At 62.5% G+C, this 57,021-nt stretch carries 53 protein-coding genes, 1 tRNA gene and 1 pseudogene (1 of these 55 only partly in view); 36 read left to right on the top strand and 19 right to left on the bottom strand.

Annotation, left to right across the window (positions count from 1 at the left end; all coding sequences use genetic code 11):
- The 6 genes from NKI88_RS12320 to NKI88_RS12295 all read left to right on the top strand — a co-directional run.
- On the top strand, positions 1–1,156 hold the 3' portion of the coding sequence (locus NKI88_RS12320; protein ID WP_352655343.1) for an adenylate/guanylate cyclase domain-containing protein. 185 nt of this gene lie to the left of the window's left edge; the window shows 1,156 of its 1,341 coding nt (coding positions 186–1,341); the start codon falls outside the window, past its left edge; its stop codon occupies positions 1,154–1,156.
- 152 nt (positions 1,157–1,308) lie between these two features.
- Entirely contained in the window at positions 1,309–3,204 is a 1,896-nt protein-coding gene (locus tag NKI88_RS12315) for an ABC transporter ATP-binding protein (RefSeq protein ID WP_023672138.1), read from the top strand.
- Positions 3,201–5,099, top strand: a complete 1,899-nt coding sequence (locus tag NKI88_RS12310; RefSeq protein ID WP_023692891.1) for an ABC transporter substrate-binding protein — start codon at positions 3,201–3,203, stop codon at positions 5,097–5,099. The genes NKI88_RS12315 and NKI88_RS12310 overlap by 4 nt, the downstream gene beginning before the upstream one ends.
- A gap of 2 nt (positions 5,100–5,101) precedes the next feature.
- Positions 5,102–6,100, top strand: a complete 999-nt coding sequence (locus NKI88_RS12305; protein ID WP_023672136.1) for an ABC transporter permease — start codon at positions 5,102–5,104, stop codon at positions 6,098–6,100.
- Positions 6,097–7,278: an ABC transporter permease gene (locus tag NKI88_RS12300; protein ID WP_031198424.1), complete on the top strand. Its 1,182-nt coding sequence runs from the start codon at positions 6,097–6,099 to the stop codon at positions 7,276–7,278. Before NKI88_RS12305 ends, NKI88_RS12300 begins: the two co-directional genes overlap by 4 nt.
- 210 nt (positions 7,279–7,488) lie before the next feature.
- On the top strand, positions 7,489–7,968 hold the full coding sequence (locus NKI88_RS12295; RefSeq protein ID WP_023740136.1) for a class I SAM-dependent methyltransferase: 480 nt from the start codon (positions 7,489–7,491) through the stop codon (positions 7,966–7,968).
- Positions 7,969–7,983: 15 nt separating this feature from the next.
- Here the strand turns inward: NKI88_RS12295 and NKI88_RS12290 are convergent, their stop codons facing one another.
- The gene (locus NKI88_RS12290) at positions 7,984–9,399 is read right to left on the bottom strand and encodes an adenylate/guanylate cyclase domain-containing protein (protein WP_023715729.1); all 1,416 of its coding nucleotides are present in this window, start codon (positions 9,397–9,399) and stop codon (positions 7,984–7,986) included.
- Positions 9,400–9,700: 301 nt separating this feature from the next.
- Here NKI88_RS12290 and NKI88_RS12285 point away from each other — a divergent pair, with 301 nt between their 5' ends.
- The 3 genes from NKI88_RS12285 to NKI88_RS12275 all read left to right on the top strand — a co-directional run bounded on the left by NKI88_RS12285 (position 9,701) and on the right by NKI88_RS12275 (position 12,550).
- Positions 9,701–10,522: a hypothetical protein gene (locus NKI88_RS12285; protein WP_352655340.1), complete on the top strand. Its 822-nt coding sequence runs from the start codon at positions 9,701–9,703 to the stop codon at positions 10,520–10,522.
- A gap of 136 nt (positions 10,523–10,658) precedes the next feature.
- The gene (locus NKI88_RS12280; RefSeq protein ID WP_023698122.1) at positions 10,659–11,177 is read left to right on the top strand and encodes a GNAT family N-acetyltransferase; all 519 of its coding nucleotides are present in this window, start codon (positions 10,659–10,661) and stop codon (positions 11,175–11,177) included.
- Positions 11,177–12,550 carry a hypothetical protein gene (locus tag NKI88_RS12275; protein WP_352520732.1) on the top strand — a complete coding sequence of 458 codons (1,374 nt, stop codon included), beginning with the start codon at positions 11,177–11,179 and terminating at the stop codon, positions 12,548–12,550. The genes NKI88_RS12280 and NKI88_RS12275 overlap by 1 nt, the downstream gene beginning before the upstream one ends.
- Before the next feature lie 20 nt (positions 12,551–12,570).
- Here the strand turns inward: NKI88_RS12275 and NKI88_RS12270 are convergent, their stop codons facing one another.
- Complete coding sequence (locus NKI88_RS12270) at positions 12,571–14,334, bottom strand: adenylate/guanylate cyclase domain-containing protein (RefSeq protein ID WP_352655338.1); 1,764 nt, start codon at positions 14,332–14,334, stop codon at positions 12,571–12,573.
- Between the two features lie 290 nt (positions 14,335–14,624).
- On the opposite strand from NKI88_RS12270, the gene NKI88_RS12265 reads away from it, so the two are divergent.
- Positions 14,625–17,909, top strand: coding sequence for an adenylate/guanylate cyclase domain-containing protein (locus NKI88_RS12265; protein WP_352655336.1), 3,285 nt, complete (start codon positions 14,625–14,627; stop codon positions 17,907–17,909).
- A 19-nt stretch (positions 17,910–17,928) separates the two neighbouring features.
- The gene (locus tag NKI88_RS12260; protein ID WP_023672127.1) at positions 17,929–18,609 is read left to right on the top strand and encodes a redoxin domain-containing protein; all 681 of its coding nucleotides are present in this window, start codon (positions 17,929–17,931) and stop codon (positions 18,607–18,609) included.
- Between the two features lie 20 nt (positions 18,610–18,629).
- Here the strand turns inward: NKI88_RS12260 and NKI88_RS12255 are convergent, their stop codons facing one another.
- Positions 18,630–20,852, bottom strand: coding sequence for an SAM-dependent methyltransferase (locus NKI88_RS12255; RefSeq protein ID WP_352655334.1), 2,223 nt, complete (start codon positions 20,850–20,852; stop codon positions 18,630–18,632).
- A 259-nt stretch (positions 20,853–21,111) separates the two neighbouring features.
- Here NKI88_RS12255 and NKI88_RS12250 point away from each other — a divergent pair, with 259 nt between their 5' ends.
- Positions 21,112–21,438 (top strand): hypothetical protein, encoded by a 327-nt coding sequence (locus NKI88_RS12250; RefSeq protein WP_352655332.1) that lies wholly within the window; start codon positions 21,112–21,114, stop codon positions 21,436–21,438.
- A gap of 3 nt (positions 21,439–21,441) precedes the next feature.
- Here NKI88_RS12250 and NKI88_RS12245 read toward each other — a convergent pair whose 3' ends face one another.
- Together NKI88_RS12245 and NKI88_RS12240 are read right to left on the bottom strand one after the other, a co-directional pair.
- Positions 21,442–21,786: a hypothetical protein gene (locus NKI88_RS12245; protein WP_352447272.1), complete on the bottom strand. Its 345-nt coding sequence runs from the start codon at positions 21,784–21,786 to the stop codon at positions 21,442–21,444.
- 95 nt (positions 21,787–21,881) lie between these two features.
- A complete protein-coding gene (locus NKI88_RS12240; RefSeq protein ID WP_352655330.1) occupies positions 21,882–22,334 on the bottom strand; it encodes a hypothetical protein in 453 nt (150 codons plus the stop codon).
- On the opposite strand from NKI88_RS12240, the gene NKI88_RS12235 reads away from it, so the two are divergent.
- The 8 genes from NKI88_RS12235 to NKI88_RS12200 all read left to right on the top strand — a co-directional run bounded on the left by NKI88_RS12235 (position 22,324) and on the right by NKI88_RS12200 (position 28,338).
- On the top strand, positions 22,324–22,560 hold the full coding sequence (locus NKI88_RS12235) for a hypothetical protein (protein ID WP_352655328.1): 237 nt from the start codon (positions 22,324–22,326) through the stop codon (positions 22,558–22,560). The two genes, NKI88_RS12240 and NKI88_RS12235, sit on opposite strands and share 11 nt — an antisense overlap.
- Before the next feature lie 423 nt (positions 22,561–22,983).
- Positions 22,984–23,526: a hypothetical protein gene (locus NKI88_RS12230; protein WP_352655326.1), complete on the top strand. Its 543-nt coding sequence runs from the start codon at positions 22,984–22,986 to the stop codon at positions 23,524–23,526.
- A gap of 173 nt (positions 23,527–23,699) precedes the next feature.
- Positions 23,700–23,990, top strand: coding sequence for a hypothetical protein (locus tag NKI88_RS12225; protein ID WP_352655324.1), 291 nt, complete (start codon positions 23,700–23,702; stop codon positions 23,988–23,990).
- A 9-nt stretch (positions 23,991–23,999) separates the two neighbouring features.
- Positions 24,000–25,799 carry a hypothetical protein gene (locus tag NKI88_RS12220; RefSeq protein ID WP_352655322.1) on the top strand — a complete coding sequence of 600 codons (1,800 nt, stop codon included), beginning with the start codon at positions 24,000–24,002 and terminating at the stop codon, positions 25,797–25,799.
- A gap of 437 nt (positions 25,800–26,236) precedes the next feature.
- Positions 26,237–27,334 carry a collagen-like domain-containing protein gene (locus NKI88_RS12215; RefSeq protein WP_352655320.1) on the top strand — a complete coding sequence of 366 codons (1,098 nt, stop codon included), beginning with the start codon at positions 26,237–26,239 and terminating at the stop codon, positions 27,332–27,334.
- The gene (locus tag NKI88_RS12210; RefSeq protein WP_352655318.1) at positions 27,310–27,900 is read left to right on the top strand and encodes a hypothetical protein; all 591 of its coding nucleotides are present in this window, start codon (positions 27,310–27,312) and stop codon (positions 27,898–27,900) included. Before NKI88_RS12215 ends, NKI88_RS12210 begins: the two co-directional genes overlap by 25 nt.
- A complete protein-coding gene (locus tag NKI88_RS12205) occupies positions 27,897–28,115 on the top strand; it encodes a hypothetical protein (protein WP_352655316.1) in 219 nt (72 codons plus the stop codon). Before NKI88_RS12210 ends, NKI88_RS12205 begins: the two co-directional genes overlap by 4 nt.
- Positions 28,116–28,128: 13 nt before the next feature.
- Positions 28,129–28,338: a hypothetical protein gene (locus tag NKI88_RS12200; RefSeq protein ID WP_023745929.1), complete on the top strand. Its 210-nt coding sequence runs from the start codon at positions 28,129–28,131 to the stop codon at positions 28,336–28,338.
- On the opposite strand, the gene NKI88_RS12195 is transcribed toward NKI88_RS12200, so the two are convergent.
- Together NKI88_RS12195 and NKI88_RS12190 are read right to left on the bottom strand one after the other, a co-directional pair.
- A complete protein-coding gene (locus NKI88_RS12195; RefSeq protein WP_352655314.1) occupies positions 28,331–29,455 on the bottom strand; it encodes an acyltransferase family protein in 1,125 nt (374 codons plus the stop codon). The two genes, NKI88_RS12200 and NKI88_RS12195, sit on opposite strands and share 8 nt — an antisense overlap.
- Before the next feature lie 264 nt (positions 29,456–29,719).
- Positions 29,720–30,049 (bottom strand): hypothetical protein, encoded by a 330-nt coding sequence (locus NKI88_RS12190; RefSeq protein ID WP_352655312.1) that lies wholly within the window; start codon positions 30,047–30,049, stop codon positions 29,720–29,722.
- A gap of 127 nt (positions 30,050–30,176) precedes the next feature.
- On the opposite strand from NKI88_RS12190, the gene NKI88_RS12185 reads away from it, so the two are divergent.
- Both NKI88_RS12185 and NKI88_RS12180 read left to right on the top strand, forming a co-directional pair.
- A complete protein-coding gene (locus NKI88_RS12185) occupies positions 30,177–30,563 on the top strand; it encodes a Stf0 family sulfotransferase (protein ID WP_352655310.1) in 387 nt (128 codons plus the stop codon).
- Entirely contained in the window at positions 30,506–30,925 is a 420-nt protein-coding gene (locus tag NKI88_RS12180) for a Stf0 family sulfotransferase (RefSeq protein ID WP_352655393.1), read from the top strand. Before NKI88_RS12185 ends, NKI88_RS12180 begins: the two co-directional genes overlap by 58 nt.
- A gap of 625 nt (positions 30,926–31,550) precedes the next feature.
- Here the strand turns inward: NKI88_RS12180 and NKI88_RS12175 are convergent.
- Both NKI88_RS12175 and NKI88_RS12170 read right to left on the bottom strand, forming a co-directional pair.
- Positions 31,551–31,700 (bottom strand): hypothetical protein, encoded by a 150-nt coding sequence (locus tag NKI88_RS12175; protein WP_352655308.1) that lies wholly within the window; start codon positions 31,698–31,700, stop codon positions 31,551–31,553.
- A 1,067-nt stretch (positions 31,701–32,767) separates the two neighbouring features.
- Positions 32,768–32,842: transfer RNA gene (locus NKI88_RS12170), tRNA-Gly, on the bottom strand.
- Between the two features lie 216 nt (positions 32,843–33,058).
- Between NKI88_RS12170 and NKI88_RS12165 the strand changes: the two genes are divergently transcribed.
- From NKI88_RS12165 to NKI88_RS12150, 4 genes are all read left to right on the top strand, one after another.
- A complete protein-coding gene (locus NKI88_RS12165; RefSeq protein WP_023672125.1) occupies positions 33,059–33,556 on the top strand; it encodes a prolyl-tRNA synthetase associated domain-containing protein in 498 nt (165 codons plus the stop codon).
- 80 nt (positions 33,557–33,636) lie between these two features.
- On the top strand, positions 33,637–34,644 hold the full coding sequence (gene trxA, locus NKI88_RS12160) for a thioredoxin (protein ID WP_023736734.1): 1,008 nt from the start codon (positions 33,637–33,639) through the stop codon (positions 34,642–34,644).
- A gap of 111 nt (positions 34,645–34,755) precedes the next feature.
- Positions 34,756–35,427, top strand: coding sequence for an LON peptidase substrate-binding domain-containing protein (locus tag NKI88_RS12155; RefSeq protein WP_023685086.1), 672 nt, complete (start codon positions 34,756–34,758; stop codon positions 35,425–35,427).
- A 30-nt stretch (positions 35,428–35,457) separates the two neighbouring features.
- A complete protein-coding gene (locus tag NKI88_RS12150) occupies positions 35,458–35,700 on the top strand; it encodes a Trm112 family protein (protein WP_023687636.1) in 243 nt (80 codons plus the stop codon).
- A 121-nt stretch (positions 35,701–35,821) separates the two neighbouring features.
- On the opposite strand, the gene NKI88_RS12145 is transcribed toward NKI88_RS12150, so the two are convergent.
- From NKI88_RS12145 to NKI88_RS12135, 3 genes are read right to left on the bottom strand one after another with little or no spacing between them, the layout of a single operon-like run.
- A complete protein-coding gene (locus NKI88_RS12145; protein WP_023740132.1) occupies positions 35,822–39,094 on the bottom strand; it encodes an error-prone DNA polymerase in 3,273 nt (1,090 codons plus the stop codon).
- A complete protein-coding gene (locus NKI88_RS12140; protein WP_352655306.1) occupies positions 39,091–40,569 on the bottom strand; it encodes a DUF6504 family protein in 1,479 nt (492 codons plus the stop codon). Before NKI88_RS12140 ends, NKI88_RS12145 begins: the two co-directional genes overlap by 4 nt.
- Positions 40,511–41,548: an ImuA family protein gene (locus NKI88_RS12135; RefSeq protein ID WP_352655304.1), complete on the bottom strand. Its 1,038-nt coding sequence runs from the start codon at positions 41,546–41,548 to the stop codon at positions 40,511–40,513. Before NKI88_RS12135 ends, NKI88_RS12140 begins: the two co-directional genes overlap by 59 nt.
- A 178-nt stretch (positions 41,549–41,726) precedes the next feature.
- Between NKI88_RS12135 and NKI88_RS12130 the strand changes: the two genes are divergently transcribed.
- Entirely contained in the window at positions 41,727–42,149 is a 423-nt protein-coding gene (locus tag NKI88_RS12130) for a metallopeptidase family protein (RefSeq protein WP_023699282.1), read from the top strand.
- A 275-nt stretch (positions 42,150–42,424) separates the two neighbouring features.
- Here the strand turns inward: NKI88_RS12130 and NKI88_RS12125 are convergent, their stop codons facing one another.
- Entirely contained in the window at positions 42,425–42,631 is a 207-nt protein-coding gene (locus NKI88_RS12125) for a DUF1737 domain-containing protein (protein WP_023673921.1), read from the bottom strand.
- A 39-nt stretch (positions 42,632–42,670) separates the two neighbouring features.
- A complete protein-coding gene (locus tag NKI88_RS12120) occupies positions 42,671–43,567 on the bottom strand; it encodes an HpcH/HpaI aldolase/citrate lyase family protein (RefSeq protein ID WP_352655302.1) in 897 nt (298 codons plus the stop codon).
- 590 nt (positions 43,568–44,157) lie between these two features.
- On the opposite strand from NKI88_RS12120, the gene NKI88_RS12115 reads away from it, so the two are divergent.
- The 4 genes and pseudogenes from NKI88_RS12115 (at position 44,158) to NKI88_RS12100 (ending at position 49,181) form a co-directional block, all read left to right on the top strand.
- Entirely contained in the window at positions 44,158–45,702 is a 1,545-nt protein-coding gene (locus tag NKI88_RS12115; protein WP_352655300.1) for a DUF4153 domain-containing protein, read from the top strand.
- 4 nt (positions 45,703–45,706) lie between these two features.
- Positions 45,707–46,401 (top strand): annotated as a pseudogene (locus NKI88_RS12110) (response regulator).
- Complete coding sequence (locus NKI88_RS12105; protein WP_352655298.1) at positions 46,389–47,984, top strand: sensor histidine kinase; 1,596 nt, start codon at positions 46,389–46,391, stop codon at positions 47,982–47,984. Before NKI88_RS12110 ends, NKI88_RS12105 begins: the two are co-directional and overlap by 13 nt.
- 30 nt (positions 47,985–48,014) lie before the next feature.
- Positions 48,015–49,181, top strand: coding sequence for an NAD(P)/FAD-dependent oxidoreductase (locus NKI88_RS12100; protein ID WP_352655296.1), 1,167 nt, complete (start codon positions 48,015–48,017; stop codon positions 49,179–49,181).
- A gap of 203 nt (positions 49,182–49,384) precedes the next feature.
- On the opposite strand, the gene NKI88_RS12095 is transcribed toward NKI88_RS12100, so the two are convergent.
- Together NKI88_RS12095 and NKI88_RS12090 are read right to left on the bottom strand one after the other, a co-directional pair.
- Complete coding sequence (locus NKI88_RS12095; RefSeq protein WP_352655294.1) at positions 49,385–50,116, bottom strand: DUF72 domain-containing protein; 732 nt, start codon at positions 50,114–50,116, stop codon at positions 49,385–49,387.
- Positions 50,117–50,260: 144 nt separating this feature from the next.
- Positions 50,261–50,686, bottom strand: a complete 426-nt coding sequence (locus NKI88_RS12090) for a GNAT family N-acetyltransferase (RefSeq protein ID WP_023694557.1) — start codon at positions 50,684–50,686, stop codon at positions 50,261–50,263.
- A gap of 162 nt (positions 50,687–50,848) precedes the next feature.
- Between NKI88_RS12090 and leuD the strand changes: the two genes are divergently transcribed.
- The 5 genes from leuD to leuB all read left to right on the top strand — a co-directional run bounded on the left by leuD (position 50,849) and on the right by leuB (position 54,750).
- Positions 50,849–51,454, top strand: a complete 606-nt coding sequence (gene leuD, locus NKI88_RS12085; protein ID WP_023694556.1) for a 3-isopropylmalate dehydratase small subunit — start codon at positions 50,849–50,851, stop codon at positions 51,452–51,454.
- Between the two features lie 64 nt (positions 51,455–51,518).
- On the top strand, positions 51,519–52,442 hold the full coding sequence (locus NKI88_RS12080; RefSeq protein ID WP_352655292.1) for an Ivy family c-type lysozyme inhibitor: 924 nt from the start codon (positions 51,519–51,521) through the stop codon (positions 52,440–52,442).
- 307 nt (positions 52,443–52,749) lie between these two features.
- Positions 52,750–53,133 carry a RidA family protein gene (locus NKI88_RS12075; RefSeq protein ID WP_023699291.1) on the top strand — a complete coding sequence of 128 codons (384 nt, stop codon included), beginning with the start codon at positions 52,750–52,752 and terminating at the stop codon, positions 53,131–53,133.
- A 13-nt stretch (positions 53,134–53,146) separates the two neighbouring features.
- On the top strand, positions 53,147–53,497 hold the full coding sequence (locus NKI88_RS12070; RefSeq protein ID WP_352596795.1) for a VOC family protein: 351 nt from the start codon (positions 53,147–53,149) through the stop codon (positions 53,495–53,497).
- Between the two features lie 149 nt (positions 53,498–53,646).
- Positions 53,647–54,750 (top strand): 3-isopropylmalate dehydrogenase, encoded by a 1,104-nt coding sequence (leuB, locus tag NKI88_RS12065; protein WP_023732861.1) that lies wholly within the window; start codon positions 53,647–53,649, stop codon positions 54,748–54,750.
- 8 nt (positions 54,751–54,758) lie between these two features.
- On the opposite strand, the gene NKI88_RS12060 is transcribed toward leuB, so the two are convergent.
- From NKI88_RS12060 to NKI88_RS12050, 3 genes are all read right to left on the bottom strand, one after another.
- Positions 54,759–55,136, bottom strand: coding sequence for a MarR family winged helix-turn-helix transcriptional regulator (locus NKI88_RS12060; protein ID WP_023671693.1), 378 nt, complete (start codon positions 55,134–55,136; stop codon positions 54,759–54,761).
- Between the two features lie 70 nt (positions 55,137–55,206).
- Positions 55,207–55,635 (bottom strand): SRPBCC family protein, encoded by a 429-nt coding sequence (locus tag NKI88_RS12055; protein ID WP_023826857.1) that lies wholly within the window; start codon positions 55,633–55,635, stop codon positions 55,207–55,209.
- A 191-nt stretch (positions 55,636–55,826) separates the two neighbouring features.
- Positions 55,827–56,546 (bottom strand): DUF805 domain-containing protein, encoded by a 720-nt coding sequence (locus tag NKI88_RS12050; RefSeq protein WP_352655290.1) that lies wholly within the window; start codon positions 56,544–56,546, stop codon positions 55,827–55,829.
- Positions 56,547–57,021: the final 475 nt, after the last annotated feature.

Below are 57,021 nucleotides of genomic sequence, written 5' to 3'. Positions count from 1 at the left end.
TGACGCGCTCGGTTTCACCTGGATTCGCGGCCAAGGCCTGGAAGTGGAAGGCTTCCGGAGTGAGAACGGCGTCCATTCCGACAGATTCCTGACCAGCCCATACTACCATCTGCTCAGCAACAAGCTCGACCATCTGCGGCGCCGGCTCGACCCGTCGGTGCGGTCGGAGTTTCCTGTTTTCGATGAGCTCAGGCTTATGGGCGTCACCGATTACATGGCTTTCGTCCATCCCTTCAACGGCGATACAAGTCAGGGCATGTTGGGGTCCTGGTCCACCGACAGTGCTTCAGGCTTCAGCGACAACATGATTTCGGCGCTGCTGCGGATCCAGAACCATCTCGCTATAGCAAGCAAGATGGCGGTGCTCACCAAGCTCGCCGACAACATGATGACCACGTATCTCGGCGGTGACGCCGGCAGGCGCGTGCTGGACGGCCAGATCAAGCGCGGCGAGGGCGACACAATCCGGGCCGCGCTGGTGATGGGCGATATGCGCGGCTCGACAAGGCTCGCCGAAACCTCCGGCCGCGAAGTCTATATCGATACGCTGAACCAGTTTTTCGATGCCATCGCAGCACCTTTCAATCGCAAAGGCGGGCAGATCATGAGTTTCCTGGGGGATGGATTCATTGCCGTCTACCCCTGCGAAAGGCACCGGGCGCAGTCAGAGATCGCCTGCCAGGCTGCTCTTGCGGCTGCGCACAAGGCCAGCATGCGCATGATGGAGCTCAATCTGCGCAGAAAAGAGCAAGGACTGGGCGACATAAAATTTGGTATCGGCCTGCATGTCGGCAATGTGATGTTCGGCAATGTCGGGCTTACCGACCGACTCACATTCTCCGTCTTCGGCTCGGCTGTAAACGAGGTCCAGCGTCTCCAGACCCTGACTAAGAAATATCCGCACAGCGTTCTCGCCAGCAAGGACTTCGCCGGCTATTGCGGGGCCAACAGCTGGCTGACGCTCGGCGAGGAGGAACTGGCGGGCAGCAAGCAGAAGCTGACGGTGCTTTCACCCGATCTGTCGGGTGCTCTCGCACTCGATGAAGACGCTGCGCTGCAGCCCTTTCACGATCGGATATCGGACGCCGAGCAGGTCATGCTGCTTCATCGCGATGCCGCGCGGCTGTCGGCGGGCGACCGGAGGAAGCTCCAGTAGTCACCACCATCCGATCTGGACGCCCTGGTATGCTGTCCGGCCGCCGGTCGCCGGGGAATTCGTTTCGAATCCAAGTTGCTCTGCGCTGACAATGCGCTAGTCTTGCTTTTTTGGGGCCGGTCGGGAGGCGCCAGATTGGGGCTGGTGTGGGAATGGATGCAGGCGTTGATCTGCTGCGGATCGAGGATGTTGGCATCTCTTTTGCCATTGTCGGGGGACCGTTGCATGCCGTCAGGCGGGCAAATCTTCGCGTCCTGCCCGGCAAGGTCACCGCACTTGTCGGTGAGTCCGGTTCCGGAAAATCGGTTCTCAGCCAGGCCGTGATGGGCATCTTGCCGAACACGGCCCATGTTCGCGGCCGTATCCTGTTTTCCGATCCCAAAAAGCCCGGCACGACGCAGGATATCCTGCAGATGCCGCGCGACGGACCCGAAATCCGGGCGTTGAGAGGCAGCCGCATCGGCAAGATCTTTCAGGAGCCGATGACATCGCTGTCGCCGCTGCACACGATCGGCAACCAGGTCAGCGAATCCCTGCAGATTCATACGCACATGGATCGGACGGAGCGCAAGGCACGGACCGAGGAAATGCTCGGCCTCGTCGGGTTTCCCAATCCCAAGCGCGCCTACGACATGTATCCGTTCGAACTTTCGGGAGGATTGCGGCAACGCGCCATGATCGCCATGGCGCTTATCTGCCGGCCCGCTCTGTTGATCGCCGATGAGCCGACGACGGCGTTGGACGTAACCATCCAGGCGCAAATCCTGCAATTGCTTCGTGGACTCCAGACCAAGCTCAACATGGCAATGCTGCTGATCACACACGACCTCGGCGTGGTTGCCAATGTCGCCGACGAGGTGGTGGTCATGTACCATGGCGAGATCATGGAAGCGGGCCCTGTGGAGGCAATATTCCGCCGGCCAGGCCACCCTTACCTGAAGGGCCTGATGGCAGCCGTCCCGCATTTCGACCTGAAGCCTGGCGAAAGGCTGAAGGCGCTCCGCGAGGTGCCGGTGAATGTCGGGACCCTGCTGGGCAAGCAGACGGCGCCCGAAGCGAAGGGGCCGGACGACATTCTGCTGTCGGTCAGGGATCTGAAAAAGGTCTACACCATCCGCAACTCCGGATGGTTCAGCGGGAGCCATCAGACCTCTGTTCGCGCCGTGGACGGCGTCAGCTTCGACATCAGGCGAGGTGAGTGCCTGGGCCTGGTTGGCGAAAGCGGCTGCGGCAAAACCACCGTCAGCAAGATCCTGATGCGGGCCGTCACCCCTACCGGCGGCTCCGTGATCTTCAACGGCCGCGACGGACCGATCGACGTCCTGGAAGCCGAGGGAGACGCCCTGCGCTTGCTGCGGGCGAAACTCCAGATGGTTTTCCAGGATCCGGTCTCGTCGCTTTCGCCTCGCATGACCGTGGAAAACATCTTGAGCGAGCCGCTGGAAATCCATCAACGTGGCAATGCCGCGTCCCGGCTAGCCACAGTCAAGAGCCTGATGCAGGCAATCGGGCTCGATCCGCGCTTCATCCAGCGTTATCCCCACAGCTTCTCCGGCGGGCAGCGTCAGCGTATCGGCATTGCGCGCGCCTTGGCGCTGGGGCCTGAACTGCTGATCTGCGACGAGCCGGTTTCGGCGCTCGATGTCTCCGTGCAGGCGCAGATCCTGAACCTTCTGAAGGACCTGCAGAAGGAACTGGGCCTGACCTACCTGTTCATATCCCACAATCTGGCGGTGGTGGACTACATGGCGGACCGCATCGCGGTGATGTGCGGCGGGCGTATCGTCGAGCTTGCACCGCGCGAAATTCTGCTCAGGAAACCGATCCACCCCTACACGCGCTCACTGCTCGCCGCAGTCCCCTTCCCCGATCTCGACCGGCCGATGGATTTCAAGACGCTGAAGCTCGGCGGCGCTTCCGACACCAGCGCATGGGGCCCGCAATTCCGCGACGAGGGCGAAGAGGATATGCTGTCGCCGCTCGATCTCGGCGGCGGCCATCTCGTGCTGGCCCGACGTTCGGCCGATGTCAGCGAGTTACGCCATTGATCAGCCGCCGCACTGTCCTTGGTCTCATGGCTTCGGCATTTCTGCCGGGCACGGCGCGCGCCGGCGATCTGGAGCCGGATTTTCTTCAGCCGCAGCTGAAAGCCAGGGCTCTGCCGCCACTCGCGGAGCGCCTGCCCAAAAGCCCGCGCGCGTTGAACCTCGCCGCGATGGGCCGGCAGCCCGGCCAGTATGGCGGCACGCTGCGTACGATCATCGGCAGCCAGAAAGATATCCGGATGATGACGATCTACGGGTATTCCCGGCTGGTCGGCTATGACGAAAAGCTTAACTTTCAGGCCGACATTCTCGAAAGTTTCGACGTAAAGGACGATCGCGTCTTCACGTTCAAGATTCGGGAAGGCCATAAATGGTCAGACGGCAGCCTGCTGACGCCGGAGGATTTTCGTTATTGCTGGGAAGATGTCTGGCTGAACGATGAGCTTTCGCAAGGGGGGCTCGCCCCTGCCCTGCTGGCGGACGGCAAGCCGCCACGTTTCGAGATCGTCGATCCGTTGACGGTCCGCTACAGTTGGGACGCGCCCAATCCCGACTTCCTGCCCAAGCTTGCCGCTGCTTCGCCGACACCGCTTGTTTTGCCGGCCGCCTATCTCAAGCAGTTCCACAAGAAATACCAGGATCCATTCCGGCTCGCCGGCCTGATGAAGGAGAACCGGACCGCGAAATGGACGCTCCTGCATATCCGCATGTCGCGGCAGTATCGCCCGGAGAACCCGGATCTGCCGACGCTCGACCCCTGGCAGAACCGGACCAAGCCGCCGGCCGAGCAGTTCATCTTCGAGCGCAACCCGTTCTTTCATCGAACAGACGAGAACGGCCGGCAACTGCCCTATGTCGACCGGATCATCATGAATGTCAGCTCGTCGGCGATCATCTCCGCCAAGACCGGTGCGGGCGAGAGCGACCTGCAATGCATGGGAATCGACTTCAGCGATTACTCCTTCCTGAAGGACGCGGAGAAGCGCTACCCGGTGAAGATGCATCTGTGGAAACGCACACAGGGTTCGCGGCTGGCGCTCATGCCCAATCTGAATTGTGCCGACCCGGTGTGGCGTGGCCTTTTGCGTGACGTGCGCGTGCGCCGCGCCCTTTCGCTCGCTGTGGACCGGCGCGAGATCAACATGGCCGTCTTCTACGGATTGGCGCAGGAAAGCGCCGATACGGTCTTGCCGGAGAGCCCGCTCTACCGGCCGGAATTCGCGAAAGCCTGGGTCGCCCACGATCCCGACCAGGCCAATGCACTGCTTGACGAGGTCGGGCTTCAGGCCCGTGACGATGACGGCCTGCGGCTACTTCCCGATGGACGCCCGGCGCAGATCATCGTGGAAACGGCCGGCGAAAGCACGCTGGAAACCGATGCGCTCGAACTCATCACCGATCACTGGCGCAAGATCGGCATCGCTTTGTTCATCCGGACTTCGCAGCGCGACATCTTCCGCAGCCGCGCGCTGGGCGGCCAGATCCTGATGTCGATGTCGTCGGGCATCGACAATGGCGTGCCGACCGCCGACATGAATCCATACCAGTTGGCTCCCACCATCGACGACCAGCTGCAATGGCCGCTCTGGGGCGCTTACTATCTGTCGCATGGCAAGATGGGTGAGGCGCCCGATGTTCCTGAAGTGGTCGAGTTGATGGCTTTGCTCAAGCGCTGGAACGGATCGACCCAATCCAGCGAGCGCGCCGAAATCTGGAACTCGATGCTGTCGATCTACACCGATCAGGTGTTCTCTATCGGTACGGTGAACGAAACACTTCAGCCGATTCTGGTATCCTCGCGGCTGCGCAACCTGCCTGACAAAGCACTCTACGGCTACGACCCGACCTCCTATTTCGGTGTCTACATGCCGGACACATTCTGGCTTGGAGGCTCCTGAGCGTGCTTCGATATCTTGTCTGGCGCATCGCTGTGATGGTTCCAACGCTGCTGGTCATATCGGCGCTGGTGTTCACCATCATCGAACTTCCACCGGGCGACTATTTCGACAGCTATGTCGCCGAGCTTCGGGCCCAGGGCGAAGCGGTGGATTCCGACCGCATCCAGATGATGCGCAAGGAATATGGTTTCGACCAGCCGCCGGTCATTCGCTACTTCTACTGGGTGGGCGGGATGCTGCACGGCGATTTCGGCTATTCCTTCGAATATGAGCTGCCGGTTCGCGACGTCGTCGGCGACCGAATGTGGCTGACCGTGCTGGTTTCCTTCGTCACGATCATCTTCACCTGGCTCATCGCCTTTCCGATCGGCATGTACTCCGCCACGCATCAATACAGCTGGGGCGACTACGGCCTGACTTTCTTCGGCCTTCTCGGCCTTGCCATTCCGAATTTCATGCTGGCGCTGATCCTGATGTATTTCGCCAACATCTGGTTCGGCACGTCCATCGGCCACCTCATGGACCAGCAATATCTCGGTGAGCCGATGAGCTGGGCCAAGGCGAAGTCGATCCTCGCCCATCTCTGGATCCCGGTCCTGATCATCGGCACCGGCGGCACGGCGAGCATGATCCGGCGGCTGCGCGCCAATCTGCTCGACGAACTGCACAAGCAATATGTCGTTACGGCGCGCGCCAAGGGCCTGCATCCGTTCAAGGCGCTGGTCAAATATCCGCTGCGCATGGCGCTCAATTTCTTCATTTCCGACATCGGCTCGATCCTGCCGGCCATCATCTCCGGCGCTGAGATCACGGCTATCGTTTTGTCTTTGGAAACGACCGGGCCGATGCTGATCAAGGCGCTGCAAAGCCAGGATATGTATCTGGCAGGGTCATTCCTGATGTTCCTTGCCTTCCTGACGGTTATCGGCGTGCTGATTTCCGACCTGGCGCTGGCGCTGCTTGATCCACGAATTCGTTTGCAGGGTGGCAGCACCAAATGAAGCAGGACTCGCCGCTGCCCGCTCCGGGTGCTCCACTGCAACACTACATTTCCGGCGCGCCCTTCGACCTGCAGTCGGTCGAGGCGATGACGCCGGAGCAATCGAAGGTCTTTCAGGCATCGCAGTTGCGGCTGATGTGGTGGAAATTCCGCAAACACCGGCTTGCGCTTATATCCGGCATATTCCTGGCAGTGCTGTATTCCGGGATACTGATCTGCGAGTTCCTGGCGCCCTACAATCTGCACTCGCGCAACATGGACTACATCTATGCGCCGCCGCAGCACGTGCACCTGTTCCACAATGGCGAGTTCGTCGGGCCGTTCGTCTATGGCCGCCAGATGACGCTGGATATGGACACGCTCAAGCGGAACTACATCGAGAACCACGACGATGTTCAGCGGCTCCGTTTCTTCTGCAAGGGCGACACTTATCGGTTCTGGGGCCTGATCGAAGGTGACAGGCATTTTGTCTGTCCTGCCGAAAACGGGCAGCTGTTTCTGGCCGGCACCGACAGGCTGGGGCGCGACGTGCTCTCGCGCATGATCTATGGCGCACGCATTTCACTGACTATCGGCCTCGTCGGCATCAGTTTCAGCTTCCTGCTCGGCATCGTCATCGGCGGACTGGCCGGCTATCACGGCGGTATCTTCGACCTGATCGTTCAACGAATAATCGAAGTCCTGCAATCGATTCCCAGCATTCCGCTATGGCTGGCCCTGGCGGCGATCATGCCGATAACCTGGAGTCCGATCCTGATCTATTTCGGCATCACCGTCATCCTCGGGCTGCTCGACTGGACCGGCCTGGCGCGCGCCGTGCGTTCAAAGCTTCTGGCCTTGCGCGAGGAGGATTACGTTCTGGCGGCGCAATTGATGGGCGCCGGAAGCAGCCGCATCATCAGGCGGCATCTCATTCCCGGCTTCATGTCGCATCTGATCGCGACGGCGACGCTCTCCATCCCTGGCATGATCCTGGGCGAAACGGCGCTGAGCTTCCTCGGGCTCGGCCTGAGAGCGCCGATCACCAGCTGGGGCATCCTGCTCACCGAGGCGCGCAGCGTCAGCGTGATCGCGTTCTATCCATGGCTGCTTTTGCCGATGCTGCCCGTCATCCTCGTCATCATGGCGTTCAACTTCCTCGGCGACGGCTTGCGAGACGCCGCGGACCCCTACAAGTGAGATCGCCATTCCGCCACGCATAGTGCCGCCGACGCCACCCGGAATGTCGCTTGCCGGCCTCCTGTACGGTTGTTGCACTGTTTATTGTCCGCCCCTATATGTGCCGACTCGCAATCGAGCTTAGCGCGTCAGCTTCGGGATTCACCCGTGAACAGTTCTTGTCGCGGGCGTTACCGATCTCTTGATCTGGTTCAGGACACACAATCGCATATGAGTCGCCTCGATAATTTCATCAGCAGGATGACCGCGCAGCGCGACATTCTCAATCGAATCTGCCCCGAGGTGGCTAAGATGGAGGGGCTTGTGCTTGAGCTCGGCCTCGGCAATGGCCGGACATTCCACCATCTGCGCGAGCTTCTGCCCGGGCGCCGGATCGTGGTGTTCGACCGCGAAGTTGGCGCGCACACTAGCTCAATTCCCGAAGCTGAAAACCTCGTGCTCGGCGAAATACGCGAGACGGGCCGCAAGTTCATTGGCATCGAAGCCGCCCTTGTTCATGCCGACATTGGCACCGGCTATGACCATCGCGATGCAGTGACCGCTACCTGGCTTCCCGATCTGATTGCGAGCCTGCTTCGCGTCGGCGGCTTCGCGGTCAGTGGCACGCCGCTCGATCACCCGCTACTGCAACAGCTCCCGGCGCCCACTTCGGAGCCCGCCGACCGTTATTTCCTCTGCAAGCGCGTGTAAGCGGCAGAGAACTCTTCAGGGGATCGTATAAACCGCAATCTCCCGCTCGATGCCGCGCAGCGAGACCTCGTGCGGCACGGGCGTCAGCGCGTTCCTGTGCAACAAATCGGCAGTGAGATTGTCGTCGACCACCGCACGCGTGGCGAAGATCGCCTGTGCGTTGGCGAGGTTCTGGACCCGCGAAGCAATGTTGACCGTCTGGCCGAAATAATCCTGCCGCTCGTTCATGGACACGGCTATGCAGGGGCCGGCATGAACGCCGATCTTTAGCAGAAGGTCCTCGCGCCCGCTTTTGTCATTGAGCGCCCGCATGGCGTCGCGCATCCGCAGCGCCGCGGCAATCGCACGGTCAGGCGTCGCGAAGGTCGCCATCACCGCATCGCCGATCGTCTTCACAACCGCGCCTGCCTCCGCCGCGACGATCTCGTGCAGAACCTGGAAATGCTCGCGCACGAGATCGAAGGCTGAAAGATCGCCCACCCGCTCGTAAAGCTCGGTCGATCCGCGCAGATCGGTGAACAGGAAGGTCAGGCTGGTGATCTTCAGGCGCTGGTTGATGTCGAGCGTATCCGTGCGATAGAGATCCCGGAACGTCTGGTTGGTGAGCAGGCGCTTGGCGGTCACGAAGGGCCGGCGCTTGCCCAGGAAATCATGCAATACCGGGCAGGCGATGAAGACCGTCGGCAGCACGCGCGTGTCGGTCCTGTTTTCCAGCGAAATGCGCAATGGGCCGGGTTGCATCTCCAGCGTCTGGCTCTGGACATGGTCGCGGTCGAAGGCCAGAGAGAGGTTTCGCCGCTCTTTTGCCGGTTCGCCCTTCGCGTCGATGAACTGGGCCGAATGCGTGACCGGCTCGAAGACGATGATAAATTGGGGCGGAAGCTGGATGTGCAGAACCGCCTTTTCACCGGGCGCAAGCTCGATATCTTCCAGCGAGAACGCTTCCATCTTTTCCGCCAGATCCTCGTCCGGCAGATCGGCCCCGGACGCCCAGTAGATCTGGCGGTAATATTCCACCAACGGCAGTTCGTGTGGATTGTGGGCGGCAATCCTGCGCACGCGGGGACTGACGGTGAATGTCACCTCGACCATCTCGTCGAGGGTCGGCGAATAGCCCTGGGAGCACAGCGCGCAGGTGTATTCGTCCTTCTGCATGGTTTTCAGCGTGGCGTTGGTGTCGAGCACGCCGCCACAGCCGGGGCACAGAACATTCCAGGAAATGTCGAAGATGCCCACCCGCGCCGCATGGAGAAAGGCGCTTATGGTGCGTTCCTCGTCGAGGCCACGCTTGCTGGCGAAGGCCAGCGCATTGATGCGGCAAAGTTCGCGGTCCTTGCCCTCGGCGATGGTTTGCCGGATTGCGTCGATTGCCTGCGGATCGACATCGGTCGATTGCCGCAGAAGCGAGAACAGATCCTGAGCTTCGGTCATCGTGCAGGCTCCGGAAATTGCGCCGCTAGAGCATGATGCCGAAAAGTGCGAAGCGGTTTTCGGACGACATCATGCTCTATTTCCTGATTTAGAGGCGGATTCAGATTTCAGGTCGGACAGACCTGAAATCATCCGGCTCTAGGCGTGTTGGCCGGACCGATCTTCGACCCGAACGCTCCATCATACTGCGAAATGGACCGTACGGCCATTCGAATGGACAAGCCTGGTGACAGGTCAATTTCCATTTGTTGAATTCCAAACTATGATAGCCCATGGGGCATTCATCTCTGGGGTTTTCTCCATGCCGACACGCGACAACCCGCCATTTCCGGCGGCCCTGCGCCTTTTCTCGGCGGGGGTCATCATCGTCCTGATCGTCGGGGCCGGCCTGTTTTTCGCGCCCGGGCTGGTCAAGCCGCGCTGGCCCTGGGCCGTCACGCCGTTCAATGCCCGCTTCCTCGGCGGCTTCTACACCGCCGAAATGGCAGTGATGGCGGCGCTGCTGGTCTGGAATCGCTGGTCGCCCGGCAGGCTCGTGCTGGTCATGGCCTTCATCTTCACCGTCGTCGTGTCGGCGGCTTCGTTCATCAATCTCGGCTATTTCAACTTCGAGCGCAAAGCCCCCTGGCTCTGGTTTCTGGTCTATCTTGCGTCAGCCGCGGTATCCGGGCTGTTCCTGTGGCGGGCAAGGGCCCGCCCTTCTGCAAAGGGCGTGATCTTAAACCCCGCATGGCGCGCCTACCTACCGGTGGAAATGACGATCCTCGGGGTGTACGGCGTCGGCCTGTTGCTGTTTCCCCTGACATTCGGTGGCTTCTGGCCATGGCCGATCGATGCTTTTCACGCCCAGGTCTACAGCGCTATCTTCCTCGCGGGTGCAGGCGGCACCTATCTCGTCTGGAGAAGTGCGCCGCGTGAGGAACTGCTGGTGCTCGGCCTGGCGCAGTTTCTGGTTGGCCTGCTTGCCGTCCTTGGCCTCGTCATCACCGATGCTGCCGTGCACCGGATCGACTGGACGGCGGCCGGGACATTGTGCTGGCTTGCCCTTTTCGGCTGGATCGGCATCAGCGGTATCCTCAAACTCTGCGCCGCCCCCCGGCATTTTGCCGCGCAATCGGCATAGGTCGCAGAGACGGCTGGATTTTCAGGTGACGTCCGGTGCATCGTGCCGGGCATATTGCCTCTGTCCTTTGTTCTGACGCAATTCCGGACGGAAAACCGCTCACACTTTTCCTGGAATTGCTGTAGCCGGAAAAGCCATGACCAGCACGCCACCCCTAGAGAAAATCCAGCCGCAGCTCCGGGCCGTCCGGCCAAGCGATGCCGAGGCGCTGTGCGCTATCTTCAATATGCCGGGGTTCCGCTGGGGCACGCTCAGGATGCCGTTCGAGATGGTGGAGCAGGTGGAGCGGCGCATCGCCAAGTCCGGCCCGGAAACCACCTGGATCGTTGCGGAGCTGGACGGCAAGGTTGTCGGCCATGGCAGCCTGGTCGCGCAGGGTTCGCCGCGCCGCTCGCATATCGGCGAGATCAATATCGGCCTTGACGATGGCTTTGTCGGCAGAGGCATCGGCTCTGCCATCCTTGGCGCGCTGCTTGACGTGGCCGACAATTGGCGCGCCCTGAAGCGGGTCGAATTGAGCGTCTATGCCGACAACGAACCGGCCATCCGTCTCTACACAAGCCACGGCTTCGAGGTCGAGGGACGGCATGTGAAGGCCGGTTTTACCGACGGGCAGTACCACGACCTCCTGAGCATGGCCCGGCTGCGGTTCTGATGACCACCGTCCCTGCCCTTGCCCCTCCGGTGGACATTTTGGCCGTGCTGTCGCTGCTCTGCCCGGAGGTCGTGCGTGACATCGAGCAGAACTGGAATGCACCGGTTTCCGATTATGCCCGCCATCTGTGGCGGCCGGTGGCAAGGCCTGGATCGGCCCCGTCGATCGCTGCCCGCTCGATCCTGCGCGACGTCCTGCAGCAGCGCCTCGGTGCGATCATGCAGCCTGAAGCGATCGGCAAGGCCCTCGACGAATTCGACCACAGACCGGTTATCCAGTCCGGCCTGCACTGCCTGCTTCTGATGGATCGCATCACCTTCGATGCCCTGCTGCTTGCCTGGCTCGGCGCGGTCGAAAACGGGCTGTCGGCTTTTTTCGGCTTCATGGGAACGACGATGACCATGGAGACAACCGGCCGGGAGGGGCCGGGATGGCTCGATGTCGGCGACGACAAGGTCAATTTGTTTGGCATGGGCCGCCACAAACTGTGCCGCAAAAGCGCCTGCGCGGCCGGTCCCGTCGCCCTCAACGGGCGCGCGCTCGAAACGGTGGGCAATGAGACGGATGCCAGAAGCTGGCTCGGCACGCTGCTTGCCAGCCAGGACAAGGTATTTGCAACAGCCGCCGATGCGCTGACAGAACTCAACGAGCATCTGGTCGCCGATTGGGATCGTTCCGGCATGGCCCGGCCGGTTTTCATCGATGATAGGCTGGCCGCGACTGTCGTGGCGCGGCATCTGGAAGATGAAGGCAGTCTTCTTTCCAGGCTGCTCCTCGAGCCCGCAAGGCGCCGGCGTCTCGACCATGCCTTGCAAGAAGCCGCATCGGGCCCATTTGGCAGGTTCCTGCCCAATGCCACGGCCTATTTCTGGGGCATCCGCGAGCAGCGCGTGCGCAAGCTCGTCCTCGAGAACGGGCGGCTGATCGAGCCTGACAGGCCGCATGGTCTTTCCATCCCGTTCGAGCGGCCGCATCTCCAGCAGGCACTGCTGGACGGCATGCTTTTGCCGGACTTGTTCCTGATGTTCCTTGCCCTTGCCATATTGCCGCGCGTGCGGGTTGTGGGCGGCCTGAGACAGATTGGCTATGTCGCGCTTTTTCACTCGATCCTGCTGGCTGCGCTTGATGAAAACGCGCCAGAAGAGCGCGATCTGGCCGCCGAGCTGCAGGTTCGGGAAAATGCCTGGGGCATGCGGGTCATCGATGAACAAATCTCGGTCCGCGAGCAGCTTGCCGGACTGCCGGAAGGGGCGCTGTTCCCGGACCTGCTGCGGCAATACCGGTTGCGGACATTTGCCGAGACGACCGATGACCTGAAACCGGTTCGCGAAAACGCCCGATGGCGCAAGATCGGCCGGGCCTCAGGCCTCTGATCCGGCCGGGCTTTAGCCCGTCATTGCACCACGCCGGCCTTGCGGAGCCCCTCGACCATGAGTTCGAAATCGGCAGGGTTCTTGTAAGGCAAGACCTTGCGACGGTGTTCCAGCGAATAGGCGGGATTAACGCGAAGCAGGTCCTGCCATGCCGTATGGGCCCCCTCCAAACGGCCCAGATGGCCGTAGCATGCGGCCAGAAGCGCACGCGAGACGTCGGTGACAGCGTTGCGAGCCAGCCGTTGCAGCAAGAGGTCGACGGCCTCTTCGTACCTTCCCAGTTGAAACGATGCCAAAGCCTGGAAGTGCAGAAGCACATCCGGAAAGTATGGATTCAAGGTCTTTCCCCGGGCGAAACTCTCTAGCGCCTCCGCGGGTCTACCCGAATAATACAGCGCCTCGCCGCGGGCGACGTGCGCTTCGGCGAAGTTCGGATTGAGGGCTATCGCGCGCTCGACCTCGCCGATGGCTTCATCGTGCCGCCGTGTGTAAAGCTTGGCCGATGCCAGTGCCCAGTGCGCCCAGGGATCGCTGTCATCCAGCGTTACCGCTCGCGTTGCTGCCTCTTCCGCTTGCGCCATCGAGTCCGACGCACCCCACCTGTTGAGGTAATCGAGCCCGTGCGTGAGGGCTAGGAAAGCGTGGGCAGAGGCAAATTTCGCGTCCAGTTCGATGGCCCGCTGCAAGAGCTCGCGGGCCGCGACGTTCGTGTCCTTCGTCAGCCGGTGCCACAGCTCCCGGCCCCGCAGGAAACAGTCATACGCCTCCGGGTTGCGCTGGTGTTCGGGCGCCAGCCGCAGACGGTCATCCTCGGTCAGATTGAGCGCCAGCGCACCGACGATGTGCTGCGTCACGTCATCCTGCACGGCGAATATGTCGGTCAGATCGCGATCGAACCGCTCCGCCCAAAGATGGCCGCCTGAGATTGCATCGATGAGCTGCGCGGTGATGCGTACCTTGTTCCCCGACTTGCGTACGCTGCCTTCAAGGACATACCGCACGCCGAGCTTCGTGCCGACATCCTGCACATGGACGTTCTGGCCCTTGAAGATGAAGGACGAATTGCGAGCGATGACGAAGAGCTGTGACAGTTTGGACAGCGCCGTGATGATGTCTTCGGAGATGCCGTCGGCGAAGTAGTCCTGTTCGGCATCACCGCTCATATTGGCGAACGGGAGCACGGCGATCGACAGTTTCGGCGGCGCTGCCGCAGCCGGAGGGCTCGTCGCGGTTTGCGAGGTCGCGGCCGCCTTGGCCCCGGCGCCGACTTGCAGCGAATAGACCCGGATCGGCTCGGCGATGTTCTTGAGCTGTGTGCTGCCGAGATCGCTGACCGAGAGGTCAAGCCTGGCCTTGACCTGGCGATAGGCATCCTCGGACAGGCAGATGGCGCCGGGCGCCGCAACGCCCTCCAGACGCGAGGCGATGTTGACGCCGTCACCCATCAGGTCGCCATCGCTCTCTTCGACCACGTCGCCCAGATGGATGCCGATCCTGAACTCGATGCGGCGCTCCTGCGGTACGCCGGCATTGCGCTCAACCATACCGTTTTGAATCTCAACGGCGCAGCGCACGGAATCGACCACACTGCGAAACTCAACCAGCGCCCCATCTCCGGTACGCTTGATAACCCGCCCGTGGTGCACTGCAATGATCGGATCGATCAGGTCGCTGCGCAGTGCCCGCAACCTCGCCAAAGTACGATCTTCGTCCGCGCTCGCGAGCCGGCTGTACCCGACCACATCTGCAGCCAGGATTGCGGCCAGCTTACGGTTCTCGCTCATGGGTCGCCTCCTCGTCTCCATCATAGCAGGAAGGCGGCGGGACGAGGGAATTTTCGCAAATCACGGCCACGCGGCCGCCCGTATCGGCAGTGCTCCACCGCCGAACCCAGACCGATGCCCATTTGCGCTGCCGCTTGCCGGTTGACGACTATCGGTTCATCCTTGTGAATACCCCGGCCGTGACGAGCGTGGCGAGATCACGCGTCATGGCCCAAGGTCAAAGAGATAGAGCATGATGTCGTCCGAAAACCGCTTCACACTCTTCGGCATCATGCTCTGGTGAGGTGTCCATGAACTGCTCGGGCTGCGGTTTCGAGATCGAGGGCGGTTACGCCTTCTGTCCGAAGTGTGGCCGCCGCCAGCCCGTGCCATGCGCCAGTTGCGGCTACGCCTGCGCACCTGATTTCGAGTTCTGTCCTAAATGTGGGGCAAGCGTCGGTGCGTCCGCAAAAGCTGCCGAACGGCCTGCTCCGACACCAAGCCGCACCATTGCGCAGCCCTCTCGAGCTCCGTCGCCGAACATCGAAAGCGAAGAGGGGCCGCATTCCGTCTCCGACGCCGATCGACGAACGGTAACGGTGCTGTTCGCCGATCTCTGCGGCTTCACGACACTCAGCGAGCAGCTCGACCCCGAGGTCATGCAGGCGCTGCAGAACGAACTGTTCAAGGAATTGACGGCGGCCGTGCAAGGCTTTGGTGGTTTCGTCGACAAATTCATCGGCGACGCTCTGCTCGCCTTGTTCGGTGCGCCGGTCGCGCATGAGGACGATCCGGAACGTGCGCTTCGAGCCGCTCTCGACATGATCGCCCGGACGGCGCGGCTCGGTGAAAGCACCCGCCACTCCGGCTCGCCGCTGCTGCTCCACATAGGCATAAACACGGGTCCGGTCGTTACTGGCGGATTGGGCATCGGCACCGCCAAATCCTATTCGGTGACCGGCGACACGGTGAATACGGCGCAACGCCTGCAATCGCTGGCTGCACCGGGTGAGGTGCTGGTGGGCGAACTCACGCACAGGCTGACCCGGCATGCCTTCTCGTACGAGTCGCTGGGCGATGTCGTCTTTCGCGGCAAGGCTGGCAGTGTGCTCGTCCACCGACTGGATGCACCGCTTGCGGCGCCGCGTGCAGCGCGCGGGCTCGAGGCGCTCGGCCTCAGTGCGCCCATAATAGGTCGTGATGCGGAGCTCAACAGAATGCTGGCGAGCCTTGACTTGGCGTGCGGCGGCTCGGCCCAGCTTGTCCGCCTCGTCGGCGAAGCCGGTATCGGGAAGTCGCGGTTGGTGAAGGAGTTCGTCGCCCGCGTCGGCGACGAGGATCGTTTTCGCAACGTCGCCGTGCGGCAGGCCACGTGCTCACCGCTGGGTGAACAATCATTTGGCGCCCTGGGTGCAGTGGTGCGCAGCGCTGCCGGGATGATGCAAAACGACAATGGGGACGAAATGCGGGGCAAGCTCGCAGCCTTGCTTGCCGATCTCGGCCTGCAGGGCGAGGAGGCGAAGCGGCTGATGCCTTTGCTCTACCATGTGCTTGGCCTCGGCGACCCCGATGCCACCTTGCAGCATGTCGAGCCCGAGCAGCTGCGGCGGCAAATTCTCTACGCGGTCCGCATAATCATGGAATGGCGGCTTGCGTTGTCGCCGCTGTTGATTGTCGTCGAAGACCTGCACTGGGCCGACTCCGTCTCACTCGAGGCACTGCGTTTCGTGATGGACAGACTGGAACGCACGCGGCTGATGTTGCTGGTCACGCATCGTCCGGCGTCGGACAACGACCAACTCGACTCAAGTCGGGTCAGCCACACAGCGCTCAGGCTTTCGCCGCTCGACAGCGATGACGGACGCCGCCTGGTGGCGGCGCTTTTCGGCGAGAACTGGGTAAACGCCGCAGGAGGGCTTCTCGACCAGATCCTCGAGCGCGCGGGCGGCAACCCGCTTTTCTTGGAGGAGATCGTTCGCGGCCTTATCGATCGCGGTGTATTGGTGCGCGAGGGCCAGCAATGGCGGACCGTGGCAGGCGAAGTCGCAACCGGCATCCCCGCCACGATCCAGGCAATGTTGCTTGCTCGCGTCGACCGGCTGCCGCAAGAGGTGCGCCGGTTGGCCCAGGAAGCCGCGGTAATCGGCCCGCGCTTCGATGCCACGCTTCTGAAAGCCGTGGCAGCCGACCCCGGCCGACTGGAAGCGGGCTGCGAACTGCTTTGCGATGCGGAAATCATCGAGGAAGTTGCCGGATCAGGCTCGGTCTCGTCGCAAAGCTACCGCTTTACGCAAACATTGCTGCAGGACGTGATCTACCAGAATCTGCTCCTGCAACGCCGGACCGACATCCACCGCCGGGTAGGTGCCGCCCTGGAGCAACTGTGCGGCGACAAGCCGGAACGGTTCGAGGATCTGGCCGTGCTCGGTCATCATTTCGCTCAGAGCGCCGAGCGGGAGAGGGGCGCGCATTACCTGCAGGCGGCGGGAGATCGCGCTCGCATGATATACGCCAATGACGACGCCCTTCGTTTCTACGAGCGAGCACTGACTGCGTTGGGCGCGATCGGGCAAACACCGCTCAAACTGGCAATTGCAGAGCGCATTGCCGATTTGAGCGGCCCGGCAGGCCGCCGCGAGATTGCACACCGCCACTACGAGGCGGTGCTGCAGGCCTATCGCGAGTCAGCCGATCGTGTCGCGGCGGCGCGCGTTTTGCGCAAGATCGGTCGGCTGTTTTGGGACGTGGGCAAGCGGGACGACGCGGAATCGCGCTACGCTGAAGCGGCAGCGCTCCTCGATGGAGCGGATGCCCCGATCGAGCAGGCGCATCTCTGGCAAGAACGTGGCCGACAGGCGTTCCGCAGCGGAGATCACACTCTCGCGGCAAAATGGGCAGACGCGGCGCTGGATTGCGTACGCTCTCTGACAACGGAACATGTCTCCGATGATGCCACCCTCGTGACCGCCGAGGCACTTAATACCAAGGCTGTTGCGCTGGCTCGCCTTGGGCGAAACCATGAAGCCGTGCGTGAGGTTGAGCGCAGCATTGAATTGGCCGAAGCCGCCGGTCTGCTGGGCGCGGCCTGCCGCGGCTACACCAATCTCGGGGTGCTCTACACGACCATCGATCCGGCGAAGGCGATGGAGGTCTGTCGGCGCGGTCTTGAAGTGGCGCGCCGTATTGGCGATTTGGGTTTCCAGGCGCGCCTCCTCGCCAATCTGGCGGTAGCTTGTTGTACTTTCACGGATCGCTGTCCAACGGAGGGCGTGCCTGCTGCCGAGAAGGCCATCGAGATTGACCGGGCGCTCGACCAGCGCGAGCACCTGCCAGTGCCGTTGATCGTGCTTGGGCAGATCCACCAGTGCAACGGCCATCCGGAACTGGCGATCGGCTTGTTCCACGAAGCACTGGAGGTAGCCCGCGAAACGGGCGAGCCCCAACTGCTGTTTCCGTGCTATGATGGACTCGCAACGCTTAATCTCGACCTCGGCAATCTGGCCGAGGCCGAACGCTACTTTTCCCTGGCGCAGGGTATATGCGCCCAGCACGGGCTCGACCCGGAAGCGCTTGTGGTGCTGCCTTTTCTCGACTAGCCGGGATAGGGGGTTGGACATGTCCGCGCCTAGTGGATTGATACCGCTTCAACCGGGCGACCGGGCGCCGAACCTGATACTCGACGCCATTACCCAGGAAGGCAAGATTGCGCTTGACGACTTTCGCGGGCAAAAACCGGTGCTGGTCGGCCTGTTTCGAGGTCTGCATTGTGCGTTTTGCCGGCGCCACATCGCCGCTCAGGCGCGTCTCGATCCGGAGCTGCGCGAAAAGGGCGTGGAGAGCCTGACGGTGGTCAACACGCCGATCGAACGGGCGCGGCTCTATTTCCGCTACCATCCAATGCCGAACCTGCTTGCGGCGTCGGACCCGGAACGCGCTTCACATCGTGCTTTTGGACTGCCCAATCTCGAATTCACCGAGAACGAGACGAACTGGCCGTACAAGGTCGCGATGGCAGCGGCACAGGACATGCGGGTCGACATACCTGGCGAATTGCCCGGTCCCATGGATCCGATGACAGCCGCCGCAATCCTCGACAAGAAGGACCACTACGAACTGACCGAAGCCGACGAGCAGATGATGGCCACGGGACACGGACAACTGGTTGGTCAGTTCCTGCTGGACCGGCAGGGGATCGTCCGCTGGAGCTTCACGGAGGTCCCGGAGGGTGGGCGATACATGTTTGGCGCCCCAAACCCGAAGGAGCTGATGTCAGCCGTGTCGCAAGTCGCCCAATAATGAACTGACAAGTTCACCGTTTATCCGAGCACGGCCTCGACAGTGGCGACAAAGTCATCGAGCGAGCGGTCGCCGCGAATCTCGATGCGCGGAAGGTCGATGAGATCGCTATGGAGGTCCGCCGGCCCATGCCTGCGGCCGAAGCCTACTCGATAGCCGCACTCCCTGGCCAGCCGGCCAAGCCGTCGGTCGGTGACGGAGAAGGGGGCCGCGAACGCCCTGGTTGGCCGGCCGGTCCAGCGTTCGATGAACAGACGAGAGCGCAGGAGCTCGGCGGCCAGGTCAGCGCTCGACAGACCATCTATGGCGCGATGCGTCGCCATGTGGCTGCCGAAGAAGGCGCCTTCGGCAGCGACGCGTCGCACCGTCCCGGCGCTCATAAGCGGCGTCGGCGGACCGATGTCGGTGTCCCACTTTGCACTTTCGCCCACCAGGTCCGTCACCAGGAACACTTCCGCGGTCAGGTCGTTGGCGCGCAAGATCGGCCAGGCATGGTCGGCGAAGTTCTGGAAGCCGTCATCGAAGGTGATGAGCACCGGGCGGCCGACGAAAGGCTGACGGTTGGCGATGGATGCTTCCAGCTGCTCGGAGCCAATGGCGTGAAAGCCATTGGCGCGCAGCCATGCCATCTGGCTGGCGAATGCGGCGGGCGTGAGCCGAAAGCGAGCGAGCGCGGCCGGACCTTCATCGGCAACGCCGTGATACATGAGGACAGGGATATGCCGGCGCTGCTCGTTACGTGCGACGTCGCGGCGCAAGGCTCGCGCGCCACCCCAGACGATATTTCGCGCGACGCCGATTTCGATGGGCGCGCGGATCGGCACATGATCGATCACCGGGTCCGTCGCCACCTCGTCCGGCGACAGGCGGCGGAAGCGGTCTATGCGGTAGAGCTCAGTCTGGATCGATTGCTCGAGGACGAGACCTTCGGTCGCCGCCAGCGTCTCGGAGATCGCCTGGGCACCGAATGTGTTCCAGTCGAAGCCGGTCTTTTCGACATTGTCACGCAACACGAATGCGTGTGCGCTGATGAAGCTGCCGCCAGGCGCCAACGCCTCGGCGAATTTCCTGGCGATGCGCCGTAGCTCGGCGAGATCATCGAGGTAGTAGAGCACTTCCGAACAGACGATCAGATCCATCTCACCCGGCAGCGTGTCGGCAGCGAAATCGAGTACGCCGAACTCGACATTCGGCTGATCGTTGCATCGGGCGCGGGCTCGCCCGACGGCTATGGCGGAAATGTCGGTTGCGGTCAAATGGCCGACGCGAGGCGCCAGCTGCCGCGTGAAGTGGCCCTCCGCGCAGGCCAATTCAAGCGCCCGCCCGATGGGACCGGGAGGCAGAATTTCGAGCTGGCGCTCGTATTTTTCCTGCTCATAGGACGAACCGTAGTTCCACGGATCCTCGGTCGCGAAATAGCTGTTCCAGAACGCCGTGCGATCCTTGTCGTGCTTGTCCGCGACCCGTGCGCGGCGCGGCGCAACAGGCTCTGACGGTTCAGCGCTCGACCGAACCAGGTCATGCGCCTGTGCGGCCAATTGCGCGAGTTTGCCGAAGTGGCTGTCCTGATCGGGCTCGCTTCCCGCCATGGCAAACGATGCCTCGGCTGCAGGCGTGTTTGACGTGGTCGCGCCGGCGCCCTTTTGCGGTGCAGGCGATCCTCCCGCAAGCCGCTCAGCAGGCACTACATCCAGGATCAATTCAATCCAATGATCGCTTGTCACCGTCCCGAGTGCACCGAACTGCACTACAGCCTCGATCCGGCCATCCAGCATCAGATGGGCATAGATCTGATCGATGCCTTCCGGCAGTTCGGTCGCGGTCGGGTTGCGAGCGTCGACGCGAACTCCGAGCGTTCGCGCCAGCCTGCGCGGCGTGGCAAGATCGTCGGGTTCGAGAAGCATTTGCTCAAGCTGGTACTGGACGCGGCGAGCCGCTGCGGGATTGTCCCAGATCTTGCTGAGTTCGATGATCAACGCTGTGATGGCACCGCCGAAGCTGTCCCACCGGGCAGCCAGTTGCCCCGGCACCGAAAGGCTTCCTGCCACAAGGCCATCGAAGATCACCTTGGCGATCTCACGCGCCCACTTGCGTCCCGCCGGGAGTGCGCGCAGGGGCTGCGGGTCGATCAAGCGCGAGCCTGAGCCGCATTCGGACGCGGCGTTCCGCAACGCCAGCCAAGCAAGCGCTTCGGATGCGGTGCCGCCTTTCGCCGAAATTGAACCCGAGGAATTGTGCGCCACGCCGTCTTACCTGCGCCTGGTTCTGAGGGAGAACAAGTGTCCCGCAACGCGCTTACATCGCCGGTCTGGAAAAAGCAAAAGGCGCCCCGAAAGGCGCCTCTTCATCGCTTGATTCCCCCTGAAGGAAATTGGAGCGGGTGAAGCGATTCGAACGCTCGACCCCAACCTTGGCAACCCATTGATTCTACGACACTTCTCGTCACAACCCGTAACCTATTCAGCCAGAAAATGATTGTCCAAAGCCGATAGGGGCATTTGCATGAATGAAGTCGAGGATGAATTTGACGATGATGAGGCTGTGCGCGCCGAGATAATCCGACGCGCTCGGGTGGAGGGCGTCAAGGTCGCATACGAGAGCGCGCTGGAGATTTGCCGCGACAAAACACAGACGGCCGTTGCAAGGGCGTCGTCGCAACGGACTCTCCTTCAAATTGGGGGTATGCTCGACCGAGCGGACCGCAACGCGGGCGTCGTGAAAGATCCGGCAGAGATGGATGGCACCGAATTGGAGAAAGCCACCCAGGACCTCATGCGCAGACAGCGCCGCCCAGCGGCAGTTAAGCCAGCCGGCGGCGCCTTCGATTAGTCACTACTCGACAGGCGCGCTCCACTCTGCCCGGTAGGCCTGGATTGACGTCACCATCAGCGATGCGGGCAGGATCATCGAAAAAATGTGAAGTGCGGTCGGACCGGGCTGGTTCAAGCGATGATCAATCCGAGCATCCCACATGCGCGCCAGGTCCATACCCGGCGTCTCTGCAAATCGGGTTCTGAAATCTCTTGCCAGGCCGCGACAGCGGTGAAGTTGATCAGCAGAGAACACCAGCTGCACGAGCATCATCTGAACGGTAGCTTCGGGGACTTGGGTAGGGCGAAGCAAGTCCCATTGCGCAGTTCCAGGCTTGTGCATTGTGAGACGTGACAACTCAGGCATTTCGGTACTCCTTTACGCGTTACGAAAACGACATTGAGGCCCGCTGCGGGGAGCAGCGGGCCGTAGGAACTCGGCAAGTTTGGCGTGGGGCGCGCCTAACTGGCGGGCCCGGCCTTCAAATTTTCGTGCTGGCGAAGCAGATCGGAACAGCGCCCCCTGATGAGTGCACTCGACGAATGCTGCCGCATCGCGTCGACCTCGTCGATTAGCTCCGCCATTGCCGCCGGATCGGCACACTCCCTTTCCGCACGGCGCAACTCTGACGCAATCTGAAAGAACAAAATCGCTTCGTTCTGGCATGTATTCGTTGGCATCGTTTTTCTCCGTTTTCTGTTTAGGTGAGGATAGTAACGAGCCGTTGGCAGACGTCCGTCAACAGCTATTTTTCGTTGATTTTGTTGACAGTTATTGATCGTAGCGACCTTCACACTCAACTCGCACAAAGTATTGGTAGGATTGCTTTGTTTGGTAATGGGAGTGGCAAAAAGTTGATCTTGATGATAGGTCGTTGATTGCAGATGTTGATCGGGGGTTGCCTTGGCCTTCACAGAACCAACTTTCTACGTGCCAATAGGCCTTTGCGTAGCTTATTTGGGTTGGCGATTCTTCGCCCCGTCGTTCTTCATGAACCGTGAGCTCGCGCGCTATGCCCGGATGGATGCGCAGCGGGATCACGAGCGCGGCCGCCTGGCGGAGGCGCTGGCGCCTCTCGAGCCGAAGGTCGGTTCCGGCGAGGTTGAAGCGGCGGTCGATCGGTATCTAGATGGGCGCTAAGTGGGCTTTTTTTGCTCAAAATAAGGCTCTGCTTGCAAGCCGCTACCATGCGGACCAGCTAAGCCCCTGACATCATTGGCGCCCTAACAGTATCAATATTGCAGTTGGTGCCTTTTCGTCCCCTCTGGCGGCGTAGGAAAGCTGCGCCTGGGTTGCAGCGCAAGGCACACATGCAGAGGAAAGGGCGCTGCGCTGAATCCGCCGGCGCGGCGAGCCGAGCCCTGGCCGACATGTGGCCGCCCGGGTACCCACCCCTCGGCATAGTCCGAACCGCGCGGCCGGAACCCCGGCGGACCGTCGTAGGAATTTGCGGCCGAACCAAACTTCAAACCGCAAAAGCCCGCCGAAAGTGCCCGCAAATAACTGATTTTTCCGCGCCGCAGGCCGCCTTACCTTCAACATCGGACAACCGGATGCGAGCCGATGCCGACCGAATTCATCATCCCCTTCGCCGATGAGCACTATGAGGCAGACCCGCCGAGCCGTGAGACGATCGCGTTCGACGACGAGATCGACCGGTTCATATTCGGTTTCTGGAAAGTGACGCTGCCACACGTCGATATCGCGTTCGAACTGGCGTGGGTCTTGGGCTCGCTCCGCAAGTTCCGGCCGCTGTTCCAGCTTGACGACGAGCGGCGCGACAAGCTCACCACGGGCATCGCACGGGCTGCGGTTGCGGCCGCTCAGCGATTGCCGGCTTGTCATCCTGGCAACGTCATCGTGTGCATGAGCGCCGCAGCGGCGATCGTCCAGCATTGGGCTGAAGACGATCAACAGCGAGCGGCCCGCCACCAGCACTGGATCGAAGACGCCCGGCTGCACGTTAGGATGTTCGAACGCGATCTTCGCAACATCGCAGACTATGCCTGGCTTCAGCAGCGCAAGGCGCAGCGCCAGCAAGAGGTTGTTCGCGGGTTGATTTCAGCAGCCGCCAACGATTTGGGCGCCGAGAAGATCGCAGCATGATGCTGGTCTTTGACGCAGCACCCGTGTATATTTTCATCGCCGGAACACACGCGGATCTGGGGCAGCCGCACCGCCACGGGCTCGCCCGTAAGTTCAACCGAACACATCGAGATCGCGCAATTCGCAGAGCACCACTCGCATGCGCCGATGGTTCGAATTGACGAGGTGTTCTAGTGTCCGGACCTTGGGAAAAATATCAAACGCCAGCCGTGCCGCCGGGCTTCCGTGTCGTGTCGCAGCCAGCGCAAAACAAGCCGCGATTCCCCGGCGTACCCGCAGACGACCCGTGGGCCGCTTTCCCCGACGCTCCGGCTACTAGTCTGCCGCCTGCCAGCCCGATTGGCCCTTTCCCCGGCATGCTGGAGCAGGGCAACATCGATCTGAACGCGCGCCCGATCGTCAAGAACGCTGACGGCTCCTACAGCACCGTGCGGTCGATGTCGTTTGAGAACGACGGCGGTTAAGAAGTCCTGGTGCCGACCGTCGCAGACGGACAGATTTTGCCCGATCAAGCCGCGATGGAACGCTACGGACAGACCGGCGAGAACCTTGGAAAGTTCGACAATCCGGCCCACGCCGACATGTACGCGGAAGCGCTCCACAAAGCGCAGGACCAGCACTATGGCGCAGCAGCACAGTCGAACGCGGCACCGGCTATCCCGCCAGGCTTCAAAGTCGTGCAGCCAGCCAGCGTGTCAGCCAAGGGCGACCGAGTAGGGCAGGGTTCGTTCGGGGCGCCACCATTCGCCCCGGCGAATGGACCCTGGACGAAGTATCAGGCCGCTGCCTCTCAATCTCCGAACGTCTTCGATCAGTTCGACCAGTCGGCGAAAGATGATCCTTGGGCCGGTTTTCCAGACGCAAGCCCGATCGAGGTCAAAGCACCTGATGGAACGACCGTAAGGTTTCCTGCGGGAACGCCCGATGATGTGATGGCCAAAGCAATGCGGGAGACCTTCGACGGTCCGGCCGATTCCGCAGCCACGCCGGCGGCTGACGGGCCGTGGACGAAGTATGCCGCCCCGGCAGCGCCCGCCGGCGGCAACAACATCGAAAGCCTGATTCGCGGCACCGAGCAGGCTCCTGCATCCGTGTCGACAGCCAAAGACGTCGGCCTGTCATTCGGGTCGGGTATTCCACGCGGTCTCGCCGAGACGGCCATGTTCCCGATCACGTTGAGCCGCACCGTCGAAGGCGCGGGAAACTGGCTCTACAACAATGCTCAGACCCGCCCGCTTTACGACGCCGCGCAACAGCAGATCATTCCGCAAGCTCACTTCGGGCCGATCGCAGCTGATCCGCGCTTCACCGCCGGACTGGCCCGCTTGCGCGGAAACCCGGAACTGGCACCCGACTATGCTCATCTGCCAGACAATTCCATTGGCGTCGTTGACGCCGTGACGAAGGATTTGAACGCCCGCGGTGAAGCGCTCTCGAGCGTCGCCAATCCGCTCTATGGCCCCGAACTCGCTGGCAAGAGCACGGGCAGCGCCGCCGAAGCTCGCAATGCTGCGACCAACCATTCGCCCGCGTATGCGCAGGCCCTGGCTGAGCGGGAAGCGTTGCGCCGCACCGCGCTCAATCCGCTTGAGCAAGGCCCCGTGGGCCGCGTTGCAGCGGCCAAGGACACCGCAGGCGCTGGCAATGCCATCCTGCCGCAGAACCCGCTTACAGGCTCCGCTGGGGAGGCCGCCGCCGCCGCTCGTCGACTAGTCGCTGAGGATTCGGCCGCGACCGCTGGTCTGGTGCGCCAGAACCTGGCCGACCGGTTTTCCAAAGCCAATACCGAAACTCAGGACGGCGTTCGGGACTTTGCCGGAGCCAAATTCCACAAGGATGTCGCCGGCAACGACGCCCGGCAGGAGGTGCTTGACGCCGTGCTGCGCGAGATACCTGGTGGGCATGCAGCTGCCTCAATGCCGGAGTTGCTGGACGTTCTGCAAGCCACCGGACGGCGGAAGCAGATCGGCAGCGCGACGGAATTCAACCGGTCGATGAATGCTGACCTGGGAGGCGCTGCGTCTCCAACCGGCATGGCCGTCAGCCTCGTGAAGTCTTTGGGCACATCGGTCGTGAAGGCCGGCAACGTCGCCAAGCGTGCCGCGCTGCGCAGTAATCTTCGATCCCTGGCGGACATGTTCATTGACCCGCGGTCAGTCGAACTCATCCGAAACGCCAACAATCGGGGCGCGAGGATTGGCTTCGGCGAAGCTCTGGCGCGCACCGGCGCCGAGACCGGTGGGACTATTTACGATCCTGCCGGCCAGCGTTAGTGGCTCGGTTCAGTAGGAAACGGCAGGCTCTGAAAACGAACCTGAATGCGACAAACACAGGATAGGCTATCCAAAACCAAATTGAGGCGGCAACCTTATCAATGATTTGAAAAAGAGCGACCACTATAAGAGGGCTGCTGACGATCAGCACGAGTAGGAAGAGCGTTCCTAAAATCCCCATCAGCGATGGCTAGCAGAGTGTTCTCTTTGTGTCGAATTTGGGGGTGCTCAGGTTGTCTTTTCTGTAGCCCGGACGACGCAATACTGGTAAATTGGCTGCGCCGGAACAGAGCAGGACTCGGGCATCTGCACCAACCGCTTCGGATCCTGCCGGGGCTAACGTCAACGGTCTTCCAACAAGCATCTGAAATCTGAGTGCGGAGCGCTGCTCCGGCGCCGCGATGCGATCTTGGAAGTGACGTTCTTGGTGCCTCAAAATGCCCGATCCAACGAAGCCCGTTATCGATTTCAGCTACCAATACCTGCCCTACGGAACGCAACTCGACAACGATCTGGCCGAGCTCGTGCGCAGCGCCGACGAAACGATCGACGCGCTGGCCGATGTGCGGCGGGCCGACGGGGCACTGCCGAATGCAAAGGTAACGGTCGACAGTCTGTCCCCGTCCGTGTTGGCGCTGCTGCGCGGCGACGGTCCCAGTGGACCAACGGGGCCGACTGGACCCGCAGGAGCCGGCGCAACGGGTCCGACAGGGCCTAGCGGGGCTGCTGGCCCATCTGGTGCCACGGGGTCAACGGGCGTTACGGGATCAACCGGGCCGACCGGCGTCGGCGCGATCGGCGCCACGGGTGTAACCGGCCCGACGGGAGTGACTGGTCCGACTGGCGTCGGCGCGACTGGAGCGACGGGCCCCGCCGGAGCCACCGGCGCAACTGGCATCACCGGGGCAACCGGCCCAACGGGGCCGAACGGCAACTTTCTACCTGGCTACGACGTGAACGGTTTCGCCGGCGCCAATGAGAACGCCAAGATCGCGGCGATGTTCACCGCAGCGCCGACACAGCCGTATGCATACAGGTCGAGCAGCCATGTTGGTATCATCCGCGACACCTCCCCGCTTAATTACCATGACACGCGGGCGACCTTCGTGCTGCAACGGCGCGACGCGGCGTCTGGCGGCACCAACGAGCTAATTCCCGGCGCCGTCTTCTCATTTGTTTCGACCGGCGATGGCGTCGTTAATGCGGGCGCGAATCTAAGCCAATCGATTTGGCAGGGCCTGATCTCCACAGCGACCAAAACCGGGGACGGCTCCAGCAGCTGTTTCACCGCGACCGGAGAGTTGGGCGCGTATGGGGCGGGTCTCTATAACGAACTTGGCGGGTTTCAGGGTGAGCTAACGAATACCGGATCTCTGCATGGCACGATGTCTGGTATGGAAATCTTGCTGAAGGACGGCCTCGACACGACCACCAATTTCGACACGGCAATGTCTTCAGTCATTGGGCGGATTGCCCGGTGGAATGCCGGTAGTCGTCGCGTGGTAATTTCATGGCCTCGTCGGAAGGCGACGTAGCACCAGAGGCGGCATTCGCGTTCAGCCCCGGCGGCTTCGCGACCTGGTTGCGCGGCATCGACTTCCGCTCCGCGACTTTCTCAACCGGGCAGGCGATCCTGCTTAAGAACACCGACAACATCGCCGCCATGACCGTGGGTGGGGTCAACGTCGCCCCGCTCCTTTTTTTGGATTCGACAGACAACACCTGGGTGGCGGCTGGTGGGAAATCGAAGGCGGTTTTCTTTGGCAATTCGGACTTTGAGAAACAACTTGCGATTCTATCGACCGACAACGCCGTCAACAATTTCGAATTCTCCGGCGCCGTCGCCGGGCAGTCGCCGCTGTTGTGGATGAAGGGTTCAGATACCGATGTCGGGTCCAGCTTCGGCACAAAGGGAGTCGGCGTCCATTCGTTCTATACGGCTCCAGCTTCGCCAAACAGGTTGAAATCGGCCATGTCGCTTCGCCGACAAGCTTCCTTTCGCTCAAGGGAGCAGCGGCGGCCGGGCATCCGATCATCCAGCCGAGCGGCACGGAAACCAATCCCAGCATCATCGTGCAGGGCAAAGGCACGGGCGGTGTGAAGATCAATGATGGCGCGGCCGCCACCAAGTTCGAGGTCAACACCACCGGCATCGGCTTCTTCGGCACTGCGCCTGCCGCACGGGGCGCTGTCGCCCTACCCACCGGCACAATCCAGCGCACCACCTACGCAACCTCGACCGTGACGCTGGCTCAGCTTGCCGGCGTCGTGATGGCCATGATCGCCGATGATCGTGCCATGGGCCTACGCAGCTAAGGAGACGACAAGAATGGTTACGCTGAACTTCACCGACACCGATCTAATTCTACTCGAACTAGCTCTCCAGGAACTACCTGAAAAGGCACGCAACGCGCTTGGGACAAGGATCAATCAGCAGATCATCGCCCAGCGGGAGGCCCTTGCCAAGGCGGCCGAAGATGAGCCCAAGAGCCCCGAGAAACGAGAAGGGCGAGAACGGACTGCCTCGCGAGCTAGATGACCGGCCTCGCAGCGACAACGCGGCGATCCGCCCAGGCGTCAACTTTTCGACGCAAATAGCGATTTGACGGCATCTCGATGTACCTGTTCAGCGCTATTGAACCGACCAAGACAATGCAGAGGTAGGCCGGCACATCCGACGGGGTTGCAAAGCCAATAGCCATTGCCTTGTCCTGCACCATGAGGTGTAGGAGATATATCGCGAAAGATGCCTCGCCCAGAATGATCAGAGGGCGTACCGAGAGCGCCTGTGAAAGGCGGCCTCTCCCGATTGCCAGCACGAAAATTAGCGGAGTGAAAAAGACCGCACCCATGGCATTCTGCATCCACAGTGCAGGGATTCCACCAACATGAAGGAAGTTCGCGATCGACCCAGCGATCTGCTCGTTCCGCAAAAAGTAGGCTCCTGCAAACAGGAGGCACAGAACCTCCCATACTGTGGCGGCGCGCGGTCCAAGTTGCCACTCGCGCGATATAAACATTCGACAGGCGAGTATGCCTGCTGCAAAAAGCACGAAAAACGATCCCGGATGCATCCTGACAATCCCAGCGGCGGTCGTTCCAGGCAGGTCCAATGGTGCACTAAGTACTGGCACTGCAAATGCCCAAGACAAGGTCAACGTTGTAACTAGCAATGTAATTGCCACAATCCAGCGACTGGACATGATCGTTAGGAGTGGGAAAGTCAGATAAAAAAACAACTCCAAAGACAGTGTCCACGCGACGGGGTTCCCATTAAACGAATATGTGTAATCTCCAAACCAAGCCTGCAAGAGAAACACCGAGGCCCAGAGTTTGTGAATGTCATGGAATGGGTTTGAGGCGTCGTAGACTAGCAGATAGAAAAGCCCGAGCATTGCGATGTGTAGCGGCCAGATACGGGCCACGCGGTATGCGACTATCTTGATCGCATGATCAAACCCATCGATCCGCCGGTATGTGTACGCGAGGATGAACCCTGAGAGCACAAAGAACAGGTCCACTCCGATGCCAAACATCAATCCGGTGTCTTGGGGCCCGGGCAGCCCCCAGTTATTATGAAGATGAAAAACAACGATCGCCGCAGCTGCGAAAAAGCGCATCGCCGTAAGCGGCGCCAGATTTTGCCGCTGTTCCATTCTATAACCCCCCGCTCAAATAATCGATATTTAGACCGCCAAGCCACAAGTATCGTTATTTAGCTCATTCTAATGTATAGCATGGATTCCTTTCAAGTCAGGAAGCGTGCTGCACCTGCTCAGAACGGATCGATACATGTGCGTATGTTGCCGAATTGCACCGGAAAACCTAGGCTCACCTTCCCAATTGGTTTTGAGGCTAACGAGAAGCTCCAAGTCGGCAGGCCGGATTTAGATTGACGGCTTCTCACTTGGCTGCGCCGCTCATTCCATTGGATGAACTGCGCCTTGTTGCCGGTGATCATCTCGATCGATTTCAGCAGTGGCATGGACGTCAAGAAGCGCGCGGTATTGCTCGTAGTGGTACGCCAGGAGCACGAGAAGCGTGATCTTGATCTGCGGCTTGCACCGGTTGCAGTCAAACTTCAGCTTCTGCGGGTCGACGCCGCCGCCGTAGACCATCATGAGATCGGCGGATCGGCAGTAGCGGACGTTGCCGCAGCTGCATTCGGCTTTCACAAGCATGTTGTGCCGGGTCGCCTTGCCCAGCGTGTCGATCGGATCGTGCGCCATAGCGGACAAAATGAGGAACATATTCCTGTCAAGTCAAGACGGATGGAGCTATTTACTTCGCCAAGGGCCGGCAGGACGACTGACGACGGTTTGCAACCCTGAAGTGGCAAGGTGGACTCGGCGGTGATACCGTAGTTATTTGTCGTCCATGCTGATCAGCCCGCCCACAGGTTGGAAACCTCCCGGCAGGACGCTTATCATTGCGACCTTGCAGCGATCCGGTAGCACGCTTCTTTGCGAAAAGATGCGCAGCACGGGGGTGCTGGGAGATCCGAAAGAATACTTCAACCGAGAAGAGAAGACCCCGACGGTTGAGCGTTGCACCCGTATTGCCGCCAGCGCCACGCCAAACGGAGTAGCAGCTACCAAACTGTTCCCGTCCCATTTCTATGAGCTAAGCAGGGATATCAGGCTTACGGAGTGGTTTCCTGACCCGGGGTGGATATACCTTGAAGGCGCGATCGGCTCGGCCAGGCAATTTCCTGGGCAAAAGCATCGCAGGATGGTGCTTGGACCAGCAAGACTGCTGCCGTGAAGAAGGCCGAGTACTCGGCGTATGGCATCGACTTCGCCCTTGCCCAGATTGCCATCGGCACCGGTCGCTGGAATTCGTTTTTTGCTAGGGCCGGGATCGAACCACTCCGCCTGTTCTACGAAGACACGCTTGACGATTTCGACAGCGTTAGCCCGCACATCGGCCTTCTGGCGGGGTTGGATGCTCCCGTGCCTCGTGGGGGCAAGCTGAGTCTCAGACGGCAGCGAAACGAGCAAAGCGATGAATGGCGGCGGCGGTTTCTTGCCGAGTGCGACCCGGATGACTTCGACAGGCCGATTGTGCGGCTTCGTAAGCGCAGAAGGTCCAAATGGATATTCTGGAGGAAATGGTTCCGCGGCTAGAGCATTTCACCCGTGCGACGCCGCGTTACCTCCAAAAGCAATTCAAATACGCTTTCGACCTCGCCGTTGATTTCGTCGGCAGGGATGCCGGCCTTCTCGGCTGCGGTCATCCATTGATCTGCCAGGTCGCTGGCAGCGATCGGATCTCCCCCGCGCCACAATAGGCAGTTGCTCGGCAACCCACTTGTCGAGAAACCTTACGCCACTGTGTGCTCACTTTGTTCGGCGCTCGGGCGCGCATTAACCACCTCCAAAGATGTGATGCACCCTAAAGATCGCGCTAGGCGTTGTGCAGATATGGAAAATCATCAACACAGATTTTACTGCCACATGGAAGCCAAGGGAACCTGGGGTGTTTGGGACTGCCTCGCCAATAGGCCTGCCAGGCTAGGAGGTGGTGAACTCCGCGGATGCACTGCTCAAAGGGCAGAAGCCGCAGAGCACGTCCTCACCAGGATTTACAAAAGCGGACTTGATGCAGTCGCCCTCCGGATCGCTGGAATTGTCCGTTAGCCATCAGTGCGGGCCGAGCGCGGTAAGGGTCAGGGACATAACTAGGGCGAGCACGATAAGCGTTGTGAGAACCCCGACGACAATCCAAAACCGTTTCGATTTCGGCATGGTGTCACCCGCCCTCGCCGCCGCCAGCGCGGTTCTTCATCGCCTCAAGGATGACCTCGAATAGGCTGCCAACCTCTTCGCTGACCTCGTCGGAACTGATGCCCTCACGGTCGGCCGCCTTCATTGCCTGGTCGGCAAGATCGCTGATCGCCACGGACAATATGGTCGCCGCAATGCGCCATGCAGGGCGGGAACCGCTAATATATGCCGGTCAGATAACCCAAGTTGGTTCCCCAATATGGGGCACAGTGCGCCCGGCCGACATCATCAATAGATATATTGATTCCGGGATACCCGTGATTGCCGGGCTTACCTTTCCGGGGCAGCAAGTTGGGCATGCCGTCGTCATGACCGGCCAGGTACTCGGCAGCAGCCCTGGCGCCCCGTTGCCAGCCAACCCGACGAGGGCGGCGTACTGCGAAGCGTTCTATGCAAATGATGACCAAATGGGGCCAAACATCCGAGTCGGATTGAGGGCGAATAGCGCACTGTCGGAGGCCACTTACTCAGTTGAGGGGAATGTCAGCTATCTGATCATACCGCTACCCGAGAAAGTTTATCTCCCCGCAGAAAAGGCGGAGGCCCTAGCGTGGGGCAGTTTGTACTCGTATGCGTCGGACTGGCCTGCCTTTAAAGGAAGACATGCCGGCAAGTTGGGTTCTTCGGATCAGCTAGGGGACGACTTTGTCGCGCAAATACGATCGAACAATGTAATCGCTCGGACATACCTTACCTACGGATGGAAACACAAAAAGCGCGGCATAAAGAACCGTTTCTCCAACCCCGTTAAGCAGGTGATCAGAAATTTAGAAGTGCCTCGGTTCGTCTACGTTACGGAGTTCGCTTCGACCGGCGAAACCGACGGACGTTCTCGATTTGAAAGGCGGATAGTTTCGCATTGCGTGGTGGATGCCACCGCGAAGAATCAAGGCCAAACTCGGTGCTTCTCATGCACGCTCCAGGTTTTTGCTCCTGGTATGCTCATGACAGTAGCAGCCAGTACTCCCAGTCGGTTGCTCCGGTGATGGATTCAACGAGCTACTTCCCCAAAGCCCGCGGAGCAATGGGCTTCGCTGAATTCGAGGCCACGCCCTTTTAGACAGCGTCACAGTCGATTACGCCGCTACTTGAGTCGGTGCTGCCCCGGTGCTGCCCGAAATGCGAAAGGCCGGATCAAAATCCGGCCTTTTTCGGTAAACGCTTGATTTCCTAGAAGGAAATTGGAGCGGGTGAAGCGATTCGAACGCTCGACCCCAACCTTGGCAAGGTTGTGCTCTACCCCTGAGCTACACCCGCTCACACGGCCCTTTGGCCGCAAGCCGGGCCTATATGGCTGAAGAGCGCGGCGATTGCAACAGGGAAATGACGGGCTTTTTGGTCGCGCCAAATCGCTTGGCGGAACCTTGTCGGCCACGCGGGTGGTTCATCGACTTCCCGCATGACGGTCTTGTCTCGGCGGCATCATTGGCCGTAAACGGCTTTGCCGCGCGCCGATACAGGGGAAGACCACCAATGCCGAAGACCGAAGCCGAGCTTTTCGCCTTTCTTGCCGATCTCGGCATATCAGTGTCGACCGTGCGCCATCCGCCGCTCTATACGGTGGCCGATTCGCAGTCGCTGCGCGGCGAGATACCGGGCGGGCACACGAAAAATCTGTTTCTCAAGGACAAGAAGGACAATTTCTTCCTGGTCAGCGTCGGCGAGGAGGCGGTCGTCGACCTGAAGCAGATCCACACGATGATCGGCGCCGCCGGCCGGGTGTCGTTCGGCAAGCCGGAGATGCTGATGGAGCTGCTCGGTGTCATTCCGGGCGCGGTCACCGTGTTCGGGCTGATCAACGACACCGAAAGACGGGTCAAAGTGGTGCTCGACCAAGATTTGATAGCACATGCGACAGTCAACGCGCATCCGCTGACCAATGAGGCGACGACGTCGATCGCGTCCGCCGACCTCATCAGATTCGTCGAGGCAACCGGACATGATGCTGCTATCTTGAAAGTCTCGGCTTGATCGCCACATGGATGGCGAAAACTGACCTCTAGTTAAGGACGTCGCGCTGCTCCGCTGGGCGCGATCGGAAGGGCGACGACATGAGCGACAACAACAATCCGTTTGGCGGCCAATTCGGCGGCAATTCTGGCCAGTACACCACGTCCGTGCAATATGGCGGCGCCGAGCCGGCCAAGTCGGCACTTGGCCCGACACCCGGCGCAGCACCTGCCGCTGGCGAGCTGATCAAGGACACCACGACCGCCACTTTCGCCGCCGACGTCATCCAGGAATCGCGCAAACAGCCGGTACTGGTCGATTTCTGGGCGCCGTGGTGCGGGCCCTGCAAGCAGCTCACGCCGCTTCTGGAAAAGGCGGTCAAGGCCGCCGGCGGCAAGGTCAAGCTGGTCAAAATGAACATTGACGATCATCCCTCGATCGCCGGCCAGCTCGGCATCCAGTCGATCCCGGCGGTCATCGCCTTCAAGGACGGCCAGCCTGTCGACGGCTTCATGGGCGCCATCCCCGAGAGCCAGATCGCCGAGTTCATCACCAAGGTCGGCGGCAAGGGCAATGGCGCGCCGCCGGTGGCCGAAGCACTGGCCGCGGCGGCGGAAGCGCATGCGGCGGGCGATGCGCAGACCGCAGCCGACATTTACGACGCCATCCTGGCGCAAGCGCCGGAGACGATCGAGGCGATTGCCGGGCTGGGCGAGCTTCTGTTCGAGGCCGGCGACAGCGACGGCGCCGAGGCGCTGCTGGCAACGGCGCCGGAGGCCAAGAAAAATGCGCCGGCACTTGCCGCGCTGCGTGCCAAGATGACGCTGGCTGCGGAAGCGGCAGCACTTGGCAATCCAGCTGAATTCGAGCAGCGACTGGCCGCCAATCCCGGCGACCACCAGGCGCGTTTCGACCTCGCCATGATCCAGAACGCCAGGGGCGAGCGCCATGCGGCGGCCGACAATCTTCTGGCGATTATAAAAGCCGACCGGACGTGGAACGAGGACGGCGCCAGGGCGCAGCTGCTGAAACTGTTCGAGGCCTGGGGCATGACCGACGAGGCGACGCTGGCGGCACGGCGCAAATTGTCGTCGCTGCTGTTTTCCTGAGCCGTTTGCCGGCCAAATTGCCGGGGCGTGGCTGTCGGGCCTTGCGGTCGGCGGCCGCCGCGCCAGATTAGGCCGATAACATCGCGCCCGAAGCGGGTCGGAGGAGTGAAGGTGCAGGTCGGAAACGCATTTTACCGGGTCGGCAAGGATCTGCCGGCAACCATTCCGGTGTTTCCGCTTGCCGGCGCGCTGCTGCTGCCGGGCGGGCGCATGCCGCTCAACATCTTCGAGCCGCGCTACCTGCAGATGGTGGATGAGGCGATCGCCGGCGCGCGGCTGATCGGCATCGTCCAGCCCAGCCTCAATGGCGCGTTGCGCGCCGACGGGGAGCCGGAACTGTGCAATGTCGGCTGCGCCGGGCGCATCATCTCGATGGCCGAGAGCGGCGACGGCCGCTATCTGGTTTCGCTGCAGGGCGTCTGCCGTTTCCGCATCACCAGCGAATTGCCGGTGAAGACGCCTTTCCGGCAATGCAAGCTGGCGCCGTTCCTCACCGATCTTGCCGAAGACCAGGCGGCAAGCGAGGTCGACCGGCCGGCGCTGTTGAAAGCGTTTCGCGCTTATCTGCAGGCCAACGATCTCGAAGCCGATTGGGAAAGCGTCAGCCGCGCCGAGAACACCATGCTGGTCAATGCGCTGTCGATGATGGCGCCCTACGGACCGGCCGAGAAACAGGCGCTGCTGGAGGCGCCCGACCTGAAAGCCCGCGCGGAGACGCTGATCGCCATCACCGAAATGGCGCTGGCGCGCGAGAATGAGGACTTTGGCTCCAGCCTGCAATAAGGGCTGAGCCGATGGCTGAAGGGGGATCCAATGGCTGCGGATGGGCGTGACGGCAAGTCGGTCAATGTCGATCCAAAATTGCTGGAGCTGCTGGCCTGCCCGCTGACCAAGGGGCCGCTGGCCTGGGACCCGGTGCGCGGCGAGTTGATCTCGCGGATCGCCAAGCTCGCTTATCCCGTGCGCGACGGCATCCCGATCATGCTGCCCTCGGAGGCGCGGACGATTTCGGCGGAAGACGTGCTGTCGCCGCCGCGATTGGGTGGGCCGGGCTGAGGGACCAGGGGTGGTTCAAACGGACCTCAGCCTAAGAAGCCATTCTGTTGGCGATCCTTCGCGCCCCCCTCTGCCCTTGCCGGCATTAATGTCATGGGCTCCCGACCGCCCTGCACTTGCCCTACTGAAAATTCCGCCCCTTGGGCATGACCCTTTCAGCTTTGTCCGAGAGGGTGGCAATGTCGGGCCGGGCAGCCGGCGTCATCTCTTCCAGCAGCACCGTCAGCCACGGTGTCAAATCCTCGATCTTTTCGGCGACGATGTGGATGACGTCGGATTCCGACTGCAGCTTGCCGGTGACCTTGACGAAGCGCGCGCCCATGACGATGGGCCGGAAACGGGTAAAGGTCCGCTCCCAGAAAATGACGTTGGCGACGGCCTTGTCGTCTTCTAGCGTCAGGAAGATCGCATTGCCCTTGCCGGGCCGCTGCCGCACCAGCACCAGGCCGGCGACCGAGACCCGCCTGCCGTCGCGCACCGAGCCGAGATTGGCATTGGGAATGACGCCGGCGCGGTCGAGCCGCTCGCGCAGAAAGGCGACCGGATGCGCCTTCAGCGACAGGCCGAGCGCGCGGTAGTCGTGGATGACGTGCTCGCCGAGCGGCATTGTCGGCAGTTTTGTCTCGGGCTCGAGTTCGCGCAGCCGGATCGCCGGCTGGTCGAACAGCGGCAGCCGTTCGGCGGCGCTCTTGCCATCCAGCGCGCGCACCGCCCACAAGGCTTCACGACGATCGAGGCCGAGTGAGCGGAAGGCGTCAGCCTGCGCCAGTCTTTCGATTTCGCCGACATCGAGGCCCGAGCGCAGCCAGACATCCCTGACGCTTGTATAGCCGGCGCCGCGCCGCGCGGTGAAAGCTTCCATACGCTTCTCGGCCAAGCCCTTGATCTGACGGAAGCCAAGCCGGACGGCGTACCGGGTCTTGATGACACCGCGCATTTCGGCATGGCGCGCCAGGATGCGGCCCGGATCGAATTGGGCTTTCTCCAGGGTGCAGTCCCAGTCGGAAAAATTGACGTCGACGTCGCGGATGTCGACGCCATGGTCGCGCGCGTCGCGCACCAGCTGGGCCGGCTGGTAAAACCCCATCGGCTGCGAATTCAGGATCGCGGCGCAGAACACGTCGGGATAAAAGGTTTTGAACCAGCAGGAGGCATAGACGAGCAAAGCGAAGGAGGCGGCGTGGCTTTCGGGAAAGCCGTATTCGCCGAAGCCTTCGATCTGCTTGAAGCAGCGCTCGGCGAAGTCCTTGGTGTATCCCTTGCCGACCATGCCGTCGATCATGCGCTGGCGGTAATTGCCGATGGTGCCGGTGCGCTTGAAGGTGGCCATGGCGCGGCGTAGTTCGTCGGCTTCGCCGGGTTTGAAACCACCGGCGACGATTGCAATATTCATCGCCTGTTCCTGAAACAGCGGCACGCCGAGTGTCTTCTTGAGAATAGCCTCCAGCTCTGGCTTTTGATATTCAGCCGCTTCCTTGCCCTGCCGACGGCGCAGATAGGGGTGCACCATGTCGCCCTGGATCGGGCCGGGCCGCACGATCGCCACCTCGATGACCAGGTCGTAGAATTCGCGCGGGCTTAGACGCGGCAGCATCGACATCTGCGCGCGCGATTCGATCTGGAAGACGCCGAGCGTGTCGGCGCGGCAGATCATGTCGTACACGTTGTTCTCTTCCGGCGGCAGGGTGGCCAGCACATAGGGTCGGCCGTAATCATCCCGGGCCTTCGGATAATGGTCGGTGAGCAAGGTGAAGGCGCGCTTCAGGCAGGTCAGCATGCCAAGCGCTAGAATATCCACCTTCAGGATCTTCACCGCGTCGAGATCGTCCTTATCCCACTCGACCATCTTGCGCGCCTCCATCGCCGTCTTGACGATGGGGACGATCTCGTCGAGCCGGTCGCGGGTAATGACGAAGCCGCCGACATGCTGCGACAGATGCCGGGGAAAGCCCATGATCTCGTTGGCGTGGGCGATCACATGCCTGGTCGAGGTCTCGTTGCGGTCGAGGCCGCCGGCATGGGCCTCCTTCTCGCCGAGCTCCGAGGTCGACCAGCCCCAGATCGAACTGGAGAGCGCACTGCGGACATCGTCCGACAGGCCCATGGCCTTGGCCACCTCGCGCAGCGCCGAGCGGCCGCGATAGCTGATGACGGCGGCCGCCAGCGCGGTGCGCTTGGCGCTGTATTTGGAGTAGATGTACTGGATCACCTCCTCACGCCGCTCATGCTCGAAGTCGACGTCGATGTCGGGCGGCTCGTTGCGTTCCTCGGAAATGAAGCGCTCGAACAACGTGTCGATGCGCTCGGGGCCGACCTCGGTGATGCCGATGCAGTAGCAGACGATCGAGTTGGCGGCCGAGCCTCTGCCCTGGCACAGAATGCCCTCATTGCGGGCGAACTGGACGATGTCGTAAACGGTCAGGAAATAGCGCGCATAATTCAGACGCTCGATCAGAGCGAGCTCCTCACTGATGCGCTGCAAGACGGAAGCGGGGACGCCCGCCGGATAGCGCGTGGCGGCCCCCTCCCTGGCCAGACGCTCTAGCTCGGCCTGCGGCCCAAGCCCTGATTGCGTCGGCTCGTCGGGATAATTGTACTGGAGGTCGCTGAGCGAGAAGGTCAGTTCGCCGGCAAAGCGCAGCGTCTCGGCCAGCGCCCGTGGATGGGGGCGGAAGAGACGGGCCATTTCCAGCGGCGGCTTCAGATGGCGCTCGGCGTTGGCCGTCAGCTCCACCCCGACCTCGGCGACCGGCAAATTGAGGCGGATGGCGGTGAGCACATCTTGCAGCGAGCGGCGCTCGGCGCTGTGATAAAGCACGTCGTTGGTCGCCATCAGCGGCACGCCGACGATGTCCGCCATGCCCGCCGCCTGCTCGATGCGGAAACGGTCATTGCCGCGATAATCCGGCGCCATGCCTAGCCGCAAATTAGCGCCGAAACGGTCTTTCAGTTGACGGACCAATGCCAGGGGATCGTCGGCATTCGCCGAGAGATCCGGCAGCACCGCCAGCGACAGCAGGTCGCCCCATTCGAGCAGGTCGCTGCGCTGGAGAAGGGTCGCGCCCTTCTCGTTTTCATCGCGCAAATTGGCTTGCGTCAGCATGCGGCAGAGATGGCCCCAGCCCTTGCGGTTCTGCGGATAGGCGAGAATGTCCGGCGTGCCGTCGCCGAACACCAGGCGGCAACCGGGGTGATAGGCGAGCTTCTCGACCTTGGCCTGCTGCCAGGCGCGCACGACGCCGGCCACCGTGTTGCGGTCTGCCAGTCCGATCGAGGAAAAGCCGAGGAATTTGGCCGCCACCACCAGCTCCTCCGGCTTGGAGGCGCCGCGCAGGAAGGAGAAGTTCGACTGGATGCCGAATTCCGCATAGGGGATGACGGTCAGCGCGTTCATGCGAAGACCCCATGCATGAACCAGCGCGGCGGCACCTGCGGGTTGCCATAGAGGCCTTGCCGGTAGAGCCAGTAGCGGCGGCCGTCGGCATCCTCGATCCGGAAATAGTCACGCGTCGATGTGAGCGGATCGCTTGACGTTTCACGCCACCATTCCGGCGCGATGCGTTCCGGCCCCTCGGCGCGCGCGACCCGGTAGAGCGCGCGGCGCCAGCGGAAATTCATCGGCGGACCCTCAGGCATTTCGGTGGCCGGCACCTCGATCGGCTCGGGCGAACGGAACAGCCGGATCGGCCGTTCCGGCGGGAAGATGGTTGCGCGCGGCGCGTCTTTCGAGCCCGGCTTCCTGAGCGGTGTTTTGCGTTGTGGCGCTTCCGAGAACGGGATGGTGGCGATGGCGCGCTCCGGCAGATGGCTCTCGAGGGCGACCGGTTTCAGCACCGCACTGTCGCCGAGCCTGGCGCGGATGCGGTCGGCAAAGAGTGCCATGTCGGCGCCGTCATCCTCGGCCTCGCCGGTCAAATCGGCCTGCTGCATGTCGAAGCCGGCGGCCGCCAGCACCGAAAGCCGAACCAGGTCGAAGCCGTAGCCGGCATCGATGTCCTGTTCGAGCGCGGCCAGCCGCTCATGGAACAGGCGCTGGATCAGCTTCGGTTCGCGCAGCGGACGCGAGGTGCCGACAGCGATGCGGCTGACGGCGCCGTCGACGCGAAACAAAAGCAGCGCCAGCATCCTTGCGCCCTCGCCGCGGCGTTCGAGATCGGCCTTCAGCGTCACCGCCAGCAAGAGCACCAGCCGTTCGATCTCGGCGGTCAGCACGACCGGCTCGGCCAGGTGGCGTTCGACCGAAAGCGGGGCCACCGGCAGGCGCGGCGATACCGCCTCGTCGAGGCGGCCGAGCGCCTGGTCAAGCCGCAACAGCAAGGTCGCGCCGAAACGGCGGGCGAGCGGCGCTCGCGGCGCTGCCATGACCGCGCCGGCGGTGCGCAGACCGACGCTTTCCAGGCTGGCGCGGATATCGGCCTCGATGCGCAGTGCCGCCAGCGGCAAGGGGGCGAGCAGCGCTTCCTCCTCGCCGGAGACAACGATGCGGTCGCCGCAAAAGCGCGCTGCCGCCCAGGCTGCACCCGGCGTCGCGGCCAACCCGGCGCGGACATCGAAACCCTGCTGGAAAAACCGCGCAAGGATGTCGTCCAGCATGGCGCGCTCGCCGCCGAACAGGTGGGTACAGCCGGTGACGTTGAGATAAAGCCCGTCGACGCCGTCAAGCGCCACCAGCGGCGTATAGCGGTCGCACCAGTCGGCGAGGCCTTCGAGCAGCCGGCGGTCGGCCTCCGGATCGGCCTCGACAATGTCGATCGAGGGATGCATGGCACGGGCGTCGGCAATGCCCATGCCAGGCTTCAGATGCAGCGCCTCAGCCCGCTCGTCGAGGGCCGATATGCGCTGGGCGTTGCGGTCGCGATGGCTGATCACGAGCGGGAAATGATCCGAAGGCCGGGAACGCCACGACCGTCCCAGGCGCTGGCGCAGGATCCGTTCGGCCGCCAGATGCGGGAACCACAGCGACAGAATTCTCTGGCCGTTTTTCGCGGGGCTTTCTTTCTTCGAATGCGTGTTCATCGGGGTTCCACTCCAGTGTGAATTGTCCAGGCAGAGCGGTGCGGCTCTTGCCGATGCTGACGGTGAAGGCAGGGTGGCCGATCGAGCCGGCAAGCGGCCCGGCGATCGTCCGGCGCGATGTCGCTGGTGCAGCCGACACGATGAGGCGCACCGGGGCGGCGGTCGGCTCGGTTTCGCCGGCCTGGCGCAGCAGGAATACCGGCCGGCCGGCGTTTTGGGCGCGCGCGTGCAGCCGGCGCGTCGCGGTGAGGTCGAGCCGCTGCGGGCTGCCACGGATTTCGAGGATGATTGCGGCGAGCGCCGTCATCTTGGCGGCCTCCTCGGCTACCCACAGCGCATCGGTGAGTTTCGGCGCCTCGGAAAACAGCAACTGCTCCGGTGCGATACCGAACATGCCCTGCAATCCCCTGGCATAGGGAAAGCCGGCCTCGCGAAAAATCTCCGACGTGCCGATCCACAGCACTGGCAAGGGCTGGCCCTTGAGGATCAGGCTGACAAGCGACAGCACAAAGCCGGCGACGGCCCCGGCATTGCGGGTCTCAAGGCCATGGATTTCGCTCAAGGCGGCTTTCGGAAGGCCGCCGCTAAGCGCCGCATCGAGGCGTTCGATGCCGGTGGCCAGGAAAGCATCCGGCAAAGCTGCGGCAAGCCCGCGCCGGATGATGGTAACATCGGAATCGGGTTCAGGCGCGGCGTGGAGACAGCCCTCAGCACGCGCACGAGGTCGCTCGCCGGCCGGCACGGCCAGGCGCTCGGGCAGCGTTCCCTCGATCTTCGCGATCTGGCGGCGCAGGGCAAAAACAGTCTCCCGCGCCACGGCTGATGTCGCCATGACGGTCAATTTCTCTCATAATTGTTCCTGTTATGTTCCTATAGATTCCAGAGGGTGCCGAAAGAGTCAAGCGGAGTCAGAAGGAATTTATTCCTCTATAGCCATTGACGTCATGGAATTACCGCTTCATTGCCGAGTCCGGAGGGAAAGCCTATATGCCGGGATCAAAGGACAAAGCATGGCCCGCATCTACAAGACCCGCACCTGGCATGACGAACTCTCGCCCTCGATCGAGGAGATGGAGTTTCTGGCGCTGGAGGCGTACGCGCATCTGCCCGACGATTTCCGCAAGCTGACCGGCGAGATCGTCATCATGATCGCCGAATTCCCGACCGACGAGATCATGGACGATCTGTCGCTGGAGACGCCGTTCGACCTGCTCGGCCTGTTCGAGGGCCGCGGCATCGCCGAGCGCTGGAACCCGCAGACCGGCGAAGGCCCGAACCGCATCACCCTCTACCGCCGCGCCATCCTCGACTACTGGGCCGAGAACGAAGAGACGCTGGGCGACATCGTCACCCACGTGCTGATCCACGAGATCGGCCACCATTTCGGCCTGTCGGACGATGATATGGAAAAGCTCGAAGAGGCGGCGGAATAGCCCCCACCTTTGTCATCCCAGGGCGAAGCAGGAGCGAAGCTCCGTCGCGAAGACCCTGGGATCCATGCCGGGACGGCGGTGCAGGTGCCGCGGTGCAGGAAAGCAAGCGGTTCTGCGAACAGCACAGATCCGCAGTAACGAGCGCCGGCCAAGCGTCATTCTGATCCGCTGCACTCTAGGGCAAACGGCACGGCATGGATCCGAGGGTCTGCGTCGCGTCGCTTCGCTCCTTGCTTCGCCCTAGGATGACGAAGACGCGGAGGTTGACGCCTTCCCTACCAGTCGCTGAGCTTCGTATCCGGCCCGTATTCCTGGCCGTCGATATCCTTCACCACCGCCTGGCCGCAGCGCATCGATTTGGTCTTCTTGTCGTAGGCGTAGGTCGGCGAGCCGTACAGGTGCCAGCCCTTGTTCAGCGCCGCTGTCACCTTGTGGCAGAAGGTCGAATCGTCGGGGGCGGACAAAAAGCGGTAAAGTCTCATGGGTCAGATCCTGTCGTGAGTTCGTCTTTTCGGGGCGGATCATGCGCCGATGGCGGCGGCCTTCGCCAGCAGTTTTTCGGCTTGCGCCAGGTGCAGCCGTTCGACCATCCTGCCATCCAGCGCAATCACGCCCTTGCCGGCATTTTCGGGCAAGGCGAAAGCCTCTTTCACCGCATGCGCCTCGGCAAGGGCTTCGGGCGCGGGGGCAAAGGCGCGATTGGCGGCTTCGATCTGGGCCGGATGGATCAGCGTCTTGCCGTCGAAGCCCATGGCCGCCCCTTCCGTGCATTCGCGCGCAAACGCGTCGAGGTCGCGAAAATCGTTGGAGACGCCGTCGAGCATGTCGATGCCGCCGGCCCGAGCCGCCAGCACCATCTGCATCAGCCAAGGCACGAGGTAGCGCCGATCGGGCGTCGCCAGAATGCCGGTTTCCTTGACCAGATCGTTCGTTCCGGCAACGAAACAAGCTAGGCGCGAGGCCGGGTCGCGGCCGAGTTCGGCAATGGCGCCGATATTGAGCATGGCCTTGGGCGTCTCGATCATCGCCCAGAGCTTGACGCTGTCGGGAGCAAAATTGTCGTCGAGCACGTCGCCGACTTCGAGGATATCGCGCGGCGTGGCGACCTTGGACAACAGGATGCCGTCGGGCTCGAATTTTGCCGCGGCGAGCAGGTCTTCAGTGCCCCATTCGCTGGACAGCGCGTTGACGCGCACGATCATTTCGCAGCGGCGCCCATGCTGATTGGCAACTGGTCGGCTGGCGAAAATGCCGGCCAATTTGTCCCGCGCGGCGACCTTGTCGGCGGGCGCAACGGCGTCCTCGAGGTCGATGATCACGGCATCGCAGGCCAGCGTCGCGATTTCGGCCAGCGCCTTGTCGTTGGAGGCGGGGACGTAAAGCACCGAGCGGCGCGGGCGGTAAGGTTCGCTTGTCATGGCCGATCTATGCCGCGTGGGGGCGGGTGAGGCAAGTGTGCGGGCGACCGGTACCTGATACCGAGCCAACCGCGAAAGCTTGCGCTGCCCCGCCCGTCCTCCGCAGCAGTTGCGGAAGGGGCCTTTCCTCTCCCCCGTCGATCGGGGGAGAGGTGTCAAGCGAAGCTCGACGGAGTGGGGGTCGACCCTTGGGCGCAAGGCGAGCAATGCGCTCAGTGCCCTTCCGATGTCCGGTCGCGGCGATTGCCAGGTGGTTCCCCCACTCCGTCTCGGCTTCGCCGAGCCATCTCTCCTCCCTCCGGAGGGAGAGGAAAGGAGCCTAGCTGGAAGCGCAGGTCCTGCACGAAAACTGCACATCTCTGCGGAAAACCTCCTCCGCTGCGCCCTGCCGTATCCATGCGCAGCCACCACAACAGCGGCATGCAACAGCGAAACCGTTGGTCCCTGCCCTATCGTCTCAGCAGCGAAAGCTGGTGGCTGGTCGATCCGCCTCGCACGGAGGCCGGCCTTTGCCTGGAGGCAAGCCCGCTCCCTTTTACCCCCAGACATCCGCCCGTCGGCCGGATCCAGCCCATCAGGAAAGTCCGAGCATGACGCCGTCCCTTTCCCCGACCTTTTGCCGCCGCTTCGGCATCGCCGTCCTGCTCGTCGCCCTGGCGGATTTTTTCTTCTATGGCCAGCCCGCCGGGATCACTGTCCTGCTGTTTGCCATCCTGATCGCCGGCGCGGTGGCCGCTGTGCATCCTGCCGCGCTGAATTCCACCCGACCCTGGCTCAAGCCGGCCGCTTTGTTCGTCGCGCTGCTGCCGCTGGCCGAGAACGTCAGCCCGCTGTCGGTGGCGATAGCTGTCGTGGCGCTGGTGGTGTTTGCGCTGTCCCTGTCCGGGCGGCTGCGGCACGGCATCGCCCGCATTGCCGGCCAGGTCGCGCTGTTCCTGCTGGCGGCGCCGCTGCGCCTTATCCGTGACTTTTTCCAATGGCGCCGCACGGTGCGCCGGCTTGGCGGCCGCCGCATCCGCCTGGCGTCCATCATCGTCTGGGTCATGCCGGTGACGCTGGGCGCGGTGTTCCTGTTCTTGTTCGGCGCCGCCAACCCGGTTATCGAATACTGGCTGTCGCTGATCGACCTGATGAAGCTGCTCGATCTCATCCAGCTGGCGCGGATCGTCTTCTGGCTGCTCGTGCTCGCCGGCGTCTGGGCTTTCCTGCGGCCTCGCCTGCCGCGTTTCCTGCGCCGCCTTCCACGCCGCCTTCCACCTTTGACGCCGCCTGCAGCCGTGGCCGCACCGGCCGCGACTAAACCAGCGACAACGATCGAGGCCGTCGTCTTCGGCAAGGCCGCGATCCTGCGCGCGCTGATCGTCTTCAACGCCTTGTTTGCGCTGCAGACCGGGCTCGACGCAGCCTATCTCTGGGGTGGGGTCGCCCTGCCGGACGGGTTGAGCTATGCCGCCTATGCCCATCGCGGTGCCTATCCGCTGATCGCCACGGCGCTGCTGGCCGCCGGCTTCGTGCTGGCGGCGCTGCGGCCGGGCAGCGAAACCTCAGGCGATCCGCTGATCCGCCGGCTGGTCTATGCCTGGGTGGCGCAGAACATCGTGCTGGTCATCTCGTCGATTCTCAGGCTCGATCTCTATATCGGCGTCTATGCACTGACCTACTGGCGCATCGCCGCCTTCGTCTGGATGGGGTTGGTGGCGTCAGGGCTTGCACTGATCATTGCCCGCATCGCGCTTGGAAAATCCAACGAATGGCTGCTCTCCGCCAATCTTGCGACGCTATCGGCGACGCTTTATGCCTGCTGCTTCATCAACTTCGCCGCAACGATCGCCAATTTCAATGTCGACCATTCCCTTGAAATGACCGGCGACGGCACGCCTATCGATACCGAATATCTGCGCTCGCTCGGCGCTGCCGCCATGCCGGCGCTGGACCGCCTCTACATGCACCAATTCGGAAACCAAACCACCTATCTGGCCGACCAAATGATGATCGACGACACTATCGCCGAGCAGAAGCAGTGGCGCGCCTGGAGCTTTCGCGGCTGGAGGCTCGTGCAGGTTCTCGACAAGAGAGGTCCGCTCGTGCTTCCTCCACCTACCCAGCCCTCGCAACCTTCAGTGCCGGACCGTTAGATCCATGCCGCATCAGATCCTGGTCGCCGACGACGATCCGCACATACGCGAGATCTCTGCTTTGCGCTGGAAAAGGCCGGGATGAAGACGCAGGCCGTGTCCGACGGCGCCGCGGCCCTGCAGGCGATCGAGCGCCGCGTGCCCGATCTCGTCGTGCTCGACATCGGCATGCCGGAGATGGACGGGCTAGAAGTCTGCCGGCGGCTGAGGCAACGCTCCGACGTGCCGGTTCTGTTCCTGTCCGCGCGCGACGAAGAAATCGACCGCATCCTCGGGCTCGAAATGGGCGGCGACGACTATGTGACGAAACCGTTCAGCCCGCGCGAGCTGGTGGCGCGCGTCAACGTCATCCTGCGGCGCGCCCGCCCGGTGGCGCCCGACCCGGTCGACGACAAAAACTTCGCGCATGGCAAGCTCAGCCTGGTGCCGGCCAGCCACGGCGCCAGTTTCGACGGCAAGGCGCTGGCGCTGACGGCCATCGAATTCTCGATCCTGAAAGGATTTCTGGCGCGGCCGGCGCATGTGCTGGGCCGCGACCTGGTGGTCGCCAGCGCCTATGCCGCCAACATCCATGTCGCCGACCGTACCGTCGATAGCCACATCCGCAACATCCGCGCCAAGCTGGCGGCGGCGGGTTGTCTCGATGCCATCGAAACCGTGCATGGCGTCGGCTTCCGGCTCGGCCGATGCGGCGCCTGAGCGACGCCAAATGGATCGGCACCAAATGGCGGCCAAGGCTGGCCACGGTGGTTCTCGCCATCCTCATCATGGTGCTGGCGCTGCCGCTGGTCGGCTTGTTCTTCTTCCGGCTTTATGAAAACCAGCTGATCCGCCAGACCGAGGGCGAGTTGATCGCGCAAGGCGCCGTCATCGCCGCCATCTATGCGCAGAATATCAGTGACGCCGGCATTGCCCCGGAGAAGCTTGGGGTGCCGATGCAGGCTGACAGCGGCGAAGCCAGCCGCGGCGAGGATTCGCCTTACCAGCCGATCGAGCCTACCCTCGATCTCGCCTCCGACTATTTGCTGCCGACCCGGCCCGCCGGCGTCGCTGCCGCCACCGATCCGGCCTTTGCAGCGATCGGCGCGCGGCTGTCGGGCATTCTCGACACCACGCAGAAAACCACCCTGGCCGGCTTCCGGCTGCTTGACCCGCATGGCGTCGTCATTGCCGGGCGCGACGAGGTCGGCCTGTCGCTGGCCAATGTCGAGGAGGTGCGCACCGCCCTTGCCGGCCACTATGCCAGCGCGCTCAGGCAACGAATTCCCGATCAGCCGCCACCGCCGCTCTATTCGGTCAGCCGCGGCACGAAAGTTCGCGTCTTTGTCGCCATGCCGATCGCGGTCGACGGCCATGTCGCCGGCGTGATCTACCTGTCTCGAACGCCGAACAATATCGTCAAGCATCTCTATGGCGAACGCGGCAAGGTGACGCTGGCGGCCATCGCCATGCTCTCTGGCACGCTGCTGATCGCGCTGGTGTTCCTGCGCACCGTCAGCCGGCCGATCTACGCGCTGATGGAGCGCACGAGGCGCATCGCCGCCGGCGACCGCGACGCCATCCGGCCGCTCGACCATCACGGCACGCGCGAAATGGCCGAGCTGTCGACGGCCTTTCTCGACATGGCCGAAAAGCTGCAGGCGCGCTCCGACTCGATCCAGACCTTTGCCACCCATGTCTCGCACGAGCTCAAATCGCCGCTGACGGCGATCCAGGGCGCGGCCGAACTCTTGCGCGATTCCGGCGAGGCGATGGACGCGGCAGAGCGCAAGCGGTTTTCCGGCAACATCGTCAACGATGCCGGAAGGCTCAATCTGCTGGTACGGCGCCTGCTCGATCTGGCGCGCGCGGAAAACCTGGCGCCGAGCGGCGAAAGCACATCGCTCGATGCGGCGCTGGCATTGCTGCTGGTGGACGGCAGGCTGGCTGTGACCATCGAGACGGGCGGCGAAACCGGTCTGCGCATCTCGGCCGAGAATGCGGCGATCGTGCTTGCCAACCTGATCGACAATTCCGCCAGGCACGGCGCGACCCAGGTTTTGCTGGCGGCTGCCAGCGCCGAAGGCAAGGTGACCATTGCGGTCAGCGATGATGGCGCCGGCATCTCGCCGAGCAACAGGGCACGCATTTTCGAGCCGTTCTTCACCACGCGGCGCGAGTCCGGCGGCACCGGCATGGGCCTCGGCATAGTGCTGGCCCTCCTAAAAGCGCATGATGGCACGATCGCGCTGGTTGACTCCGGGCGCGGCACGCGCTTCGAGATCATTGTGCCGGCGGCGTGAAGGATGCCGGCGGCCGGATCGGAGAACAAAGTGCGCTACGACACCGTCATCATCGGCGGAGCCATCGTCGGCTCCTCGGTCGCCTATTATCTGCGCGAGGAAGGCTTTTCCGGCTCCATCGCGCTGATCGAACGCGACCCGCAATTCGCGCATGCGGCAACGACGCTGTCCATGGCCTCGATCCGTCAGCAATTCTCGATTCCGGAAAATATCCGGCTGTCGCAGTTCACGCTAAACCTGTTCCGGCGACTGAAGGAGACCTTCGGCACCGATGCCGATATCGGTTTTCGCGAAGGCGGCTATCTCATCCTGGCCGGCGAGGCCGGGTTGCCGATCCTGAAAGCCAACCACGAGGCGCAGGTCGCCGAGGGCGCCGACATTCTGCTCGAGGATGCCGACCAGCTGGCAAAGCGCTTTTCGTGGCTGTCGACGGAAGGCATCAGCGCCGGCGCCTTCGGCCGCACCGGCGAGGGCTGGTTCGACGCTCATGCGATGCTGACGCTGTTCCGCAAGGCGCTGCGCGACAGACAAATCGATTTCATCGCCGCCGACGTCACCGGCATCGAGAGGCAGGGCAACCGCGTCACCGGCGTGGACCTCGACAATGGCGAAAGACTGCAAGCCGGTATCGTCGTCAACGCCGCCGGGCCGAATGCCGGCAAGGTGGCCGGCATGGCGGGACTCGTGCTGCCCGTCGAGCCGCGCAAGCGCAACGTTTTCGTCTTCGAGGCGCGGGAAAAATACGTCGACATGCCGCTGCTGGTCGACCCATCCGGCATCTATGTTCGGCCTGAAGGCTCGGTCTATCTCACCGGCGGCGCCGAACCGGAGGAGGGCGATGGCCCCGCCGACCCCAGGGATTTCGACGTCGACTGGCCGCTGTTCGAAGAGGTGATCTGGCCCGTGCTGGCAACCCGTATCCCTGCCTTCGAGGCGATCAAGCCGACACGCGCCTGGGCCGGCCACTACGACTACAACACGCTCGACCAGAATGCGGTGATCGGCCCGCATCCCGAGGTCGGCAATTTCATCTTCGCCAACGGATTTTCAGGCCACGGCCTGCAGCAGGCGCCGGCCGCCGGTAAGGCGCTGGCGGAGTTGTTGGTGCATGGCGGGTATCGGACGGTGGATTGCTCGGCGTTTGGGTACGCCAGAGTGGCTGAGGGAAGGGCGTTCCGGGAATTGAATGTGATTTGAGGCGGCAAAAGCTCACTGTCGAGTTCCTGCCTACCCCCTCTGCCCTGCCGGGCATCTCCCCCGCAAGGGGGGAGATTGGCAGCTTCGGCGAAGGCGCCATTCTTGCAACGTCGGCGATTGGCGAAAGCGGTCGCGGCATCTGATCTCCCCCCTTGCGGGGGAGATGGCCGGCAGGCCAGAGGGGGGTGCTGTCCCGCGAGAGTCTAAGCAACCATCGCACTGACAGCCATCGCGTTGCCCAGTGCATGCCCGGCGGCCGTGTTGTCGAAAATCCCCCAGACCTCGGCACCGGAAGCGGCCGCTGCTTCCACTTGCCGCGCAAACCGGTCGAGCGTTTCGGTATCGTAACCCGAATAGTAGATGCGCGGCGCGCCGTGCCAGCGGAAATAGGCAAGGCCGGGCCAGCCACCCGGCCCTGCTGCCTCCGGAACCGAAGCCGGGTCGGCGGCGACCCGGGCGACCTGGTGACCGGCCAGCAGTGCGTCCGTCTCGGCACTGAACCAGGTGGGATGGCGCGGTTCGCATGCCAGCCTTGCCCGGATACGCTTGCCCAACATGTCGAAGAAACCGCCGGCGACCTCCGGCTCGAAGGGCAAGCTCGGCGGCAGCTGCACCAGAAGCACGCTCAGCTTTTCGCCGAGACCTTCGACCTGCCCGAGAAAGTCCTCTGTCAGCCCCTCGCAATCGGCGAGGCGATGCTCATGGGTCATGCTCTTCGGTGCCTTGACCGCGAAGCGGAAGTGCTCCGGCACGGCGTGAGCCCAGCGCTCATAGGTCTCGCGGCGGTGCGGCTTGTAGAACGAGGTGTCGATCTCGACGACCGGAAAGCGTTTTCCGTAACGTTCGAGATGCGAACCGGACTGCGGAAACTCAGCCTTGTATCGAGACGGAATTCCCCAGCCGGCGGTGCCTATGAGAGATCGGCGATTTCCCATGCTGGGGATGTGGACCGGATGAAGCGCGGGTCAAGGGCGGCAAGGAGGCGTTGCTCAGCAGGGTCCTGAACACCGTTCCGCATTGCCCGATAACCTGCCCGCCTTGACTGCCCAACCCGGTCGGCAATTGCGCCCGATGCGGCGTCAGCCCTCGCGGGAGAACCAGAACGCGTCGGCCATGCGCTTCATGCCGATACGCTCGTAGAAGCCGACGGCGTCGGGCATCGAGATCAGGCTGATGGCGACCGAAGGCCCAAGCTGCCGGCGGGCCTCGTCCATCAGGCCCTTGCCGATGCCGACGCCTTGCGCCGATTGCGACACGGCGAGCTCTGAGACGTAGCACACCCAGGAAAAATCGGTGATGGCCCTGATAACGCCGATCAGCGGCCTGCCTTCGATGTCGAGCCGCGCCGTGAGCACCAGGTTCGCGCCTGAAAGCATCGCTTGCAGCCGGGCGTCGTCATCGACGGGGCGTGTTTCGCCGAGCGTGGATTCGACCAGCACGCGGCGGAATTCAGCGACGTCGAGCTCAGGCTCACTGGCATAGATAATATTCGATTGTGTGGTCATGGGCGCAAGGTGCACCAGCGGCGGCCGGTTTTAAAGACGTTTGCCGCCGATCTTTCGATCGGGCCGCGCACCAACAGTTGCCTTTTATTTGCCGGCGGCTTTGTGTAAACCGGGCGCAGCAAACCCTGACGCAACGAATTCGATCAAGAACGGGCAAAAGCCATGGAAAAATTCACCAAGCTCACCGGCGTCGCCGCACCGATGCCGATCGTCAATGTCGACACCGACATGATCATCCCCAAGGATTATCTCAAGACGATCAAGCGCACCGGGCTCGGCAGCGGCCTGTTCGCCGAAATGCGCTACAAGGACGATGGCTCGGAAAACCCCGACTTCGTGCTCAACAAGCCAGCCTACCGCAAGGCGCAGATCCTGGTCGCCGGCGACAATTTCGGCTGCGGTTCGAGCCGCGAACACGCGCCGTGGGCGCTGCTCGATTTCGGCATTCGCTGCGTCATCTCGACGTCGTTCGCCGACATTTTCTACAACAACTGCTTCAAGAACGGAATCCTGCCGATCACCGTCAGCCCCGAAGACCTGGAGAAGCTGATGGACGACGCCTCGCGCGGCTCCAATGCGACGGTGTCCGTCGACCTCGAGGCCAAGGAAATCCGCGGCCCCGACGGCGGCGTGGTCACCTTCGACCTCGACGACTTCAAGCGCCACTGCCTGCTGAACGGTCTCGACGATATCGGCCTGACCATGGAGAAGGCCGGCGCCATCGCCTCGTTCGAGAAGAAGAACGCTGCCGAGCGTCCTTGGGCCTGAGTGGTACGAGATGGCCCGGCCGCCACAAAGCCGGGTTCGTGGCGGCTGAACGGAGGGGACAGTCATGACACGTTTTCTTCTTGCCGGCGCCTGCGCGCTGGCGTGGATGCTGATGCCGGTGGCCGGCGCGCAAGCACAGACCGACACGGTCCTCGTGCCGGCAGAAGATCCGTCCGCCGCCGATCCGGGCGCGTCGAGCAATGCGGCCCTGGCGGACGATGACAGCCAGGGGCCGGTCCCGTTCGGGGGCGGGCAGCTGACCATCACCCAGCCGGAGCAGGATGGCGAAAAGGTGCTGGCCTATGACGGCAAGCAGCTGGCCAGCAATTACGACGTGTTCTTCGACAGAACAGTCAAGGTCGGCGGCGTCGACGTGGCGCTGGTCGATGTCGGCGACGGCGGCAACCAGTGCGGCCCGGCCAAGGTCATCGTCTGGAAGCCGGAAGGCGGCGAGATACAAAGCCTCAAGGTCGAACAGGACGAATGCGGCGCGCCGCCGGCGGCGGTGGCCGACAACGCCATCTATTTCGTGCCGTATCTGTTGCCGGGCGATACGAAGCAAGCGCTGCAATGGTCGCCCAGCGACGGGCTGACGATCTCGGGCGACCTGACCTACGCGCCGGAGCCGGGTACGGACTGGAAGGACGTCGATCCGGCCAAATACCAGAACATCATCGACGCCTTCCACAATGAGGCCGTCTACAAGGCGGCGCAGACGCTACTCGGCGACACCATGCCCGACATGGCGACCAGCCTGCTGGTCGGCGGCGGCACCGAAAAGACGGCGTCGGGCGCCTTCTACGCCACCGGCTGCGTGCCGCACGCATGCGGCAGCAATGACGGTTTCATGGCGGTCGACCCGGCCAAGCACACGCTCTACTTCGCCCGGCGCGGCGACAATGGCGAGCCGCAGGCGTGGCCTGACGTGAAGACCTGGCCTGCGGATGTGAAGGAAGCAATGGACAAAGCGCAGGAGTCGGGGAACTAGAGTTCGCGGCAGCGCGGCGAACACTCGGTGTTCATGCTTGTTCCGTCGCGATCCGTCACACCCCCCTCTGCCCTGCCGGGCATCTCCCCCTCAAGGGGGGAGATCAGACGTCACTCTGGCTTTCGCCAATCGCAAATGTGGAAAGCGAGAAAGGCGTCCGAACTGCTAATCTCCCGCCTTGAGGGGGAGATGGCCGGCAGGCCAGAGGGGGATGCTGTCCCGCCGACGACCAAGATTTGCACCTGACTTGGCCCATGGCCTGGCCGGCGCTTTCCCTGCAAAGTGTCCGAAACCACAGCGAGGCTCCATGCGCACACTCATCTCCACCGGTTCGCCCTTCGAAAAAACCGCCGGCTATTCGCGCGCGGTGGTGCAGGGCGACTGGTGCTTCGTCTCGGGAACCACCGGCTATGACTATGCGACGATGGCCATGCCGGAAACGGTGGAGGCGCAGACGCGCAATTGCCTGGCGACCATCGCCGAGGCGCTGAGGGATGGCGGCTTCGACATGGCCGATGTGGTGCGGGCGCATTACTACATCACCGACCAGGCCATCGCGGACGTCGTCTTCCCCATCCTCGGCGAGGCTTTCGGCGAGATCAGGCCGGCGGCGACGATGATCGTGTGCCAGCTCAACAAGCCGGAAATGAAGATCGAGATCGAAGTCACGGCGCTGCGGCGCACGGCTTGAGGAGGCCAAAGCCATGACGGTCCGGCGCATCGTAGCCAATATCGGGACGCAGGACGCGGCGGCGGCGAAACGCTTCTATCAGGACGTGCTTGGCCTCGATGTGCTGATGGATCAGGGCTGGATCGTCACCTACGGGTCCGACGAACGGATGCAGGTGCAGATCAGCTTCATGGCCCAGGGCGGCTCCGGCACGCCGGTGCCGGACCTCTCCATCGAGGTCGACGATGTCGATGCGGCGCTGCAAGGCATGAAGGCCGCCGGCTTTGCCGTCGAATACGGTCCGGCCGACGAGCCGTGGGGCGTACGGCGGTTTTATCTGCGCGATCCGTTCGGCCGGTTGGTGAATATTTTGTCGCATAAGTGATTTGTTCCTCTCCCCCGCCTCTGTCGAGGGCGAGGAACCCAGGTTCTGAGAGGCGGGCGCCGTCGTAGCGTTCTTCATCCCCTTGCGCCGCAAGCTCTTGGCGTTTAGCAAGGCCGCGGTTTCTCCAAACAGTGTTGGGACGGTTCTCCATGGCTTCGAAAAATCTTCTCCTGCTCGCCGGCGACGGCATCGGCCCCGAGGCGATGGCCGAGGTGAAGAAGCTGATCGCGGCCATGAACGCAAAGCTCGGCAGCGGTTTTGCCACTGATGAAGGCTTGGTCGGCGGCTGTGCTTACGACGCGCATGGCGCGGCGATTTCGGATGCCGACATGGCAAAGGCGATGGCTGCGGATGCGGTTCTGTTCGGTGCCGTTGGCGGGCCGAAATGGGACAAGGTGCCTTACGAGGTGCGTCCCGAGGCCGGGTTGCTACGGCTGCGCAAGGACATGGAGCTGTTCGCCAATCTGCGCCCCGCCATCTGCTATCCGGCGCTGGCCGCGTCGTCCTCGCTGAAGCAGGAAGTCGTCGAGGGCCTCGACATATTGATCGTGCGCGAGCTTACCGGCGGCGTCTATTTCGGCGAGCCGAAGCAGATCATCGATCTCGGCAACGGCCAGAAGCGCGGCATCGACACGCAGGTCTACGACACGTTCGAGATCGAGCGCATTTCCGGCGTCGCCTTCGAGCTGGCGCGCACGCGCAAGAACCACGTGACATCGATGGAAAAGCGCAACGTCATGAAATCCGGGGTGCTGTGGAACGAGGTTGTCACCCAGACCCAGAAGACTCGCTATGCCGACGTCAAGCTCGACCACATGCTGGCCGATGCCGGCGGCATGCAGCTGGTGCGCTGGCCAAAGCAGTTCGACGTCATCGTCACCGACAATCTGTTCGGCGACATGCTGTCCGACATCGCCGCCATGCTGACCGGATCGATCGGCATGCTGCCGTCGGCCTCGCTCGGCGCGCCCGATGTGAAGACCAAGAAGCGCAAGGCGCTGTACGAGCCGGTGCATGGCTCGGCGCCCGACATTGCGGGACAGGGCATCGCCAACCCGATCGCCATGATCGCGTCGTTTGCCATGTGCCTGCGCTACTCCTTCGGCATGGTCGATGAGGCCGACAAGCTCGAAGGCGCCATAGCCGCCGTGCTCGACGACGGGCTGCGGACGAAGGATATTTTGTCCGAGGGCATGACCGAAGTCGGCACTGTCGCAATGGGCGATGCCATCATCGCCAAGTTCCTGGCTTAGCGGCCGACTCAGCGGATCTCGCCGGCCAGCCGTTTCAGCAGGCCGACGAGTTGCGCCTCGTCCACGGCTGAAAAAAAAGCAGCGTCGGCGGCTTCGACGGCGACGATAGCGCGCTGGACTGCGGCCGTCCCCGTCGTGGAGACGCGGATCACCTTGGCGCGGGAATCCCGCGGGTTGGTGTCCCGCACAATCAGTCCCTTTGCCTCGAGCCGGGCGACGACGTCCGATGTCATCTTCACCTCGGTGCCGGCCTGGGCGGCGAGCTGCACCTGGTTGGGCGGCTCGCCATAGCGGCCGAGCCACATCGCCGAAGCCAGCAGCACGAACTGGACATGGGTAAGGTCAAGCGGGGCCAGCGCCGCCGTCATGACGCGCTGCCAGCGCATGGTGGTTCGCCAGAGCAGCAAGCCGGGGCTCTCGGATGGTCCGCTGAAGCGCGTGTTCAGATCCCCCCGATCAGCCACCGTTCGCCAACACCCTTGCCTGCTCGAACAGTTTGGCCATCGAAGTGTCGAAATCGCCGCTGATCTGCGGCCCGAGCTCTGGTCCGACCTCGGCGGCCGATGGGCCGGAAATTTCGAGGCGATGAGTCACTTGAGTGCCACCCTCGACCGGCGTCAGCGTATGCCTGAACAGCAGTTTCGTGCCGCCGAACGAGGTCTCGTCGGCATAGGTTACAGCGTCGACGAGGTCGATGATCGTCGATTCGAAGGTGTCCTGCCCGACGGGCGTTACAGAGACGCGGGTGCCCTTGGCGAACGGGCCGTGCAGCACGAACGTATCGGACCCTTCGTAGGTGACGCGGCCTTCGTGCAGCGCCTTGAGCGCGTTCCAGATGGCCTGCGCCGAAAGGGGGGAAATTGCGGTGTACTCGTTGGTCCACATTTGTTTGGCTCCATAATCCGTTTTCGATCGTCGATTTGATGATTGCACAGATTATCTGTGCGCAGACTAAATGGCAAGAGAAATATTTCGTTCGTCCGGTCAAAACAGCAGCTGCCTTCCCGGCTGCGACCTAAGCCATTTTTATAGCACGGCTGTCCGCAAACAGCCGGCTGCTCATTTCTGGTGCGGGTCTAGGCTCCGCCTCCTCCAGGCACCGGCCCCCACTGGTTTTCGTGGGCCTGGGTCGGGATCAATCCGAGTATCAGCGCGAGGATCAGCGTAGCCGGAGCGAACATGAAGGTGATTGCGAAGTAAGGTATTGCCAGCCAGCCGGTCAGGCCGATGTCGTGCAAGCGGCGCACGACGAGCCCGACCCAGGGCAGGAACGTCGCTAGCCAAAACAGCCCCCAGACGCCGATCATCACAATCGGCCAGTTGCCGGCATCGAAATTGCCGACGGCCTGGTCGGCGAGGGCGCCGGCAATTCCGACCAGGATGAAGCTGACGGTCCAGAACAGGCAGTAGCCCCAGAATTCCTTGCGGCGGGCGCGTTCGGCGAAGTTGATGTAGTTGCGCGTCACGCCTCGCCAGAAATAACCCGGCAGTCCGCTATCGCGAACCGCGCCGTCTTCCGCCAGGCGGCCGAAATGCTGTGGCGCGGCTGCGGCAGCCGCCTTGGGCGGCGCGGCGCTTGCCGCTGGCGCAGCGGTGGCGGGACTGGCGGGCTGGGCGCGGATTGAAAAAACGTCGCGCGCCTGACCGCTTGCCGGCAGAAACTCGACCACGGCGCCGTTCGCGATCACGGTATCACGGCTCAGATCCTCGCGCGCGAAGGTGTAGCGGTTGCCGTCCGCCCCGGTGATGAAGCCGAAACCCTGGGCTTCGTCATAGTGAAGAACTTCGCCGCGCATTTAGCCTCGCCCCCGTGTAGGCACAGACTGTTCAAAGTTGCAGCGGACTGCAAGGGGGTGGACGAAATGGAGGGCAAACGGTTCAGGCATGAGTTTATTTTCCGGTGCGTTGGCGCTGCCCCTCACCTGCCTGCCGGCATCCCCTCCCCGTATAGTGGCGGGGAGAGGGGTCGCTGTTATCGACGATTCCGCCAATCGCCAACGTTGCAAGAAGAGCGCCAAGGCTGCGGTCTGTCCAGCCGATAGATGGGTAACACTTTGAACCGGATACATAGGTGACACTTCTCTCCCCCTATGCGTCCGCCGCAGCGCCAAGCGGATTGGTTGGCGCGGCGCTGCGGCGGACAAGCTTCATGTGCCGTGTGTCGATGATGCCGAGCGGGTGGGCATGAATGAGAGTGTCCATTGTCCGTCTTCGGTCTCCAACGCAGCGACCGGTTCGCCCGCCAGCGCTTGCGAGACATATATGAAGCCG

Origin of the sequence: Mesorhizobium sp. M0317 (genome assembly GCF_040321555.1) — a bacterium.
GTDB lineage: Bacteria > Pseudomonadota > Alphaproteobacteria > Rhizobiales > Rhizobiaceae > Mesorhizobium.
The sequence above is the reverse complement of the archived record's forward strand: the minus strand, read 5'-3'. Positions and strand labels throughout refer to the sequence as shown.

Bases quoted from the DNA above. Each gene is read 5' to 3' on its own strand.
- NKI88_RS12090 (WP_023694557.1), bottom strand. From the start codon at position 50,686: ATGACCACACAATCGAATATTATCTATGCCAGTGAGCCTGAGCTCGAC.
- NKI88_RS12295 (WP_023740136.1), top strand. From the start codon at position 7,489: ATGAGTCGCCTCGATAATTTCATCAGCAGGATGACCGCGCAGCGCGAC.
- NKI88_RS12165 (WP_023672125.1), top strand. From the start codon at position 33,059: ATGCCGAAGACCGAAGCCGAGCTTTTCGCCTTTCTTGCCGATCTCGGC.
- NKI88_RS12125 (WP_023673921.1), bottom strand. From the start codon at position 42,631: ATGAGACTTTACCGCTTTTTGTCCGCCCCCGACGATTCGACCTTCTGC.
- NKI88_RS12070 (WP_352596795.1), top strand. From the start codon at position 53,147: ATGACGGTCCGGCGCATCGTAGCCAATATCGGGACGCAGGACGCGGCG.
- NKI88_RS12285 (WP_352655340.1), top strand. From the start codon at position 9,701: ATGCCGACACGCGACAACCCGCCATTTCCGGCGGCCCTGCGCCTTTTC.
- NKI88_RS12260 (WP_023672127.1), top strand. From the start codon at position 17,929: ATGTCCGCGCCTAGTGGATTGATACCGCTTCAACCGGGCGACCGGGCG.
- NKI88_RS12080 (WP_352655292.1), top strand. From the start codon at position 51,519: ATGACACGTTTTCTTCTTGCCGGCGCCTGCGCGCTGGCGTGGATGCTG.
- NKI88_RS12250 (WP_352655332.1), top strand. From the start codon at position 21,112: ATGAATGAAGTCGAGGATGAATTTGACGATGATGAGGCTGTGCGCGCC.
- NKI88_RS12105 (WP_352655298.1), top strand. From the start codon at position 46,389: ATGCGGCGCCTGAGCGACGCCAAATGGATCGGCACCAAATGGCGGCCA.
- NKI88_RS12210 (WP_352655318.1), top strand. From the start codon at position 27,310: ATGGCCTCGTCGGAAGGCGACGTAGCACCAGAGGCGGCATTCGCGTTC.
- NKI88_RS12130 (WP_023699282.1), top strand. From the start codon at position 41,727: ATGGCCCGCATCTACAAGACCCGCACCTGGCATGACGAACTCTCGCCC.
- NKI88_RS12050 (WP_352655290.1), bottom strand. From the start codon at position 56,546: ATGCGCGGCGAAGTTCTTCACTATGACGAAGCCCAGGGTTTCGGCTTC.
- NKI88_RS12275 (WP_352520732.1), top strand. From the start codon at position 11,177: ATGACCACCGTCCCTGCCCTTGCCCCTCCGGTGGACATTTTGGCCGTG.
- trxA (WP_023736734.1), top strand. From the start codon at position 33,637: ATGAGCGACAACAACAATCCGTTTGGCGGCCAATTCGGCGGCAATTCT.
- NKI88_RS12060 (WP_023671693.1), bottom strand. From the start codon at position 55,136: ATGCGCTGGCAGCGCGTCATGACGGCGGCGCTGGCCCCGCTTGACCTT.
- NKI88_RS12145 (WP_023740132.1), bottom strand. From the start codon at position 39,094: ATGAACGCGCTGACCGTCATCCCCTATGCGGAATTCGGCATCCAGTCG.
- NKI88_RS12315 (WP_023672138.1), top strand. From the start codon at position 1,309: ATGGATGCAGGCGTTGATCTGCTGCGGATCGAGGATGTTGGCATCTCT.
- NKI88_RS12115 (WP_352655300.1), top strand. From the start codon at position 44,158: ATGACGCCGTCCCTTTCCCCGACCTTTTGCCGCCGCTTCGGCATCGCC.
- NKI88_RS12095 (WP_352655294.1), bottom strand. From the start codon at position 50,116: ATGGGAAATCGCCGATCTCTCATAGGCACCGCCGGCTGGGGAATTCCG.
- NKI88_RS12270 (WP_352655338.1), bottom strand. From the start codon at position 14,334: ATGAGCGAGAACCGTAAGCTGGCCGCAATCCTGGCTGCAGATGTGGTC.
- NKI88_RS12215 (WP_352655320.1), top strand. From the start codon at position 26,237: ATGCCCGATCCAACGAAGCCCGTTATCGATTTCAGCTACCAATACCTG.
- NKI88_RS12280 (WP_023698122.1), top strand. From the start codon at position 10,659: ATGACCAGCACGCCACCCCTAGAGAAAATCCAGCCGCAGCTCCGGGCC.
- NKI88_RS12200 (WP_023745929.1), top strand. From the start codon at position 28,129: ATGGTTACGCTGAACTTCACCGACACCGATCTAATTCTACTCGAACTA.
- NKI88_RS12120 (WP_352655302.1), bottom strand. From the start codon at position 43,567: ATGACAAGCGAACCTTACCGCCCGCGCCGCTCGGTGCTTTACGTCCCC.
- NKI88_RS12190 (WP_352655312.1), bottom strand. From the start codon at position 30,049: ATGTTCCTCATTTTGTCCGCTATGGCGCACGATCCGATCGACACGCTG.
- NKI88_RS12075 (WP_023699291.1), top strand. From the start codon at position 52,750: ATGCGCACACTCATCTCCACCGGTTCGCCCTTCGAAAAAACCGCCGGC.
- NKI88_RS12185 (WP_352655310.1), top strand. From the start codon at position 30,177: ATGCTGATCAGCCCGCCCACAGGTTGGAAACCTCCCGGCAGGACGCTT.
- NKI88_RS12265 (WP_352655336.1), top strand. From the start codon at position 14,625: ATGAACTGCTCGGGCTGCGGTTTCGAGATCGAGGGCGGTTACGCCTTC.
- leuB (WP_023732861.1), top strand. From the start codon at position 53,647: ATGGCTTCGAAAAATCTTCTCCTGCTCGCCGGCGACGGCATCGGCCCC.
- NKI88_RS12150 (WP_023687636.1), top strand. From the start codon at position 35,458: ATGGCTGCGGATGGGCGTGACGGCAAGTCGGTCAATGTCGATCCAAAA.
- leuD (WP_023694556.1), top strand. From the start codon at position 50,849: ATGGAAAAATTCACCAAGCTCACCGGCGTCGCCGCACCGATGCCGATC.
- NKI88_RS12230 (WP_352655326.1), top strand. From the start codon at position 22,984: ATGCCGACCGAATTCATCATCCCCTTCGCCGATGAGCACTATGAGGCA.
- NKI88_RS12195 (WP_352655314.1), bottom strand. From the start codon at position 29,455: ATGGAACAGCGGCAAAATCTGGCGCCGCTTACGGCGATGCGCTTTTTC.
- NKI88_RS12135 (WP_352655304.1), bottom strand. From the start codon at position 41,548: ATGGCGACATCAGCCGTGGCGCGGGAGACTGTTTTTGCCCTGCGCCGC.
- NKI88_RS12055 (WP_023826857.1), bottom strand. From the start codon at position 55,635: ATGTGGACCAACGAGTACACCGCAATTTCCCCCCTTTCGGCGCAGGCC.
- NKI88_RS12300 (WP_031198424.1), top strand. From the start codon at position 6,097: ATGAAGCAGGACTCGCCGCTGCCCGCTCCGGGTGCTCCACTGCAACAC.
- NKI88_RS12245 (WP_352447272.1), bottom strand. From the start codon at position 21,786: ATGCCTGAGTTGTCACGTCTCACAATGCACAAGCCTGGAACTGCGCAA.
- NKI88_RS12290 (WP_023715729.1), bottom strand. From the start codon at position 9,399: ATGACCGAAGCTCAGGATCTGTTCTCGCTTCTGCGGCAATCGACCGAT.